At 37.8% G+C, this 44,092-nt stretch carries 52 protein-coding genes (1 of these 52 running past the window's edge); 3 read left to right on the top strand and 49 right to left on the bottom strand.

The features are described from left to right. Positions 1 to 330: 330 nt before the first annotated feature. A complete protein-coding gene (locus tag H5S10_RS02770) occupies positions 331 to 2,163 on the bottom strand; it encodes an ABC transporter ATP-binding protein (RefSeq protein WP_182588633.1) in 1,833 nt (610 codons plus the stop codon). Beyond that, entirely contained in the window at positions 2,147 to 3,889 is a 1,743-nt protein-coding gene (locus H5S10_RS02765; RefSeq protein WP_182588632.1) for an ABC transporter ATP-binding protein, read from the bottom strand. The genes H5S10_RS02770 and H5S10_RS02765 overlap by 17 nt, the downstream gene beginning before the upstream one ends. Positions 3,890 to 4,058: 169 nt before the next feature. Here H5S10_RS02765 and H5S10_RS02760 point away from each other — a divergent pair, with 169 nt between their 5' ends. After that, the gene (locus H5S10_RS02760; RefSeq protein ID WP_003664920.1) at positions 4,059 to 5,063 is read left to right on the top strand and encodes a D-2-hydroxyacid dehydrogenase; all 1,005 of its coding nucleotides are present in this window, start codon (positions 4,059 to 4,061) and stop codon (positions 5,061 to 5,063) included. A gap of 59 nt (positions 5,064 to 5,122) precedes the next feature. On the opposite strand, the gene H5S10_RS02755 is transcribed toward H5S10_RS02760, so the two are convergent. From H5S10_RS02755 to H5S10_RS02605, 31 genes are all read right to left on the bottom strand, one after another. Continuing rightward, the gene (locus tag H5S10_RS02755) at positions 5,123 to 5,656 is read right to left on the bottom strand and encodes an ECF transporter S component (RefSeq protein WP_182587084.1); all 534 of its coding nucleotides are present in this window, start codon (positions 5,654 to 5,656) and stop codon (positions 5,123 to 5,125) included. A 1-nt stretch (position 5,657) separates the two neighbouring features. Next, positions 5,658 to 6,038, bottom strand: coding sequence for a DUF4430 domain-containing protein (locus tag H5S10_RS02750; RefSeq protein WP_182587085.1), 381 nt, complete (start codon positions 6,036 to 6,038; stop codon positions 5,658 to 5,660). 287 nt (positions 6,039 to 6,325) lie between these two features. After that, complete coding sequence (gene cobT, locus H5S10_RS02745; protein ID WP_182588631.1) at positions 6,326 to 7,378, bottom strand: nicotinate-nucleotide--dimethylbenzimidazole phosphoribosyltransferase; 1,053 nt, start codon at positions 7,376 to 7,378, stop codon at positions 6,326 to 6,328. Position 7,379: 1 nt separating this feature from the next. Next, on the bottom strand, positions 7,380 to 8,090 hold the full coding sequence (locus H5S10_RS02740) for a uroporphyrinogen-III synthase (RefSeq protein WP_182587087.1): 711 nt from the start codon (positions 8,088 to 8,090) through the stop codon (positions 7,380 to 7,382). A gap of 34 nt (positions 8,091 to 8,124) precedes the next feature. After that, entirely contained in the window at positions 8,125 to 8,715 is a 591-nt protein-coding gene (locus H5S10_RS02735) for a histidine phosphatase family protein (protein WP_182588630.1), read from the bottom strand. Further along, positions 8,712 to 9,473 (bottom strand): adenosylcobinamide-GDP ribazoletransferase, encoded by a 762-nt coding sequence (locus tag H5S10_RS02730; RefSeq protein ID WP_182588629.1) that lies wholly within the window; start codon positions 9,471 to 9,473, stop codon positions 8,712 to 8,714. Before H5S10_RS02730 ends, H5S10_RS02735 begins: the two co-directional genes overlap by 4 nt. 8 nt (positions 9,474 to 9,481) lie before the next feature. Beyond that, a complete protein-coding gene (locus H5S10_RS02725) occupies positions 9,482 to 10,072 on the bottom strand; it encodes a bifunctional adenosylcobinamide kinase/adenosylcobinamide-phosphate guanylyltransferase (protein WP_182587090.1) in 591 nt (196 codons plus the stop codon). Positions 10,073 to 10,135: 63 nt separating this feature from the next. Further along, positions 10,136 to 11,470 carry a glutamate-1-semialdehyde 2,1-aminomutase gene (gene hemL, locus H5S10_RS02720; protein ID WP_182587091.1) on the bottom strand — a complete coding sequence of 445 codons (1,335 nt, stop codon included), beginning with the start codon at positions 11,468 to 11,470 and terminating at the stop codon, positions 10,136 to 10,138. Then, entirely contained in the window at positions 11,451 to 12,422 is a 972-nt protein-coding gene (gene hemB, locus H5S10_RS02715) for a porphobilinogen synthase (RefSeq protein WP_182588628.1), read from the bottom strand. The genes hemL and hemB overlap by 20 nt, the downstream gene beginning before the upstream one ends. A gap of 5 nt (positions 12,423 to 12,427) precedes the next feature. Continuing rightward, the gene (gene hemC / locus H5S10_RS02710; protein ID WP_182587093.1) at positions 12,428 to 13,345 is read right to left on the bottom strand and encodes a hydroxymethylbilane synthase; all 918 of its coding nucleotides are present in this window, start codon (positions 13,343 to 13,345) and stop codon (positions 12,428 to 12,430) included. Beyond that, on the bottom strand, positions 13,335 to 14,600 hold the full coding sequence (gene hemA / locus H5S10_RS02705; protein WP_182587094.1) for a glutamyl-tRNA reductase: 1,266 nt from the start codon (positions 14,598 to 14,600) through the stop codon (positions 13,335 to 13,337). Before hemA ends, hemC begins: the two co-directional genes overlap by 11 nt. Positions 14,601 to 14,602: 2 nt before the next feature. Then, positions 14,603 to 15,064, bottom strand: a complete 462-nt coding sequence (locus H5S10_RS02700; RefSeq protein WP_231795572.1) for a precorrin-2 dehydrogenase/sirohydrochlorin ferrochelatase family protein — start codon at positions 15,062 to 15,064, stop codon at positions 14,603 to 14,605. A 5-nt stretch (positions 15,065 to 15,069) separates the two neighbouring features. Then, on the bottom strand, positions 15,070 to 16,581 hold the full coding sequence (locus H5S10_RS02695; protein ID WP_182587095.1) for a cobyric acid synthase: 1,512 nt from the start codon (positions 16,579 to 16,581) through the stop codon (positions 15,070 to 15,072). Positions 16,582 to 16,676: 95 nt separating this feature from the next. Next, positions 16,677 to 17,486 carry an energy-coupling factor ABC transporter ATP-binding protein gene (locus H5S10_RS02690; protein WP_182588627.1) on the bottom strand — a complete coding sequence of 270 codons (810 nt, stop codon included), beginning with the start codon at positions 17,484 to 17,486 and terminating at the stop codon, positions 16,677 to 16,679. Between the two features lie 9 nt (positions 17,487 to 17,495). After that, on the bottom strand, positions 17,496 to 18,173 hold the full coding sequence (gene cbiQ, locus H5S10_RS02685; RefSeq protein ID WP_182588626.1) for a cobalt ECF transporter T component CbiQ: 678 nt from the start codon (positions 18,171 to 18,173) through the stop codon (positions 17,496 to 17,498). A gap of 25 nt (positions 18,174 to 18,198) precedes the next feature. Continuing rightward, positions 18,199 to 18,522 carry an energy-coupling factor ABC transporter substrate-binding protein gene (locus H5S10_RS02680; RefSeq protein WP_182587098.1) on the bottom strand — a complete coding sequence of 108 codons (324 nt, stop codon included), beginning with the start codon at positions 18,520 to 18,522 and terminating at the stop codon, positions 18,199 to 18,201. Next, a complete protein-coding gene (locus H5S10_RS02675; RefSeq protein ID WP_003669942.1) occupies positions 18,519 to 19,262 on the bottom strand; it encodes an energy-coupling factor ABC transporter permease in 744 nt (247 codons plus the stop codon). Before H5S10_RS02675 ends, H5S10_RS02680 begins: the two co-directional genes overlap by 4 nt. Before the next feature lie 2 nt (positions 19,263 to 19,264). Beyond that, positions 19,265 to 19,963 (bottom strand): cobalt-factor II C(20)-methyltransferase, encoded by a 699-nt coding sequence (locus H5S10_RS02670; protein WP_182588625.1) that lies wholly within the window; start codon positions 19,961 to 19,963, stop codon positions 19,265 to 19,267. 5 nt (positions 19,964 to 19,968) lie between these two features. Further along, positions 19,969 to 20,745, bottom strand: coding sequence for a sirohydrochlorin cobaltochelatase (locus H5S10_RS02665; RefSeq protein ID WP_182587100.1), 777 nt, complete (start codon positions 20,743 to 20,745; stop codon positions 19,969 to 19,971). Continuing rightward, positions 20,738 to 22,132: a uroporphyrinogen-III C-methyltransferase gene (gene cobA / locus H5S10_RS02660; protein WP_182587101.1), complete on the bottom strand. Its 1,395-nt coding sequence runs from the start codon at positions 22,130 to 22,132 to the stop codon at positions 20,738 to 20,740. Before cobA ends, H5S10_RS02665 begins: the two co-directional genes overlap by 8 nt. Then, positions 22,122 to 22,880, bottom strand: a complete 759-nt coding sequence (gene cobK, locus H5S10_RS02655) for a precorrin-6A reductase (RefSeq protein WP_182587102.1) — start codon at positions 22,878 to 22,880, stop codon at positions 22,122 to 22,124. Before cobK ends, cobA begins: the two co-directional genes overlap by 11 nt. Beyond that, positions 22,877 to 23,602 carry a precorrin-3B C(17)-methyltransferase gene (cobJ, locus tag H5S10_RS02650; protein WP_182587103.1) on the bottom strand — a complete coding sequence of 242 codons (726 nt, stop codon included), beginning with the start codon at positions 23,600 to 23,602 and terminating at the stop codon, positions 22,877 to 22,879. The genes cobK and cobJ overlap by 4 nt, the downstream gene beginning before the upstream one ends. A gap of 11 nt (positions 23,603 to 23,613) precedes the next feature. Continuing rightward, complete coding sequence (locus tag H5S10_RS02645) at positions 23,614 to 24,669, bottom strand: cobalt-precorrin 5A hydrolase (protein WP_182588624.1); 1,056 nt, start codon at positions 24,667 to 24,669, stop codon at positions 23,614 to 23,616. Positions 24,670 to 24,671: 2 nt separating this feature from the next. Further along, complete coding sequence (locus H5S10_RS02640) at positions 24,672 to 25,433, bottom strand: cobalt-precorrin-4 methyltransferase (protein WP_182588623.1); 762 nt, start codon at positions 25,431 to 25,433, stop codon at positions 24,672 to 24,674. Between the two features lie 14 nt (positions 25,434 to 25,447). Further along, positions 25,448 to 26,002: a decarboxylating cobalt-precorrin-6B (C(15))-methyltransferase gene (locus tag H5S10_RS02635; protein ID WP_182587106.1), complete on the bottom strand. Its 555-nt coding sequence runs from the start codon at positions 26,000 to 26,002 to the stop codon at positions 25,448 to 25,450. Next, positions 25,995 to 26,594, bottom strand: coding sequence for a cobalt-precorrin-7 (C(5))-methyltransferase (locus H5S10_RS02630; RefSeq protein WP_182587107.1), 600 nt, complete (start codon positions 26,592 to 26,594; stop codon positions 25,995 to 25,997). The genes H5S10_RS02635 and H5S10_RS02630 overlap by 8 nt, the downstream gene beginning before the upstream one ends. Further along, positions 26,591 to 27,742 carry a cobalt-precorrin-5B (C(1))-methyltransferase CbiD gene (cbiD, locus tag H5S10_RS02625; RefSeq protein WP_182588622.1) on the bottom strand — a complete coding sequence of 384 codons (1,152 nt, stop codon included), beginning with the start codon at positions 27,740 to 27,742 and terminating at the stop codon, positions 26,591 to 26,593. Before cbiD ends, H5S10_RS02630 begins: the two co-directional genes overlap by 4 nt. Continuing rightward, the gene (locus H5S10_RS02620) at positions 27,720 to 28,406 is read right to left on the bottom strand and encodes a cobalt-precorrin-8 methylmutase (RefSeq protein ID WP_182588621.1); all 687 of its coding nucleotides are present in this window, start codon (positions 28,404 to 28,406) and stop codon (positions 27,720 to 27,722) included. The genes cbiD and H5S10_RS02620 overlap by 23 nt, the downstream gene beginning before the upstream one ends. 5 nt (positions 28,407 to 28,411) lie before the next feature. Next, positions 28,412 to 29,371: an adenosylcobinamide-phosphate synthase CbiB gene (gene cbiB / locus H5S10_RS02615; protein WP_182588620.1), complete on the bottom strand. Its 960-nt coding sequence runs from the start codon at positions 29,369 to 29,371 to the stop codon at positions 28,412 to 28,414. Continuing rightward, positions 29,368 to 30,732 (bottom strand): cobyrinate a,c-diamide synthase, encoded by a 1,365-nt coding sequence (locus H5S10_RS02610; protein WP_182587111.1) that lies wholly within the window; start codon positions 30,730 to 30,732, stop codon positions 29,368 to 29,370. The genes cbiB and H5S10_RS02610 overlap by 4 nt, the downstream gene beginning before the upstream one ends. Then, a complete protein-coding gene (locus H5S10_RS02605) occupies positions 30,729 to 31,817 on the bottom strand; it encodes an aminotransferase class I/II-fold pyridoxal phosphate-dependent enzyme (RefSeq protein ID WP_182587112.1) in 1,089 nt (362 codons plus the stop codon). Before H5S10_RS02605 ends, H5S10_RS02610 begins: the two co-directional genes overlap by 4 nt. Before the next feature lie 357 nt (positions 31,818 to 32,174). On the opposite strand from H5S10_RS02605, the gene H5S10_RS02600 reads away from it, so the two are divergent. Next, positions 32,175 to 32,741: a cob(I)yrinic acid a,c-diamide adenosyltransferase gene (locus H5S10_RS02600; protein ID WP_182587113.1), complete on the top strand. Its 567-nt coding sequence runs from the start codon at positions 32,175 to 32,177 to the stop codon at positions 32,739 to 32,741. A gap of 57 nt (positions 32,742 to 32,798) precedes the next feature. On the opposite strand, the gene H5S10_RS02595 is transcribed toward H5S10_RS02600, so the two are convergent. Both H5S10_RS02595 and H5S10_RS02590 read right to left on the bottom strand, forming a co-directional pair. Beyond that, complete coding sequence (locus H5S10_RS02595; RefSeq protein ID WP_182588619.1) at positions 32,799 to 33,638, bottom strand: NAD(P)H-dependent oxidoreductase; 840 nt, start codon at positions 33,636 to 33,638, stop codon at positions 32,799 to 32,801. Positions 33,639 to 33,661: 23 nt separating this feature from the next. Next, positions 33,662 to 34,111: a flavodoxin gene (locus tag H5S10_RS02590; RefSeq protein ID WP_153709179.1), complete on the bottom strand. Its 450-nt coding sequence runs from the start codon at positions 34,109 to 34,111 to the stop codon at positions 33,662 to 33,664. Between the two features lie 107 nt (positions 34,112 to 34,218). Between H5S10_RS02590 and H5S10_RS02585 the strand changes: the two genes are divergently transcribed. After that, positions 34,219 to 34,647, top strand: a complete 429-nt coding sequence (locus H5S10_RS02585) for a EutP/PduV family microcompartment system protein (protein WP_182587115.1) — start codon at positions 34,219 to 34,221, stop codon at positions 34,645 to 34,647. Here H5S10_RS02585 and H5S10_RS02580 read toward each other — a convergent pair. The 14 genes from H5S10_RS02580 to H5S10_RS02515 all read right to left on the bottom strand — a co-directional run. Continuing rightward, positions 34,640 to 35,200, bottom strand: coding sequence for a cadmium resistance transporter (locus tag H5S10_RS02580; protein ID WP_182587116.1), 561 nt, complete (start codon positions 35,198 to 35,200; stop codon positions 34,640 to 34,642). The two genes, H5S10_RS02585 and H5S10_RS02580, sit on opposite strands and share 8 nt — an antisense overlap. After that, complete coding sequence (locus H5S10_RS02575; protein WP_182588618.1) at positions 35,197 to 35,829, bottom strand: histidine phosphatase family protein; 633 nt, start codon at positions 35,827 to 35,829, stop codon at positions 35,197 to 35,199. The genes H5S10_RS02580 and H5S10_RS02575 overlap by 4 nt, the downstream gene beginning before the upstream one ends. Positions 35,830 to 35,976: 147 nt before the next feature. Beyond that, positions 35,977 to 36,771 (bottom strand): tyrosine-protein phosphatase, encoded by a 795-nt coding sequence (locus H5S10_RS02570; protein WP_182587118.1) that lies wholly within the window; start codon positions 36,769 to 36,771, stop codon positions 35,977 to 35,979. A 65-nt stretch (positions 36,772 to 36,836) separates the two neighbouring features. Next, the gene (locus H5S10_RS02565; RefSeq protein WP_003675166.1) at positions 36,837 to 37,184 is read right to left on the bottom strand and encodes a BMC domain-containing protein; all 348 of its coding nucleotides are present in this window, start codon (positions 37,182 to 37,184) and stop codon (positions 36,837 to 36,839) included. A gap of 15 nt (positions 37,185 to 37,199) precedes the next feature. Then, on the bottom strand, positions 37,200 to 38,387 hold the full coding sequence (locus H5S10_RS02560; RefSeq protein ID WP_182588617.1) for an acetate/propionate family kinase: 1,188 nt from the start codon (positions 38,385 to 38,387) through the stop codon (positions 37,200 to 37,202). A 23-nt stretch (positions 38,388 to 38,410) separates the two neighbouring features. After that, positions 38,411 to 39,532, bottom strand: a complete 1,122-nt coding sequence (locus H5S10_RS02555) for a 1-propanol dehydrogenase PduQ (RefSeq protein WP_182587120.1) — start codon at positions 39,530 to 39,532, stop codon at positions 38,411 to 38,413. Between the two features lie 17 nt (positions 39,533 to 39,549). Then, the gene (pduP, locus tag H5S10_RS02550) at positions 39,550 to 40,983 is read right to left on the bottom strand and encodes a CoA-acylating propionaldehyde dehydrogenase PduP (protein ID WP_182588616.1); all 1,434 of its coding nucleotides are present in this window, start codon (positions 40,981 to 40,983) and stop codon (positions 39,550 to 39,552) included. Positions 40,984 to 40,985: 2 nt separating this feature from the next. Beyond that, a complete protein-coding gene (locus H5S10_RS02545) occupies positions 40,986 to 41,459 on the bottom strand; it encodes a GlcG/HbpS family heme-binding protein (protein WP_182587122.1) in 474 nt (157 codons plus the stop codon). A gap of 2 nt (positions 41,460 to 41,461) precedes the next feature. After that, a complete protein-coding gene (locus H5S10_RS02540; protein ID WP_182587123.1) occupies positions 41,462 to 42,049 on the bottom strand; it encodes a cob(I)yrinic acid a,c-diamide adenosyltransferase in 588 nt (195 codons plus the stop codon). A 20-nt stretch (positions 42,050 to 42,069) separates the two neighbouring features. Continuing rightward, positions 42,070 to 42,342, bottom strand: coding sequence for a EutN/CcmL family microcompartment protein (locus H5S10_RS02535; RefSeq protein WP_003669182.1), 273 nt, complete (start codon positions 42,340 to 42,342; stop codon positions 42,070 to 42,072). Next, entirely contained in the window at positions 42,330 to 42,833 is a 504-nt protein-coding gene (gene pduM, locus H5S10_RS02530; protein WP_182587124.1) for a PduM family microcompartment protein, read from the bottom strand. Before pduM ends, H5S10_RS02535 begins: the two co-directional genes overlap by 13 nt. Before the next feature lie 31 nt (positions 42,834 to 42,864). After that, positions 42,865 to 43,509, bottom strand: coding sequence for a phosphate propanoyltransferase (locus H5S10_RS02525; protein WP_182587125.1), 645 nt, complete (start codon positions 43,507 to 43,509; stop codon positions 42,865 to 42,867). A gap of 28 nt (positions 43,510 to 43,537) precedes the next feature. Further along, on the bottom strand, positions 43,538 to 43,828 hold the full coding sequence (locus H5S10_RS02520) for a BMC domain-containing protein (RefSeq protein ID WP_003669187.1): 291 nt from the start codon (positions 43,826 to 43,828) through the stop codon (positions 43,538 to 43,540). Positions 43,829 to 43,840: 12 nt separating this feature from the next. After that, positions 43,841 to 44,092 carry the 3' end of a BMC domain-containing protein gene (locus H5S10_RS02515; RefSeq protein WP_182588615.1) on the bottom strand. The gene runs 324 nt beyond the window's last position, so 252 of the gene's 576 nt are visible here — the last part of the coding sequence; the start codon falls outside the window, past its right edge — the gene reads right to left on this strand; its stop codon occupies positions 43,841 to 43,843.

The following is a 44,092-nucleotide window of genomic DNA, read 5'->3' as shown; positions in this document are numbered from 1 at the left end:
GAGGGCATAATCGTCTCACAAATTTAATATACCACTAATTCTCGATTTTTGAAGAAGAACCGGGTTGGTTTAGTATACTCTTCTTTTCTAAATATTTTTCTTGACTAATCGTAGGAAATGAGGCTGAGAGAAAACTTAGGGCATTATAACCTCGCCCTCTGATTTTCTCTCAGCCTCAATTATTTTTATGAACAATAACAAGATAACGTGCAAAACAACCACAAGGCTCGAGGCTAAGTCCGAACGATAATCAGCCCGTGCCGTGCTAATCATCATTCTAGCTTAGCCCACCGCCTTGTCGAAAAGGTTGTTTTACACTCACATTTTTCTTTAATTATTTCCAGCAAACTGACTATTATAAAGATTAGCGTAAAAGCCATGTTTATTCATTAATGATTCATGATTACCTGTTTCAATAATCTTCCCATGGTTAACCACAACAATCTGGTCAGCTTTTCGAATCGTTGATAAACGGTGAGCAACAACAAAACTAGTTCGTTCTTGCTGTAAAGCATTCATCGCTTCTTGAATCAAGACTTCTGTTCGGGTATCAACGGAACTAGTTGCTTCATCCAAAATCAAAATTTCCGGATCAGCTAAAAATGCCCGCGCAATTGTTAATAATTGTCGTTGCCCTTGTGAAATATTAGAAGCGGACTCGTCCAAGACCGTTTGATAACCATCAGGCAGTTCACGAATGAAGGCATCCGCCCGTGCCATCTTAGCAGCATGATAGACTTCTTCATCCGATGCCTCCTCGTTTCCGTACTTAATATTTTCAAAAATTGTCCCTGTAAAGAGCCAGGTATCTTGAAGAACAATTGCAATATGTTTACGTAAGGTATCACGAGTCATTGAACGCGTATCTTTCCCATCAAGATAGATATGGCCGCCTTGCGGATCATAAAATCGCTCTAGAAGATTAATAATGGTCGTTTTCCCCGCTCCGGTTGGACCAACAATTGCGACCATTTTATCTCGTGGTGCTTTAAGGTTAAAGTCTTGAATAAGTGGTTCATCGGTATAACTAAACTTGATATCCTTGAATTCAACTTTCGGAATATCTTTCCCAGTAAGGGACGGAATATCTTCAACCTTATTACTTATTTCTGGTTCATCCAAAACAGCAAAAATACGTTCTGCCGAAGCAATTGTTTGTTGGATGGTGTTACTTAGATTAGCGATTTGGGCAATTGGCTGTGAAAACTGGTTAGTATATTGCAGGAATGCTTGCACATTACCAAGTGTAATCTGCCCGTGAATAACTTGAATCGCTCCAATAACTGCTACAACAAGGTAACCAAGATTCCGAATAAAGACCATCATTGGCATCATTAAGCTAGAGAAGAATTGTGCCTTCCATGCCGCTTGGTAGTACTGCTGATTCTCTTTGTTAAACTTTTCTTCTTCATCTTGTTCCTTATTAAATGTCCGTACGATCGTATGAGCAGCGTACGTTTCTTCCACTTGGTCATTAATTTTTCCCAAAGCGGCTTGCTGACGACCAAATAGCCGTTGTGAAGTAGGCGCTACAAATGCAACTACCAGAATACTCAACGGAATCATCACAAGAGCAATAATAGTTAATTTCCAGCTAATCGTTAACATTAAAATAAATACACCAACAACCGTTAACACACTTGTAATGATTTGAATTAAGCTTTGTTGCAGGGTTCCCGCAATATTATCCATATCATTAACCATTCGACTCATAATATCCCCATTATTGTGAGTATCATAATATTTAATTGGTACTCGGCGCATTTTCTCTTCAAAGTCTTGACGCAAATTATAAACAACACGTTGCGATACGCGTGTCATAATTTGTAGTTGGAGGAAACTAAATAATCCAGAGAATAAATAAAGTAAAATGACGGTAATTCCAATTTGCCAAATCCGAGTAAAGTTAATTGGAAGGGTATTTAAATGGGCGCCAGCTTTCATTTCTGCATAACCCTTAATCATTCCGTCATAAATAATTGTAGTAGCTTCCCCAAGAATTTTTGGTGCTAAGATTGACAAAATAACGGAAATAACGGCTAAGAGAATTGAAAAAATAACCCCCACTCGCCATGGCCGTAAATAGGTAATTAATCGCTTTGTGGTTGACCAAAAGTGTTGAGCTTGTTCAGTTACTCGTGGTCCTCTACGCACGATCAACATCCCCTTTCTCGACTTGTGACTTAATTATTTGTTGGTAAGTTTCATTATGTGCTTTTAATTCTTGATGAGTACCTTGACCAACAACCCGTCCTTCATCAAGCACAATAATTTGGTCAGCATCAACAACTGTCGAGATTCGCTGGGCCACGATAACCGTTACAGCTCGTTGAATTTGTGAGTCTTTTGCTAAGGCCGCCCGGAGTTTTGCATCAGTTTCAAAATCTAAGGCTGAGAATGAGTCATCAAAAACATAAATCGACGCTGGCTTAATAATTGTTCGAGCAATCGCTAACCGTTGGCGTTGACCACCAGAAAAGTTACTTCCGTTTTGCTCAACAACTGCGTCCAAACCACCCTCTTCACGGACGAAATCTGCCGCTTGCGCAATCTCAAGCGCATGCCACATTTCTTTATCCGTTGCTTCCTCATAACCAAATTGAAGGTTAGAACGAATAGTCCCACTAAAAAGAACTGCTTGCTGTTGGGTAATAGAAATAACCTCATGCAAGTTATGTTGACTTAGTTTTTTTACTGGAACACCATCGACTTTAATCTCTCCACTTTCAATATCAAATAGCCGCGGAATTAAGTTAACCAAAGCCGATTTACCTGAGCCGGTTCCTCCAATAATCGCTAACGTTTGGCCTGCTGTAACTTTAAAGTTCAAGTCATGCAAAGCCAATCTTTCTGCCCCATGGAAACGAAAATCAACATTCTTAAATTCAAGCGAGGCTGGTTGATTAATCGAAATCTTTTCTTGATCTTTTTCCGGTGCATCATGAATACTGATCGGCTGGTCCAGAACTGCATTAACCCGGGTAGCAGATGCCGATGCTCGTGGAACAAAGACAAAAATCATTGAAAGCATCATAAAGCTAATCATAATCTGAGTAGCATATGTCATAAAGGCAATTAAATCCCCTACTTGCATGCTCATATTAGCTACAAGATGGCCACCTAGCAAAATAATGGCAACATTTGTCATTCCTAAAATAAGCGTTACTACTGGGAATAACGTTGAAACAATTGTAAAGGCCTTGATTCCGGTTTGCGTGTAGTCTTCATTTGCTTTTTTGAAACGGTTTTGTTCCCGACCTTCCTGGCGAAAAGCACGGATAACTCGAACTCCTGTCAGCCCTTCCCGGAAGATTAAGTTAATACGATCAGTTTTTTTCTGAATGCTCTTGAATAACGGAACTGCAAAGTACATAACCGCCATGACGATAATTGCTAAAATCGGCAAACTAATAAAAAACACTTTAGTTAGTTGCGGTTCTCGAACGTAAGCTAGAACACAGGCTGCAACAAGCATTACAGGTGATTGAAGCATCATCCGCAGCATTTGCACCATGACATTTTGAATTTGCACAATATCATTGGTTGACCGCGTAATTAAAGATGAATCGCCAAACTCATCCATTTCACGATTCGAAAAGCGTAAAACCTTATGATAGATTTGGCTTCGTAACTTTTCCCCCACCTTCATTGATTGAGTCGCCGCAAAATAAACATTTAATCCAGCTGCCACTAATCCAATCGCAGCCACAATCAGCATCTTAATTCCTTCATTCCAAATCACACCCATATCCTTTTGCACAATTCCCCGATTAACAAGGTCGGCGGTAACTGTCGGCAAATATAGGTCACACGAAACTTGGATTAATAAAAAGAAAACTGCACCAATTGTTGCCCATAAGGCTAAATTTTTTCGTGCTATACGTATCAAAACAATCCTTCCTTCATCTATTTTTAATCATCTTGAACTATTATACAGACTTTTTGAAAAATTAGCTTTTATTCTAATAATCTCTTTGATTAACACTTTTATATAAGATAGAATATTATTTGAAAGCAATTACACACTTTTGGCACATACAGAAAGAAGATAGATATTTATGGTTAAAAAAATTTTTGCTTTTAGTATCAGAAAAGATGAAGAACCTTACGTTAAAGAATGGGCTAAGGATCATCCCGAAGTAGAAGTAGAATATACGGATGAACTCTTAACTCCTGAAACGGCCGCAAAAGCTAAAGGAGCTGACGGGGTAGTCGTTTACCAACAACTCGATTACACGCCAGAAACGCTACAAGCACTAGCTGACGAAGGTATTACAAAGATGTCATTACGAAACGTTGGTGTTGACAACATTGACATGGCTAAGGCAAAAGAACTTGGCTTTGAAATTACTAACGTTCCTGTTTACTCACCAAACGCAATTGCTGAACATGCAGCTATTCAAACAGCCCGAATTCTTCGCCAAACCAAGGTCTTAGATGAAAAGATTGCTAATGGCGATTTACGTTGGGCTCCAACAATTGGTCGCGAAGTGCGTGATCAAACTGTTGGTGTTATCGGAACTGGTCATATTGGACGTGTTTATATGCAAATTATGGAAGGCTTCGGTGCTAAGGTAATTGCATACGATCCATTTGAAAATCCAGAATTAAAGAAGCAAGGATATTACGTTGACAGCCTTGATGATCTATATGCTCAAGCTGATGTAGTTTCTCTTCATGTTCCGGCTACTAAAGAAAACTTCCACATGATTGATAAAGACGCAATTGCTAAAATGAAAGATAATGTTGTAATTGTGAACTGTTCCCGAGGCGCATTAGTTGATACTGATGCTGTGATTGAAGGACTTGATAGCGGAAAGATCTTTGGCTTTATCATGGACACTTATGAAGATGAAGTTGGTATCTTTAACGAAGATTGGCGTGGCAAGGACTTCCCTGACAAGCGTCTTAAAGACCTAATTGATCGTTCAAACGTTCTGGTTACTCCACATACAGCTTTCTATACTACTCATGCTGTTCGGAATATGGTTCTGAATGCCTTTGACAATAATCTTGAATTGATTAATGGTGAAGAAGCTGATACACCGGTTAAGGTTGGTTAATAATCACTATAAATGAAAAAAGAGATTGGATAAATTCCAGTCTCTTTTTTCATTTAGTATTATTGCAAGTAGCGTTTAAACGCAACCGTTAAGGGTTTATACAAGATAAAATAACAACCAAAATTACCAACCGCATGATAAAAATCAAATAGTAAACCACTTAGCCAGTACGCCATAAAAGCAGCCCAGCCCCCATATATCGACATTCCCAAACTAACTATAAATCCGTATTCAAAACCTAAAAACGTCGCTAAAATTAATTGAAGAGTAAAATGCTTCTTTAAGGGCGTTACTTTAGCTAATCCTGCTATTGTAACAACACAAACTACATATGCTAAAATTTGCGGAATTGTCCATATGCCAAATCCTAGTAAGAGATTTGATAAAATCATTATCATTACTGCTAACGATATTCCAAAACCAATTCCCAACATTAAAGTTGCAAGCATAATTAGATCAGTAACTGGCTGCACATTAGGAATCGGAATAATCTTAAATACTCGTAAAACAGTTCCTAAAGCAGCAAGCATAGCAATTAATGTCATCCGTTTAACTTGGTCATGCTTACTAACAACCTGCGATCGCGCTTTCATACTATTCCGCCTTATCTAGTGTAAATTGGACCTTATCATTATTCTTAAGAGTTTGCTGATTAGCTAACTTATTTACTTTTTTACCATTTACTGTGTATGTCCAATAAATACTCTTCTTTTGGTTTTCTTTTCTACCATCAATTGAAGTAATAAAACCCTTTGCTTCTTCCACTTTCCAATTCTTTTTTAATCCAGTAATTACTTTATCGTTCTTCTTTAAAGTAGTATTCTTTGTGGCAACAGTCTTCTTACCTTGTTTAAGGGTATAAGTAACTTTTATTGTATTATTACTACCCTTTCGATCTTTATCTGTATATCCAGTTAGTATAAAAAATGCCAAAAACATAACTAAGATACTGCTCAAAACTTTAAACTTTTTCATAAATTATTGCCTCCTGCGTCTTCCTTTGAAAGCGCTATAACTTTTACAACTTAAAAGTACAATTACTTAGGAGACAGTTCAATAGTTTATTAAAAAGCAGACAAATAAATTCTACTTTTTTCATGATTAATTAAAAAAGTAGAATTTTATCCTGAGTTTTTTTAGTTTTTTGTCAGAATTAGTACTTTTACGTTTGAAAAATAACAAAATATAGTTTTTTAACCAATTAAGCATTATTAAAGCAATCACAATAATAGTATTTTGTTCTTTTGACATTTTTTTGGAGTTCATGGAATGAAATTGAAGTCCATTTCCTGCAATGTATTCATATTTGTGAGCATTGCCTTTACTCCATCAAGCCATGGTAAGAGCATCATGGCCCCACTCCCTTCACCAACACACATATTAATATCAATATAAGGATCAAGACCAAGAGCATCAAGAACAATGCGAGATCCTTGTTCCTTTGATTTATGGGTAGGGATCATATAATTTACTACTCCTGGCTTGATTGAATTTGCTAGTAATGCTGCTGAATAAGATAAAAATCCATCAAGAAGAACAGGTTTATTCATTACACCAGCTGAAAGCATTGCTCCAGCCATTGCACCTAGTTCGAGTGCACCAACCTCACTTAATACTATAAGCGGATCTGGCGATTTAATTTTTTTCAAGTTTGCTCGTTCAAGACTTCTATTAACAACATCAATCTTATGTTTTAAACGTTCATCAGAAATATTAGACCCACGCCCAACAACTTCTGCCGCTGTTTTATTCAGAAGTGCTGCAATTATTGCTGAAGCAGCAGTGGTATTTCCCATCCCTAGTTCGCCTGTTGCAATTACCTGATTACCTTCTTCAAATGCTTTTACTCCCATGTCGAAGCCATATTGTACAGCTTCTCTCGCTTCTGCTATCAACATTGCTGGTTTATGGAGCATATCTTCAGTTTCATGACGGATTTTATGAACTTTAACCAAAGGAAAATTTAAATCTATTTTAATTCCGATGTCATAAACCTGTAAGTCACACTTAAATGCCTTCGCTAACGCTGCAACCGTAGTATGTCCTTTCATCATATTAACTGCCTGAATTGCTGTAATTTTTTGCGGGCTAGCAGAAACCCCTTCATGGACAACGCCATTATCTGCTGCAAAAACTAAGCATTTTCGTGGTGTAAGATCAAAATCAGTTGTTCGATAAATTCCTGCTAAGTGATCAGCAAGTTCTTCTAAGCGTCCAAGTCCTTTTACCGGCTTAGCAAGATTATCCATTTTCTGTTGCATTGCGTTCATTTTCTCTTCATCAAGCGGTCGCAATTTTATTTCATCAAATTTCATTTTAATTTTCCTTCTCATAGTGCCATAAGTTATCTAAAACATTTTCAAGTACGCGCTTTTCTCTATCGGGATATATAACTTTCAATCCCTTTTCTTGGATATAATTACCGGTACTCTCCCCTAAGACATAATAGTTAATATTACAATACTCATTACTATCTACTCTCGTCATAACTTCAAACATTCGATCGAAATTCGAATTACTCGTAACTAATGCGCTTGTAATATGTTGTTTCATAAAAATTTTAAGTGCTTTTCCTTCATGTTCTTTATCCCATGTATTTTTATAAATTATAATTTTACGTCCCCAAAAGTCAGAATAGTATTTCTCTGCTTTATCTCCAATAAGCCAACAAATATCCGTAACATGCTTGTTCTTCAATTCTTCTAATAATGATTTGCGATTCTCATTTGGAGCAACTTGGATAGGATTAGTAACTTTCTTTTCCAAACTTTGCTCAATTTTTTTACTAAGAACATAAATGGTTGCCGTTGAATTTAATCTTTTTAACTGATCGCAAAATACCTGTGCGCCAAAAAGACTGGTAATTGCCAGGGACTTACTATTTTGTAAAATTTCTTTACTTTCTCGCTTTAAATTAACCGCTTTCAAAATTCGGAATGGAAAATAAATCACATCATCTTTTTGTTCTAGCTTTATTCGCCAATATACCGGAACTTTATTCTTAGGATAAGTAATCAAAATTGCCATTTTATTATCTCCTCATATTTCTATAAACATGTTTTTATTGGTTAAGATACCAATTCTGAACAATACCATTTTTTATATTGATAACACTGTAACAAGATGCCAGAAATTTAAGCGAATAAAAGTCCGCTGTTGGATCAACTAATTCTTGATAAATAATTCTAATAGAACCTAAATGAGCGACAACAAACACTACATCATTTTCCATTGTATGATCTAATAACCACCGCAAACTATAATTTACCCGCTCTTTAAAATCACTAAACGCTTCTATTGTGGGAGGAGTATAAGTTAACGGTGCCGCTAACCACTTTTCCCATTCATCTGGATAGAGCTCTTCTATTTCATCTGCATCTAACCCTTCCCAATCGCCAAATCCTTTTTCAGCAAAATCCGGTAATACAATTGTGGGAACCGTTGGACGCTGTTCTTTTAATGGACCTAATGTTTGGATTGTTCGTTTTAAGTTAGTCACGACAAATAGTGTTGGATATAACTTATTTACTTTTGTTGCCAATAATTTTGCTTGTTCTTTTCCTTTTTCATCAATTTCCACATTGGCAGTGCCATAAAATTTTCGCAAACGATTAAATTCTGTTTCACCATGACGAGCTAAAATTAATTTCATAATCCCCACCTCGTCAATATTGTAAGGACAAACAAAAAGATTAACGGTGATAAACTTGCAAACGCACCTAAAGTATCCCCTGGCGTTCCCCCTAATACTTTCGTGACTTTTTTTCGATAAAAGATTGCTGTTATTGGAATTGCTAGATAGCTTATTAATCCTTGCCAAGAGAAACAGAAGCCTATTATTATAATAGAAAAAAACTGTGCAACGATAATTCGCCACGTGCTTATTCCTAACCAAATATTCGAAAGTCCATGTTTATTTCCGGGATAAACCATTTTATAAAATAATAAAGACAAACCAGTTTTAGCTAACATAGTTAAACAAATGGTCAATAAAATCATGTGAAATAAGTTAAAATATGAACTAATAATAATTCCTAATCCTATTACTAATACATAATAATATAGTAATGCGAGGCTCCCCATTGTACCCAGCCTACTATCTTTCATAATCGTATAAATTTTGTCTGACGTTCGTGATGAAAAGAAGCCATCCGCGGTATCCGCTAATGCATCTAAATGAAATCCACCTGTTAATAGGCCGTCAGTAACCCAGTAAAGGATCCATGCGAACCATACGGGGAATAAGTATGTAAATCCCCAAAAAATCAGTCCTTCGATACATCCTAATAAAAAGCTAAATAATGTAATGTATTGAATACTAGTTTTAACTTTATTAGTAGCATCATCAACCGGAATTGGAATATTTAACTTTGTAAAAAATTGGCCAAATAAAATCAATGAATCTAACATAACTTCACCTACTTTAACTTCTGAGCAATCCCACTTATAACGAAATAAACACTATCGGCTTCTTTAGCAATTAATTGGTTAGCTTCTCCATAAAGATCCCGTAATATTCGTGTCTGCTTGGTAGCCGGTACTACTCCTAATCCCACTTCATCGCTAACAATCACCATCGATTGCTCGCTTACCCGAACAGCAGATAAGATCTTTTTCCAATTATTAAGTATTCTCTCCCGAATTGTCGCTATTTCTTGTGAAGAGGCACTTTCTAGATAGTCATCGATTTTTTCCGGCGCTGTTTTTTCTAAAACTAAATCATAGAAAAGATTAGTAACTAACATAATGGCATCATCAAGCAAGTACCCATCTTGCTGACTATTATTGATAAGCTCATCGACGTGCTGATACTGCTCGCGAGTTATCCATTTATTTGAGCGTCGAGCTTTATGACGCTGAATTCGAAGTTGCATTTCACCATCGGGATTCTTAACTACTCCAGTCGCAATATAACAGATCCGTTTGTTCCGTGAACACAGGTGCTCAGCAAATTCGGACTTACCACTTTTTGCTCCTCCTAAAACAAAGGTTAAACTACTGTTATTCATTTTTGATAATCCTTTCAAAAAAGGGCCGTGACAACTATTGCCACAGCCCTCTAAATATTCTATTTACTTGGTTGCCGCATTAAATGCTGCATCAAATGCTGCAATTGTCTTTTCAATGTCCTCATCGGTGTGTTTAGTTGAGATAAAGTTAGTTTCAAATTGTGATGGTGCTACATATACACCATGAGCTAACAATTCCCAGAAGCACTTTTCAAATAACTTCTGATCACAAGCCTTAACATCATCAAAATTATTAATTGTATCACTGTTGTAGAAGTAACTCCACATTGTACCAACATGATGAACTGTCATTGGTACACCATATTTGTCGGCTGCTTGTTTAATTCCTTCTGTTAGAGCAGTAACTTTTTTATCCATTTCGACATAATCATCTGGTGTTAATTGTTCTAAAGTACTGATTCCACCAGTCATTGCTAATGGATTACCAGATAATGTTCCAGCATGATAAATATCCCCAGCAGGTGTAATATTTTCCATAATTTCACAACGTCCACCAAAAGCACCAACTGGAAGCCCGCCACCGATTACTTTACCTAAAGTTGTTAGATCTGGCGTAATGTCGACTAGGCTTTGAACTCCATGGTATGCTGCCCGGAAACCTGACATGACTTCATCAAAAATTAAAAGTGCTCCATATTCATTCGTAACGTCACGTAAAGTTTGTAAGAACTCTTGGGTCCCCGGAATAACACCCATATTTCCGGCTACTGGCTCAACAATCGCACATGCAATCTCATCACCATGTTCAGCGAAAAGTTTCTTAACACCTGGAACATCATTATAGGCAACGGTAAGCGTATCATAGGCTAAATCATCAGGAACACCAGGTGAAGTATTAATCCCAAAAGTTGCTAATCCTGAACCAGCATCAACTAATAGTGAATCACTATGACCATGATAGTTTCCTACAAATTTAACGATCTTTTTGCGATGCGTATAACCCCGCGCTAATCGGATCGCGCTCATGGTTGCTTCTGTTCCAGAGGAAACCATCCGAATCATTTCAATTGATGGCATAATCTTATTAACAATTTTTGCCAATTCAGTTTCTTGAAGGGTTGGCGCTCCATAACTCGTTCCCTTAGCAACTGCCTTATCTAACTCTGCAACTACATGATCATCTGCATGTCCTAAAATTAGTGGTCCCCACGAAAGAACGTAATCAATGTACTTATTGCCATCAATATCATAAATATATTCGTTCTTACCGTGATCAATAAATAAAGGATCACCACCAACATTTTTAAATGCTCGGACAGGGCTATTTACCCCGCCCGGCATATACTTTTGCGCTTCCTTAAAAGCTGCCTTTGATTTTGTTGTATCTAATTTACTCAAAACAAACCCACCTAACAAATTAAAGTTTTTTAGCGACATCCTTGGCAAAGTAAGTAATAATTAAGTCTGCTCCAGCTCGTTTCATTCCAACTAAACTTTCATAAACTATTTGGCCTTCATTAATCCAGCCATTAGCTGCAGCTGCCTTAACCATTGCATATTCACCGGAAACATTATATGCAACTAGTGGTAATAAAGTATGGTTACGAACTTCGCGCATAATATCTAAGAAAGCCATTGCTGGTTTAACCATCACAAAATCAGCACCTTCCTTTTCATCACTAGCTACTTCACGTAATGCTTCTAAGCGATTTGCCGGATCCATTTGATAAGTTTTACGATCTTTTGGCCCTTCTTTTGGCGAACCATCTGCTGCGTCACGGAATGGACCGTAGAATGATGAAGCAAACTTAACCGCATAGGACATAATTGGCGTATTCTTAAATCCTGCTTCATCCAACCCTTGACGAATAGCAGCGACATAACCGTCCATTGCATTTGATGGCGCAATAATATCCGCACCGGCTGCTACTTGGCTAACTGCTGTTTTAGTAAGATATTCTAAGGATTTATCGTTTAAGACTATTCCGTCTTTAAGAATTCCGCAGTGACCGGTGCTGGTGTATTCACATAAGCAGGTATCTGCAATTACGATTAATTCAGGATAGGTTTTCTTGATTAACCGAATCGCTTGTTGGACAATACCATTCTCTTCCCAAGCGCCAGTTCCAACCTCGTCTTTTTTCTCTGGAACACCAAAAATAATAATTGATTTAATACCAAGGTCCACGATTTCCTTGATTTCATCTAAAATGGCATCAAGACTATACCGATAAATTCCCGGCATTGACGGAATTTCTTCTTTGCCGTTGATTGTTGAATCCACGAAAACTGGCATAATTAAATCATCTTTATTTAAATGAGTTTCTCTTACCAAATCTCGCATTGCAGCGCTAGTACGTAAACGACGATGACGATCAAATTGCAACATTATTACTAATCTCCTTCAATAATTCCAAAATTATCCTTAGCCAATAACTGATCAGCAACCATCTTGCCGACTCCAGGCTTATTGGCAGGAACTGCTACTTCTTTAATTAAGTGTTCACCATTAGGGGATGCTATTAACCCATCAAAAACAATCTGCTGGTCCTGTAAGTAAGCATGCCCACCAATTGGGAAATTACAGCTTCCCCCTAATTCGCGCATAAATTCACGTTCAATTTGAATACACTGTGTTGATTCTGAGTCATTAATCTGACTAAGCATTTTAAGAACTTTTTCATCGGTTTTTCTGCATTCAATAGCGAGGCAGCCCTGACCAACAGCTGGAATAATACTATCTTTTAGTGACAGCTTATGGTAGTCGCTTAGGTCAATGTTCAAGCGCTCTAATCCTGCCTCAGCTAAAATAACCCCAGTAAGGTTTTCCGTGTCGATTTTCTTTAACCTAGTATCTATATTACCCCTAATTGGGATAATTTTTAAATCTGGACGGAGATTCAATAATTGTCCCTGCCGGCGTAGGCTATTAGTCCCAATTCGTGCTCCATGTGGCAGACTGTTAAGACTTGTAATTTTCTGCCGACTCACCAAGCAATCAAATGGCGATACTCGTTTAGGGAAGGCGCCAAGTGTTAATTCAGCAGGCAGTACGGGCATTACATCCTTAAGACTATGAACAGCAAAATCAATGGTACAGTTTTTCAGCTCTTCTTCAATCTCTTTTACAAAAACACCCTTCCCCCCAATTTTAGCTAAGCTTGCTTGCTGCTTGCGATCACCTTCAGTAATAACATTCTTAATTTCAAATTGTGTTGTCGGAAAAAGTTCCTTAAGTGATGCAATAACCAGCTTTGTTTGTGCCATTGCTAGCTTGCTCTTCCGACTACCAACAATTACTTTATCTGTCATTTTCTTGATTCTCCACCTTTAAATTGTCCATCCCAAAGATTTTACAGAAAAAGTCAATATCCGCTGTCGCTCCTGGAGTTACTGATAACTCTTTGATCTCTTTAATTGGTCCCTTAATCATCTGGTTAATAATACTCTTCATATGCTTGCTAATTACTTTACGTTCATGGGCATTTAATTCTGGTAATTTACGTAGAAGACTATCGTATGCTTCTCCTTCAATTTTTAATGAGTGCTCACGAAGCCCTCTAATTACGGGAACAATATGCAGTTGTTTTTCCCAAACATAAAAATCATTAACTTCAAGAGGAATTTCTTTAGCAATTTGATTTAACATTTGATTTTTCTTGGTGTCATTCGTTTCTAATATTGAGTGCAAATTATCAATATCATAGTAATTGACGCATTCACTATCATAGGCGACATTTCGTGGAACGCCCAAATCAACAATCACTTGCTGACGATCATCGGTTACCCGATATAATGGTTCTTTTACTGAAGCAGCAAAAACAGCAGCATCAACCTCTGCCATTACTGAATCTAACTGGCTAAATGGTCGTGCCTCCACTACTCCTTGTAACTCGTTAGCAATCTGTTCAGCTTTCTGGTCCGTGCGGTTCAATAGTAAAACTTTGCTAAAGCCCATGTTACTAGCATTATAAGCAGTATGTTTACCAATATATCCTAACCCAATTACCGCTAAGCTCTTACCTTCTAATGAACCAAAATCGCTTTTAATTTGATGTAATCCTGCTTGACCAGAAGACTGAGCCAGTTCACTTACCCGATACTCTGTATGCATTCTTTTAGAGAATGTAATTGCCTGCCGAAATAGATGATTCAATATTACTCCGGTTGTTCCTTGATCTGTTGCAACTTGAAATGCATTTTTCATCTGTCCCAAGATCTGTGGCTCACCTTTAATTAAAGAATCTAGCCCCACAATTACTCGGAAAAGATGACTTGCAGCATCATCCTTGGTGGTAATTGAAACATACTGATTAAATTCTTCTACCGTATAATGGAACCACTCCGCTAAAAAACGTTTAATGTAATAGCGACCCGTATGAACCTGGTCTACTACCGCATAGATTTCAGTCCGATTACAGGTTGAAATCAATAAGTTTTCTAAAATACTCTTTTCCGCATTAAGCAACCTATTGGCTTTGGGAATCTCGTCAGCTGAAAAAGAAAATTTCTCTCGTAATTCAATTGGTAATTGATGATAATTCAAACTCACACACATCAAATACATTCTTATTCAAACTCCTTATGAAATCTCTTACTAACCCATTCTTTAATCTCATTTTTCATTTTTTTAGCAACACTGGGTGATTTTCCCATTGTCGAAATACTGATAAACATATCATCTGAGCTAAGTGTTGCTAAATTATAAAAATCAGAATTAGTTTTATCACTAGTATTATTTACTAATTGAAAATGTGTTGCCTCCGCTTTGACAAGGTCGTTAACCCGCGCGTCATTTGTACACGCAATAATAATATCCATCTCTTCAACATATTTCCGCCGATAAATATCCTGAATCCAGTTAATCTTAGCTTGATCAATATTCGCAACTAACTCAGGACTAATAACTGTCGGTACTACACCAGCCAAGAGCAATTTCTTAATTTTACGATGGGCAACTTTTCCGCCACCAATTACTGCTACGTTTTTTTTCGCTAAATTTAAAATAATGGGATATGGTGCTTCCATCATCTTAATCACCCTTTACTTTTTGTTGAATCATGCAAAATCTGTTCAAACTTTTCCATATCAACATTTTGTTCAAATAATTGAGCAAGTTTCTCATATTGCTGATCTTTATAATCGCTAATCGAAACATTAGTGTTAACAAGTGGCGCTAAACCCTTGCTTGTCCTAATTTTGTTCAAAAAATGCCGTGTCCAATAAGGATTATCAAAAATTCCATGAAGATAAGTTCCCATTACAGTTCCATCACTACTAACAGCTCCATCTTCCCGCGATTCCGATTGACCATTAGTCGTATAAATAACAGAGAAAGGCGTTGCATTTAGGCCTAATTTAGTAGTCCCCATATGAATTTCGTAACCCTTTAAGGTATAATTCTTTCTTTTGGCAACGGCCTGTGTTGTTGTCTTTTGCTCGTTAAAGGTTGTTTCCGTGTCAAGCAGCCCCAAACCTGCTTGTTCCTTAATTGGTGATTCAATTGCTTCAAGATCATAAAGTTTTCGACCAAGGATTTGATAACCGCCACAAATACCAACCACCTTACTACCATCTTGGTGTGCTCGTAAAATTTCTTCATATAGCCCATTCTTTTTAAGAGCAGCAAGGTCCTCATTTGTATTCTTGCTTCCAGGGAGAATTAGAAGGTCTGGCGTACCTAATTCGTCTGCTTTTACAACGTAACGAACAGATACGTCCGGTTGGATTTCAAGACTATGAACATCGGTAAAATTAGAAATTTTATCAAGATCAATCACAGCAACGTCCAATGCTTTTCCCGCTTCTTTTTGACGCGACTTCCGAGTTAATGAAACACTATCTTCCTCATCAATATCGATGTCACTCATCGGTAAGACACCAATAACAGGTACTCCCGTTAATTTTTCAATCATCTTGTTCCCTGGTTCAAGTAAACTTTTATCGCCTCGGAACTTATTAATAATAATCCCTTTAATCCGTCGCTGATCTTCTGGCGGCATTAATTTAATGGTTCCGTAAATAGAAGCAAATACGCCGCCTTTGTCAATGTCGGCAACAAGAATTACAGGAGCATCAACCATTCGGGCCATCCCCATATTAACGATATCATTATCGTTTAAATTAATTTCAGCAGGACTGCCGGCTCCTTCTAAAATTACCACATCATTTTCACTTACAAGTCCTTCATATGCTTCCATTATTTGGGGAATTAATTGCGGCTTAAAATTGTAGTAGCTTGCAGCATCCATGTCAGCAAGTACTTTGCCCATTACAATTACTTGCGAATCTTTATCGGTTGATGGCTTAAGCAGTATTGGGTTCATCCGCACATCTGGTTTTACCCGTGCTGCTTCCGCTTGGTAGACTTGTGCCCGTCCCATTTCATCACCAATATCAGTAATAAATGAATTCAACGCCATGTTCTGTGATTTAAATGGAACAACTTTTTTCCCTTGATTAGATAATATTCGACAAACAGCTGCAGCTAACCAACTTTTTCCGGCATCTGATGCTGTTCCCTGAAACATTATGGACTGTGCTGACATGATCATTCCTCCATAAGCTTAATAAAATTAAGTACCGATGGAGTAAACTATATCTGCCCCATCAACTTGTGTATTAATATTTGGTTTCGCCAAAATCAGTTATGTTTTTCTTCAATCGCAAATAATTCTTGCTCACTATCGTATAATGGCAAGCCCAGTTTCTGGTGAATCTTTACTAGCCACGGCTGGTCAAGCTTATTTTCCCGCAATAATTGTTCATCATCAAAGACGGTTTGCTTATCTCCCTGCTTTAAAATCCTCCCTTTTCCTAATAAATAGAAGTAGTCACAGGTCTCATACATGAAGTCCATGTCATGGCTTGATAAAATTATTCGCTGTCCGTTATTTACTAATTTTTGAATCAGTTTTTGCATTCTAATTCGACCATCCGGATCAAGGCCGGACGTTGGCTCATCAAGCAGGATCCATTCTGAACCAATTACCATTATTCCAGCAATCGCAACCCTTTTTTTCTGACCACCGCTTAAATACTGAATTGGTTGTTCCTTTAATGATAGAATATCAAGTTCACTTAATACTTTTTCTACTCGTTTATTTATCTCTTCGCTAGGAACTTTAAGATTATGCAGTGCAAAAGCAACATCGTCTTTAACAATTGAATAAAAAATTTGCTGATCTGAATTTTGAAAAACAATTCCTATTTTCCGCCGCAGTTTACGTAGTCCTTTTTTGGAATATTCTACAGGTTCTCCATCAATTAATATTTCTCCGCTAGTCGGCTTTAGTTCGCCAACTAAATTAAGAAACAGAGTTGATTTACCCGCACCATTGTGACCCATAAAGCCAATTACTTTATGATTATCTGCACCAATCTTTAATGAAATATCATCGAGAATTTTTACCCTATCGTCATAACTGTAGCTAAGGTGTTTTAATTCAATCATTGCATCCTCCTAGATATAAAATTCTCCATCATATAATTTAGCATCTAATGCTTTTGTCATCATTTCATAGTTAATAATAACTTGTTCAAAAAGCATCTTCGCTAAAATACCAGATGAATGAATCATTAGTCCAAAGGAATCGTATCCGAATCGTAGTTTTTGCGCTCGATGAATTTGATCGAATGCATCAACAAAGATAAAGATAAAGCGATACATTAGCATCGTGACCTCAATCATAACACGGGGGAATCTCGCTGCTTTGAGTACCTGCAAAATCTGAATAAAAGGTGTTGTTAATGCAAACCAATAAGTGCAAACAATTGCCGTCATACACTGCAACGCCATTTGCCCAGCTTTTGGCATCATAACCTTTGCCATCCCAATATAGACGCTTACGAATTTTATTGGCCAAATTAGCGCGCTTCGTTGCGGAGAAACCGTCACCACGATTCCAATAACACTTAAAAGGACAAAGGGAATAATTGCATAAAACCAGCTAAGATAGCGCCTAAAAGATACCTTTGTCACATAAATCGTAATTGTTGCAACTACTACCAAAACTGCTAACTTCAGCCATTGAATAGGTTGAAAAGCAAGAATAATTCCGCCAAGCCATAATAAAGCCTTAAGTTTTGGTGACCAGTTAACAATTCGATTTTCATAAGCATATTTATCAATACTCAGCATGAAATAGTCACCGCCTTCTTCTTAATTACTTACCTGTGACTTGTTGCTTTCCATCATTCTTAGAATTTTCTCTCGCTTTTTTCTTGCCATGCGCTACACCAATAAAGTAACAAATAACTCCTGTCCCTAAAGAACCTTGAACGGTAAAAAGAAGACTTTCAATCTCGCCCGATGGTGGTGTCCAAATCGGTTGTGCCCACACCTTATAATGAGGATCAAACTTCTTTATTTGTTCAGTCCCTTGGTCATCACTACCTCCGTACTCACCCTTAACAAAAATAAATGGAATCAGAATCAGCAAGATAACACAGATTAATAAGATAATGTTAGTCTTTGTTCGCTTCTTCATTGTAAAGCCGACTCCTTCCAAAGATCATTACTGATTACTAAGTTGTAAACAATAACCGTTAATAAGCCTTCAGCAATCGCTAATGGAATTTGTGTTACGGCATAAATTCCGAGGAACTTGACAAGTGCTGCTCCAACACCACCGTTTGGATCTGGAAAAACAATTGCTAATTGAAAGGCAGTTGTTACATATGTTGACCAATCCGCAAACATTGCACAAAGGAATAATGATATAGACCGTCTAACCTTCATTGCTCGACAAAGCTTCCAAACAGCATACCCAACTATTGGTCCAACAATAGTCATCGAAAATTCATTAGCTCCAAGAGTAGTTAATCCACCATGAGCTAACAATAAAGCCTGGAATAATAGCACAATAACACCCAAAACAGACATAACACCTGGGCCAAACATTACTGTTCCTAAACCAACACCTGTCGGGTGAGAACATGAACCTGTAACTGACGGCAGTTTTAATGACGAGAGAACAAAAACAAAAGCTCCACAAAGCGCTAACATAACCTTAGCATTAGGAATATCTGAATTGACGATCTTGTGCATTCGATATAATCCATAAATAAAGAATGGTGCGGATACAACAAACCAGAAAATACACCACTTAGGCGGCAGCATTCCTTCCATGATATGCATTGCGTGAGCTGTCATCGGATAAGCAAGGGTATAAATAAAACCAATTGCTAAAAATAACATAAATTTTCGATATTTTTTCAATGCTCCCATAATTACGCCTCTTTTTTCTTTAATAACGCGGTTGAAAAATACGGTAGCTGGTCGTCTGCTGAATATTCTGTTAACCGTTGCACTCTTTGATTAGCCATTGATGCATTTTCGACAATAACGGTTTTATCTAATAATTTTCTTTCTTTGAGGATTTGATAAACTTTCTTAAAATTGGTGGCAATTTTCATAATGACAACATTATCATTTAGGTCAATTACCTTTGCTAACTTCTCCTTATCGGCCGTTGCAGGGACCACTTCTAGCGATTCATCATCCAGCATTAATGGAATCGATAAGCTAGCTGTAATTTGGCTAAATGATGAAATTCCAGCAATTGTTTGAACATCAATGACTGGTATCAATATGTCGGCAAGGTAACTAAAAGTACTGTAAACGGATGGATCCCCTAGTGTAAGGAAACCAACATTTTTTCCTTGTTGCACATCATCTTTAATTTCATCCGCAATCTTACGCCAACTTTCCATCTTAGTATCCCAATCTTTTACCATTGGAAAATGGCGCTTCTTTATTGCTAATGTTGCTGGCAGATATGGGGTTGCAATTCTTTCTGCAACACTTTTACTTCCCTTATGCGCTTGCGGTACATACAAAACATCTAAATTCTTGATAGTATTGATTGCTTTAACAGTCAATAATTCACTATCTCCAGGACCAACACCAATTCCATAAAAACTTGCCACCTAATTCATCCCCTCTCAATTGTCGTTCGTAATTTAGCAATAAACATTTCTTGAATTTCTTCATACTTACCCAATCCCTTTAATACAGGATGACCAACAATGTCATTTTCTTTTAGGATCGTCTTCCAAGAGTTCGGCTGATCTGATGCCATATCATTATGGGCGTGATTTCCTGCCACCATCATCAATGGCTGCATATATACTTTCTCAACCTTTGCGTGTTTTAGCCGCTTAATTTCATCATGAACGTCAGGATAGCTTTCGACAGCCCCAACATAGCTTTTTGTTCCTGCAAGCATGTGGTCTAAGCAAGCATAAGTTGTAAAGGCACTATGAGCTGTTCCATGTCCCATCCATAAAATAGCTTTTCCAGATGGTAAATACGCGCTTTGCTTCTTCAAAAAATTAACCAGCTGTTCATAGTCCGCAAATTTGTCAAGCAATGGCGGAGTAGCAACAAGTTTCTTAAATTGTGGTGAATAACCATCGATAGCATTTTGGACTAATTGGTATTCAATTCCCGGAATAATATGCAAAGATTGCAAGTAAACTTCTTCATAACCCTGCGCTCTTAATTTATCTAACGCTTCTTGGATACTATCAACTTTGATTCCTTCATTTTTATAGATACGTTTCCGAACAATCGTTGATGTAAACGCGCGGAATACATCATAATCAGGAAACTCTTCACTAATTTTCTTTTCCGTAGCTCCAATTGTTTCTTCACGGGTTTCCGGATATGTTGTCCCGAAGCTTACTGCTAATATTGCTTTTTTATTCACTCGCTAACTCCTCCTTTACCTGCTCAATTGTTGCTTTAATATTTGGCTGACAATTGATTACTTTTTTAAAACCATTCTGCGTTGCAAAATCATAAATGGATTGTCCCATCACAAAGGCTGTTAGGTCCTTTAATTGCTTAAACTGCTCTTCATTTAACATACTCTTAAAATCCCGTAGACTAGCAGTGCTAGGGAAAATCACTGCATTAAATTCTTCAAGGTCAAACGGCAACTCATGTGTTTGTTCTTTTCGTTGGTAGAGACTAAGAAATTCTTTATGTGAATAAGATGAATTTTGACCGCCAACTTCAAGTACATCATCAGAAAGTTTTGTCGTTGTAACAACTTCATCTACCAACAACCCCTGTGTTGCAAGATATTTTGCAACACTTTGATTACCTGCAAGAATCTTTTTACCTACCAATGCGCGAATATCTTTTTTGCTTGCTGTAAGTAATTTAATAAATTCTTTATAAGCAAGATAATCATCAAATAGGATTGACGAATATAAATCAAGAACAGGTAACTTAGCTGGGACGGATTCTACTATTGATCGCTGATAAAAGTCCGCAGTTGCGCCTAAATCTTCAAAGCAGTTAAATAATCGCTGCCTCTTACTATATGGTACTAATACATGGACTCCTGCAAGCGGCTTAGCAACATTTAACTGCTTACTAAGCTTAACAACATTTCCTACCACTATTAATGCTGGTGATGATAACCCGTTTTTATTTACCAATTCCACAATGTTTGAAAGATCACCACTGACCATCTTTTGTCGCCATTGAGTTGCCCATTGAATAATTGCAACAGGAGTTTCCACCGTTTTTCCATGAGCTATCAATTGATGACATATATTAGGAAGTTGCGCCATCCCCATCAAGAAAACAAGCGTTCCTTCTTGGTTAGCGATGTTTTCCCAGTCGAGTTGCTGCCCATCCTTTTTATGATGTCCCGTAATCACGTGGAAGCTCGACGCAAAATCACGATGGGTAATCGGAATCCCAGCAGCCGCTAACCCAGCAATAGCACTAGTAATTCCAGGAATAATTTCAAAATTAATTCCCTGTTGTTGTAGTATCTGAGCCTCTTCGCCACCACGACCAAAGACATATGGGTCGCCAGCTTTTAACCGAACGACTTTTTTCCCTGAGTTTGCATAATCAACTAACATCTCATTGATTTGGGACTGCTTCACTTTATGGTACAGAGGCATTTTCCCAACATCAACTAGGGCCGCATCATCATTTGTAAATGATAATAATGATGGATCAATTAACCGATCATATAATACTACGTCAGCCTCTCTCAGCCGCCGTTTACCGATTAATGTTAATAGTTCAGGATTCCCAGGACCTGCACCGAGGAGCGTTACTCTACCACTCATAATTTTCCTCCAAATACTCTTTTAGCTCGCTCAAATCAGCAACTACCGCAGGATAATTTAATTGCGGTCGACGAATAATAACACACGGAATTTGTAATTGTTCACATGCGGCAATTTTTTCCTGAATTCCGCCTTGGCGCCCGCTTTCTTTTGTAACAACCACAACTGAATTGGCACGCTTAAATAATTCATAATTTAATGCTACTGTAAAGGGGCCTTGAATCGCATCAATTTGAGATGCAATAAACCCCGCTGCAGTTAATTTCTCCATTACGCGAGTTGTTGGTAAGACCCTGACGTGTAATCGGTCAACGCCCAATTTTTCCGCATATTCCTGTGCCGTTTTACTTCCAGTTGATAAGTAAACGTTCCCCTTTACCGTCCTTAAATACTCACAAGCTTCTTCTAATGAGTCCACCATTTTTAATTTGGCGTTTTTGCTGTAAATATTCTGGCGTTCATAACGCAAATAAGGTATTTGGAGTTCATTTGCCTTGTCCATTGCTAGTTGTGAAATGACTCGGGCAAAAGGATGAGTAGCGTCAAGAATGAAGTTGATTTGGTTATCGTGACAAAAACTTAACAGACTTTTATCAGTAAATGTTGTTTCAACAATGTTTTTAGCATGACGGCGGGCCAGTTCCGCACCATAATCGCTAATAACCGATAAGACAAACGGAACCTTATGTTTAGTCAATTCATCCGCGACGGCTAAACTTTCTGTAGTTCCACCCAATAAAAGAATCATAAGGTATAACCTCGTGGAGTAATCATTCTGCCATCTTTAACATATGTATTTTTATTACCAACAATGACAATCGAAGTCATATTAATTTCGGTTTCATCAAGATCTTTAATTGTTATAACCTTATCAATCTCTTTTGGCCGAGCAACATCTTTACCAATTCCAACGACAGTATCAGGCGACTTATACTTGAGAATAATATCTAAAGCCTTACGAAGATGGTGTGGTCGACCTTTACTACGTGGATTATAAAGACAAATTACAAAATCAGCCTTAGCTGCTGCATCGACTCGTTCTGTAATTACATCCCACGGTGTCATTAGGTCACTCAAACTAATGTGACAAAAATCATTCATCAATGGTGCGCCAAGATGCGCTGCTGCTGCAATACTTGCAGTTACACCAGGAATCACTTTGACATCGATATGGGTATCCATCTTGCCAGCCAATTCAAGAACTAGTCCTGCCATCCCATAAATACCGGCATCACCACTTGAAATAATCGCAACATCTTTTCCTGTTGCTGCAATTTCAAGCGCTTTTTTACACCGTTCAATCTCACCACGCATTCCAGTAACAACCAATTCCTTACCCTCAATCATATCCTCGATCAAACGAACATAAGTAGCATAACCGACAATCGTATGAGTATTTTCAATTACCTGGCGTGCTTCTTCTGTCATCAACTCTTTTGATCCTGGTCCTAATCCAACTACATATAACATCTTATTTCCTCCTATATCTCGTGTAACCGACTAAGTGCTATTGTTACTTCGTGGTTAGCGTATCTTTCTGTAGCGTTTCGCTCACCGCTCGCATAATCAGCAGCTGCACAAGCAACATTTCCAACTCCAACCGTCTTCAAGACAAAAGCCGACTCAGGATAATTAATGCTTACGTGCTGCAGTTCGTGAGCCGAGTAGAACTCCGCTTGAATATTAAATACCTGAGCTAAATATTGAATTGCTGGTTCATTCTTTTTAATATCAATTGAGGCTATCTTTACAATTGATTCCCATAATAACTGATGTTTTGCGCAAAATTCAGCAAATGTTTGTTGCATCATCTCATTAGTGACATTCTTCCGACACCCAATCCCAAGGACATTAACCCGCGGAATAACGTGGATAGCATCTTTATTTTTAGCGAATCTAGAATGATCTGAAATGATAACTAACGGCACCCCATCTTGATGCTCATTTATCTTTGTTAATACTTCAAAGCCATCGAACTGCTTTACATAGTGTCGTAAGTAGGTTTCAATATATAGTTCAACCTTGTTACCTTCAGCTAATAATCGGTTTATTTTTTTCGTGTTTTCTTTAAAATTTGGGTACCAACCATTAACTCGTTTTGCCAAAATATCAAGTGATTGAACCTTTTCCGTATCTGTTGCGGTTGTAATAACAGGGGTTGCTCCTGTTAACCTAGCAATTAATCTTGTCCATTGATTTGCTCCGCCAACGTGTCCTGAAAGCAGACTAATTACGCTGTTAGCCTGCTCATCCATTACGATAACAGCAGGATCTACCGTCTTATCAACAATTACTGCTGCCAATGAACGGACTACAATCCCTGTTGCCATTATGCAAATAACACAATCATACTGTTTAAATAGTCGATGCATCGTCGCTGTAAATTCGCCCTTAGAATAATAATTTTCTTTCCCTTGAGCTAACCGTTGTGGTAAGACAACTTCCGTATGATATGTCTGTTCTTGTAAGTGTTCTTGCAATTGACGGGCAGTTTTCGCACCACCTGCTGTTAACGCTATGATCACAAACCGTTTCATTTTTACTTACTCTTTTTACGGAACATTGTACTAAAGCCTGCATCATAAAGGTGTGAGTAATTGTATTCATCCCCAAGGAACTTCCCAACCATAATCAATGCAGTTCGGCGAATATCGGCATCATGGACTTTTTCAGCTATATCTGCTAGTGTTCCACGGACAACTTTCTCATCAGGCCAAGTTGCCTTATAAATAACTGCAGCTGGCGTATCTGCTGGATATCCGCCTTCCTCAAGTTGTTTAACTACTTTTCTAATTCCCTGAACGGAAAGGAAAATTACCATTGAAGTTTGGTGCTGAGCTAATGACTTAAGTGATTCGCCTTCTGGTACTGGTGTGCGTCCCGCCATTCTTGTAATAATGACACTCTGTGCAACTTCTGGGACTGTATACTCAACACCCATACTTGAAGCCGCACCAAGAAATGAACTAACCCCAGGAACACATTGATATTTTATTCCGCGCTTTTTCATTTCTTCAATTTGTTCACGAATCGACCCATAAATTGAAAAATCACCAGTCTGTAGCCGTACGACTGATTTATCGTTTTTCACCGATTCTTCCATCCGGTCAACAATATCATCTAAGGTCATCTTCGCACTATCATACTTTTCAGCACCATCTTTGCAATAATTTAGTAAGTCCGTGTTAATTAATGAACCGGCATAAATTACCACATCAGCCTCTGATAATAATTTATATCCCTTTAACGTAATTAAGTCCGTTTCACCGGGACCTGCACCTACAAAACTTACAATTGCCATTTTAATCATCCTTTCTACTTTTGCGCGCTTACAATAATTGTTGGATTATTCGGCTTAAAGAAATGTCCTTTGCCTAACTTATGCCAGCGCAAAACACCTACTTCAATTAACTCAATCTCCTTAAATCCATTATCCTGCAATAATTTTTCAACCTGCATTGCATTCTCAAACAGAATGAAGTTTAAGCCAATTGCACCGCCTTCAGTTAAATGAGTGCTTGCAAAGCGAATAATTTCATTAAGATGCGCACCGCTACCGCCAACAAAGATTGCATCATATTTTTGATCTGGTATATCTGCTGGGGCGGTACCCTGAATTAATTTAATATTATTCAAGCCAAATTTATTTATATTTTGTTGAATAATATCAATACCATCCGAATTCATTTCAACTGCCGTTACAGCTAGTTGCTTAAATTCACGGGCAGCTTGAATGCTAATACTTCCAGTTCCTGCACCGACATCTAGCATCGATTTCTTATTACTTAAGTCTAGTTTGTCAATACTAATTGCCCGTACCTCTGATTTAGTCATCGGCACCTTATTTCTTAAGAACTCTTCATCACGCATCGGTAATAATCACCACATTCATCTCATAATCACGATTCTCAATCGTTTGCTCATCATACTTAGTTATTTGTTCATCAGGATAGCTAAGTTTCTCCCCCACGTAAATAATTCGATGGAGACCACGTTTTTTTATTGCCAGACCTATTTCGTAAGGGCCAATTACCTTATCCGTTACCATTCCTACTTTCGGATGTTTTAACAAAAAATCAAAGTCTGGCACACGACCATGACTACTTGTTAGGTAACAGTCATTCATCGATATTTGTAATTGGTGAAACATATATTGAACTGAACTAATCCCCGGAACAATTTTGACTTTCTGGTCACTTAATTGGTTTCTTATCCAAGTTCCAATACCATATAAGAGCGGATCACCAGACGCAAGCAACACTATGTTCTTTTGCGGATTAGCTTGTACGTAATCTTTTAATTCAGCTAACCGAGGTAGTTTCATGTGTTTTTCCGCCATATCTGGAAAAATAGCTAATTGTCGTGATGAGCCAATCACCACATCCGCTTGGGCTAGACATTTGTGTGTTCCTTGCAGCATGTATTCTTGATCACCTGGACCGATTCCTAATACTGTAATCATTGCCACTCACCCTTGATCTCTTGAAGCGGTTTGCTTGCAGCTAAGAAGCCGCTCTCACGAGAAAATATTACTGCATCAATTTCAACGTGTGGTTCACGATGAGCAAGCAATTTTTCTGCACGCAACTTAATCTTATCGGCAATCATCTGGTATACCTCTTGATAACCGGCTTCATCAATCATTTTAATCATTGAAATTGTTGTTAAACACTGGTTAATCTTTCGTAAAAATGCTGTTGGCACGCCACCCATTAAAGCAAGGTTAGCAACCATTATTTCAGCGCGAGCATCCGCATCTTTACTATGAGTAGAAAAAATTCCGCCAGCAACTTTAATCATTTTCCCTAAGTCCCCAACAATTAGCACTTTAGTAAAACCAAGCCGCTGAGTTTCATGTAAAACATAACCAACAAAGTTACTCATCTGTACGATCTTGGCACTCGGTATCCCAAGCTCATCCTTGGCGAAGTCCTCACCATAGTTTCCTGGAACTAATACAATAGTGTTATCGCTACGTTTTCTATGAATATTCATCTCAATTGAAATTGAATGTTTCCAACTCGATTCAGACATCGGAGTAACAACACCACTTGTTCCTAAAATCGAAATGCCACCAACGATTCCTAACCGCGGATTATAGGTAAGCTTTGCTATTCTTTCGCCTTCTGGAACCGAAATAACGATATCTACGCCGCGCTTCTCACCTACTTCTTCACGTGCCGCCGCCTTGATAACCCGCCGTGGTGTTGGGTTTATGGCTGGCATTCCGGGCTTATTGGCAAGACCTTCTTTAGTTACCCTACCAACGCCTTTACCGCCATCAAGATGAATCTCATTATCGTCACGTAGCTTTACCGTTGCAAAGATCAACGCGCCATCAGTTGCATCCTGGTCATCGCCGCCATCTTTTTTTATCGCGCAGCTTGCTTGTTGTTCGTCAAAATCCGTTTGCTCAACATCAAAAATTGCTGTTTTTCCATTAGCTGCATGTACCGTTACCGTCTCTTGCGGCTCCTGATTTAGTAATGTCCTAATTGCCGCTACCGTTGCTGCAGTCGCTGTTGTTCCTGTTGTAAATCCTTTCCGCAGTTTACGTCCGTTATAGTAAACGTAATTATCTTCTGAATTATTGTTTGGTGTGACGGCCATATTCATCACCTAACTTTTCAATATCCATGTTGTACATTACGGCATTAATCAGTGCCGCAGCCAGATTACTTCCACCCTTTCTACCGAGTGCTGCAATTGCCGGAATATTTGATTCATACAGTGCCTGCTTACTCTCAGCTGCCTCAACAAAACCAACCGGCACACCAATTACGGCTGCTGTTTCCAATTGGTTTTCATTGACCATCTCAATGATTTTGCAAAGGGCAGTTGGTGCGTTCCCAATAATAAATATTTTTTGTCGTGAATCATTAGCTGCTACTTCAACAGCGGCCATCGAACGGGTAATCCCCTTCTCTTTAGCCATTTCGATAACCCGAGGATCACGAATCAAACAATGATAGCTCACACCAAGTTTATCCAATCGCCGCTTATTAATTCCCGACAATGCCATGGTAGTATCAGTATAGATAACTCCCCGATTCATCAAGACACCTTTTATTTTTTCCAATACATTATGGGTAAACTTCAAATTCCTTAAATAATCAAAATCAGCAGTTGTATGGATTGCCCGTTTGATTACTGCTTCCTGTAACTGATTCTCAAATCGATAATCAGGGTCTATCTTTTCAATCTCTTCTTGAATAATTTGAAAACTCTTATCGGTTATTTGATGTGGAATTGTAATATAACTTTCTTTTTCCATCCTTCTCACTTCCAAACAATTAATAATCTAATAAGTTCAAAACATCCTAAGCTAAGCAATGATGCCATATATAACATCGTAATCGTCCGACTTAAATGCCAGTTAGCCGCAACTACTAGATGATTATTTCCAATATATGGCTTTTTTACTAACTCGCCAAAGTAATAGTGCGGGCCGCCCAGCTGAAGATGAAGTGCTCCTGCTACTACCGCCTCACTAAATGCGCTATTGGGACTTAAATGCTTCTCACAATCTCTTTTACCGACTGCAATTGCTTCGCTAGTATCATCACGAAGTATCCAACTGCTGATTATTAGGAAAAGCCACGTTAATCGGGCTGGGATGTAGTTTGCGATGTCATCCACCTTAGCGGAAAATTCACCAAAATCCCGATACTTTTCATTTCTATATCCAACCATCGAATCTAGCGTATTAATTGCTTTATACATTAATCCGAGAACCGGCCCGCCGATAACTAAAAACAGCAGTGGGGCGACCACACCGTCACTCGTATTTTCGGCAACCGTCTCAATTGTCGCTTTAGTAACTTCTTCAGCACTTAAATTCTCGGTATCACGACCAACAATCATGCCTACTTGGTAACGCGCTTTTTTGAGGTTTCCCTGCTTAAGACTTTTCATTATTTTTTCTGCTTCAATTGCTAATTGCCGAGCAGACAAACAAGTGTAACTTAAGTATGTCCCTACAATCATGTATAAATAGTAATTAAACATTGCTAATTGCATTACGACATAGGCTCCAAGACCAGTGCCACCGACCGTAATCAGCCATGTTGCTACGCCTAAGTATTTACGCTTTTTCCTAGAATACTCCGGCTTATTAAACTTCTTTGTTAACACTGCGATTAATCGTCCAATTGCTTTTACTGGGTGTGGCCAAGGATGAGGATCACCAATCAAAAGATCGAGGACAAACGCGAGCAACACTATAATTACAATGTTCATTGCATTTCAGCTCCTAAATTGCGCAAAAATTGAATAAATAATTGCTGATTTTGATAGAAATGAACGTGATGGTAGCTAGCAAACGTTCTTCTTACTTGATATCCACCATCCCATGCATCCACTATCTTGTTATCCCGAATTTTTTGCATATTGAGAACTGAAGTTAGATGCTTATCTAGGGGTGTAAACGTAGAATGGTGGAATTCATGTCCAATAATTTTTTGTCCCTTGTTTCCTAGCAAGCAATCTTGTTTAGGATAGGCAACACAATAGCCAAATTTCTTTAAACGCGAGGTCATTTGACTCTCACCATTAAAAATCCCAATCATTGAGTAATTCTTATTCTCTTCTCGTAATGTTTTTCCCAAGTACATCAGGCCGCCACACTCAGCATAAATTGGCTTTTGGGCTTGAGAAAATGCCATTATTTCGTTTTTCATTGCTACATTTGCGGCCAGCTGGGCAGCAAACTCTTCTGGGTAGCCGCCTCCAATATACAAAGCGTCCACATTAGGAAGCTTCTTGTCTTTAAGAGGGCTAAACGGAACTAATTCAACACCCGCTTTTTTAAGCAAGCTTAAGTTATCCGCATAGTAGAAGTTAAACGCCTTATCCTTAGCGAGGCCCAACCGGAGTTTTACCCTTATTTTGGAAAAAGGATTGCGATAAACATTAGTAAGCGGTCGGGCAATTTCAACTAATTGCTCAAGATCAATATGTTTCTTAACTTCTTCTGCTATTAATAAAATTTTTTTATCAATATTTGGCAGCTCATCATCTGGAACTAATCCTAACTGGCGTGATGGTAAACTCAATACTTCATTATGCGGTAGGTAACCTAAAACCGGTAAGTTCAAGTATCGATGAATCGCTCCTGCAATCAGTTCATAATGATTTTTGCTCATTACATTATTAATAATGACTCCCTTTATCGGTACAGCAGGATCAAACTCGATAAATCCCTTTAAGATTGCTGCGGCTGAAGTAGAAGTAGCACGCGCATTAATTACTAAAATAACTGGAATATTTAATTGTTTGGCGATACTAGCAGTCGAATAAGCATCTTTATCTGTCCCAAGTCCGTCATATAATCCCATAACGCCTTCAACAATTCCTAAATCAATCCCTTTTGTATCAGCTGTGAATAAATAATTTAACGTTGCTGGTTCAGGTACGAGATAATTATCAAGATTACGTGCGGGACGTTTAGTTATTCTAGTATGAAATTTTGTATCAACATAATCAGGCCCTACTTTATATGATTGAATTTTATACTGGTCGTTCAATGCTTTTAATATTCCAAGAACTGCTGTCGTTTTGCCTGAACCACTTGTTACCCCTGCAATCAAAACTTTTTTCATCGTTCATCACGCCCTAAAACTTTCTTTAGCGTATTCACAAGTAATACATTATCCTGCGGACCTTTTACTGCCACTCGATAATATTCTGATCCAAGTCCTTCATAGTCGTCACATTGACGAATTAAAATCCGTTGCCTTATTAACTTCTCTCTTAAGTCCGGATCAGAGCACTTGAACAGGAAGAAATTAGTAACACTAGGAAAGACTTTTATTGCTTTAATCTTTCTAAGTGCTTCATATAACGCCGGTTGCTGTACATCCAGCCATTGATGAGTTAACTCTATGTATCTCTTAGCCCTAAACATATTTTGGCCAAATACATCAGCGATTCCATTAACTGACCATGTATTTTCTTGGACTTTTATTAATGATTTCAACTTATCATTTTTTGTAATTCCATAGCCTAGCCTTAATCCCGGTATTGCAAAGAACTTAGTTGCAGCACAAACAATGTATACTCGGTCTTGATCCGTCAACTCGGTAACAAAGCTTGGCTGGCTACCAACTGTCAAATCGATAAAAGATTCGTCTAAAATTAACAATCGATGATGCTTATTACAAAAATTGGTAAGCATCCTTAAACCTTTAGGGGAAATTATCTGACCGGTAGGATTATTAGGACTAGTTAAACAAATGACGGTTATTTCATGATGAGCCCTCAGCAAATCAAGAAGGTTGTTCATCTTAAGAGTAAAATCATTCTTCTCTTGTAACTGATAATGGTGGACTTTTACTCCCGTCCGCTTAAATAAACGCTCATATTCGCCAAATGTTGGTGCTAATATTAATGCATCAGTCGCTTTTTCAGCCCTAATAGCTTCATCCAATATTTCAGTAGCGCCATTTCCAACAAACACATCATCTGCATCTACATCAAGCTGTCCTGCAATTGCTTTTTTCAATCCAGGATACTTTGGGTTAGGGTATACTTCGATATTAGCAAATGACTGTACTAATACATTCCAAAGGTCAGAAGGAAAACCTAGTGGATTAATATTTGCGCTAAAATCCTTTATCTCTTCAACAGGGACGTTTAATTTTTCCGCTACTTCCTCAATATTTCCGCCATGATGAATTTTACTCACAATACCACCGCCAGTTCTATAGTAAGCGTTTTCTTATACGCTAATTAGATTACGATGTTCGTTTAACAAGTTCAATAGTTAACAACATATATGACAAAGAAAGATTAATCATATTTGGATTAGTTAAGAAAAAATAATTATTAGTTTCTTGTAGTCCTCATTTTTGTCTTTTTTCGTAAAGCTATTAGTATATTTTTGTAATTTCCGTTAACTACCCTTTTATTTCGATGTGATAGCATTATATTTTTGAGTTTTTTAGCTGCTTTTAGTATTATTTAGTCGATTATTGTAAAATTAGCCGACTCATTATTGTTTAAGTAGTAAAATTAGAGCAAAATAGTGAAAGGATTAAGTCAAATGAAAATCTACACCAAGAATGGCGACAAGGGTCAAACAAGGATCATCGGAAAGCAAATCCTCTTCAAGAGTGATCCACGTGTTGAGGCATATGGAGAAATCGATGAGCTTAATTCATGGGTCGGTTATACTAGATCACTTTTAACCCCGCAAACAGCAAAGTTATCTAATGAACTAGAAGAACTACAACAACTGTTATTTGATTGCGGGCACGATTTAGCGACTCCTGCTGAAGACGAACGACATTCATTTGAATTTCATCAAAAAGAGCCAACAGCTTGGCTTGAACAAAAAATTGACACTTACACAGAAATAGTTCCAGCAGTAAAAAAGTTTATCCTTCCGGGCGGCAGTCAGGCAGCTTCTGCACTTCATGTTGCGCGAACAACTACTCGTCGTGCAGAAAGACGCATTGTTCTATTGATGCAGGAAGAAGAAATAAACCAAGACGTGTTAACCTTTATTAACCGCCTTTCTGATTACTTCTTTGCGGCAGCTCGATATGCCAACTATCTTGATCAAAAACAGGACGTACTCTACCGCAACAGCAAAGACGTGTTTCACTAGCCCCCCACAAAAAAAGAGAAATTACACTTCAGAATTAATCTGAGTGTAGTTTCTCTTTTACTTTACAAAAATATTTTGAAATTGTGGATGTGTTTCTAAATAGCTTTTAGCAAATGGACAGTTAGCCTTTACTTGGCGGTCCGCTCCTTCAACAAGCCACATTAGCGTTGTCATTATCTTGTTTGCGAGTCCTTGGCCGCGACATTCAGGAGCCACCGTAACTTCCTCAATCACTACCGGTTTTCCCTCTGAATTATCCAATGTGATTGTCGCAATCTTAGTTCCTGAACCATCTAGTAATGCCAATTCATTTGGTGAATAGCAGAAATTATGCCCCATATCAATACATGCTTGATAAGGCAAGTTACTCTCACCGATAAATTGGGCAAAATCTTTAATATCCTGAGCTAAACGGCTTGCAAGTTTTGCATCATGATTACGGCCATCCTTGAAGACTGATTGAACATTACCTATCGCAATTGTACAATTCATTACCCTCATCCCCAAGTACCGTAATACCTGGTGAAGGTGTGCATTAGCAATAATACCCCCCTTTTCGCCTGCAGAATCAGTCATTGCTAATACCGGTTTTCCTATCAAATGCTGGTTGGGCGAAGGAACTGAAAGAACATCCAATGCATTTTTCAATCCCCCTGGAATCGAATAATTATACTCCTGCGTCACAATTAATAATGCGTCAACACTATCTGTTGCTTTTCTAAATGCTTGCCATTCGATTGGCGGCTTTTTTTCTAAATCCGGATTATAGAACGGTAATATTGAGTAATTCAACTCTACAAACTCAAGACTAGTAGGAAGAGCAGTAAAATAATCAGCTACCTTTCGACTGTATGAATCTTTACTTAAGCTACCAATTAATACCCCAACTCTTGCCATTATAACCATTCCTTTCAAACTACTTACTTAGTCGCAGTTTCAACCAATCCTTTTGCAAATGTATTTAAGCGTTCAATATCTTCTTCATAAGGCTCTAAATCGATCTTCACTTTTTCAGCCCCTGATGTTGCCCCTGCCTTTTTAAATGCTTCATCAAAGTGATCAACGGTTGTATTAAAATATTCACCATAAAATTTATCGCCTGAGCCTGCAACTCCATAGACCTTGCCCGTCAAATCCGTTTCCTGGAGGTCATCATAAAAATCTAGTCCCTCTTCGGGCATTGCGCCTTCGTCATATGTATATGCGCATACAACTAAAATATCGGCCTTGGCAAACTCAGTAACGTCCGTCTGAGAAATCTCTGACTCAATCACTTTTACATTTAATTTCGTTAAACTATCACAAACAATATTTGCAACTTCCTCATTATTGCCAGTCATTGTGGCATAAACTACATGTGCCGTTAACATTTTGTATTCCTCACTTAATTATTTAATATTCCATGGCTATATGTAACCGCTTTTATTATAATACAGTTAAATAGTATAATTTTATAGAATTTACCGGAGGCAGTAACATGAAAAGGACTATGTTTATTGGTGCAATCGCTTGTGGAAAAACAACACTTACCCAACGTTTAGAACATCAGCAAATTAGATATAACAAAACGCAAGCTGTTGAGTTCACTTCAAATATCATTGATACACCAGGTGAATACATGGAACACCACAATATGATGAGCACGCTCCGTGTAACTTCAATGGATGCGGATATCGTGGTTTTATTACAAAGTGTTGTTGATAAGCGATTGGTTTTCCCTGCTGGTTTCTGCTCAATGTTTAGTAAGCCAACAATCGGCGTTATTACTAAAATTGATTTGGTAAATGACCCAGCTGATATTGAATATTCAAAAAAACTATTGCTTAGTGCCGGAGTCAAAAAGGTTATCCCCATCTCCGCCGTTAAAAATATCAATATCGATAAATTGCTTGCAGAACTTAACTAATCAATATACACAAGTGATTTATTAAATGACTATTCCAAATTATATATAATCCTGCTAAAACATATACAATCTTACTTCCATAATTACCATATTTTTCTAATAATCCTGCAATCGGACCAAATGAAACAATTGTTTTCCCTAATAAGATAAGGATAACTGAACAAATTGTAAAAATTATTCCAATCTGGAGTATTTCCAGCCACGATAAATTTACCGCCCAAGGAATATAAACGGCTAAGTTATCACCGCCAAGGCTTAAACAAAACAAGAATAATGATATAAAGCCAGTGTTAATATTCTCATTATCATCGTCATTTTGACCGAATACTGCTAGAAAAATTAAAACGATTCCCATAAAGCCCGTAATCCAGTCAGGGAAAAGCGCTGCTAAACCTTTTCCTAACACCACCCCTAAAATCCATAACGTAATCGTTGCTGTAACAAAAGCAATAATTGGCAATCGATAGTTATAGTTTCGTAAAACGAATAACAGGGCAATGAAAGTATCAATGTTCAACCCGATAAAAATCATTAGGACTGCCAAAAGATTCATAATTTACCAATTCCTTTAAGTGGCCTGTTATAATAACATACCTTCTGCTTTCCAGTCACCGGATCAACTTGAATTTTACTCACACTCAAATTTCGCGGATTCTTAAAAGCAGCACCGTCTGTGTTATTCAAACACAAAGAGATAATATTTTTGATTACCCAGCCGTGTGTCACAACTAAGATTGTTTGACTAGGATATTCTCGTGAAATTTCAGTAACAAACGTCCAGATTCTCTTCCGTGCATGTGCGAAGCTTTCACCATTGTTGATTTCAATCGAGTGCGGATAAACATCATTGGTTTCCGAATCAAAATATGTTGTGTACTGCCTTTTCAAATCAGCAATCGCCGTTCCGTTCCACTGTCCATATGAGATTTCTGACAGTCGTGAATCAACCCGCACATTAATATTGGTGTGATTACAAATGATTTTACTGGTTACTAATGCTCTTTTTAACGGACTAGTGTAAGCAAAATCAATTTGGTTATGCTTTAACACTTCTTGATAGGCTTTTGCATCTGCAATGCCCTGCTCTGTTAGTGTTGCAAGCCTATTATTTAGCGTTCCCTGAATATAATTTAGCTGATTCGCATAAGTTTCACCATGACGGATTAAAAGAAGAGTTGTCATTACTATCACCTAAAATAATTATGTATAAATAAAGCAGTTAATAATGTTACCGCTTTACTTATTTTAATCATATCGTAAGATGGGCAAAAGCTTAACCGTAAAATTAAGCTTTTGCCCATCTTTACTCAAGTATTCAAACAACTTAAATTACTTTTCTAGGTACAGATACTTTAACTGTTCAACCATTGAATTACTAATTTGCAAGACATCATGTAAATAATTTTGCATTCCGCCATATTTAGAATTGATTAGAGAGATTGCCTGATCATAATAACACTTGTTAGCTGTTGAAAGATCATAAATTGAGTGCAAGTAATTCTCACCCAGATCAGCCTCCACAGCAAAGCGTAACCGTTCCTTTATTCTTTTAACAGAAGTTTTATTAGTTAAAATATAATCCTCATAAATTGTGGATTCCGGAACACCTAGCAAACTTAGCAAGTAAATAGCTGCTAGCCCTGTTCGATCTTTTCCCGCCGAACAATGAAACAAAATTCCGCCTTGCGTTGAATGCAGGCATAGTTTTTTTATAAATTGATGAAAAGCTTCCTGCGCTTGCTCATCAGTAACAAATTGGTGATACACAGATAGCATCCGATTAAATCCCGCTCGCGGATCTTTGGAAAATACTTTCCGCGCTTCAATAATGTCAACGTTGCTCTCAGTAATATCATTATCAAATACTGGTATTCGAATATACTTTATCAATGATGTTAATTGGTCCGGATACAATGCAACTTCTGATGTTGAGCGGAAATCAATCACTGCCCTTATGCCATACCTATAAAGTTCTCGTTGCTCAAATCGATCAAAATAGGAGAGATGCGCAGAACGAACGAGAGTGTTCCATTTTAAGACCTGACCGTTTAGCGTCTTATACCCGCCAAGATCACGAAAATTAAAACCGTTATTAAACGTCAAGATCCGCTGGTGCGTCGTCATTTTGCATCCCCCTCCTTTCTAAAGAAGTGCATTCATACAATTTACTGAATGAATACACTTCTAAACTATGTTCGTGTAATCTCAGGAACATCAAAACCTAGTAATGCATGTAGTTTATCAACAACATGACGCAAAGCCGATTCAACCTCGGAAACTTCACCGACGATAACAACTGATCCACTAAAACGATCAATAAAACCTAACGTAACGTTACTGGATTTTGTTGCAATATCACCAGCAATAATTGATGCTTCACTAGGCGTAATTGTTAGAATCCCAAGTGCATTTTTAGGTGTCTGAATTCCCAATTTTTCGTAAATATCTGGCGTAGGATTGGCTACAATATGGGCTAATGTCACCTGCTTACCTGGAACATATTCTTGAATTGTTCGTTGAATATCCTGTCTAGCCATAACACCATCCCTATCCTACTGTTGCTGAGTTACATTCATTACATCACGAGCAATAATGATCTCTTCGTTTGTCGGAATAACTGCAACCTTAACTTTACTATCCGGTGCTTCAATACTAAGCGCATTCTGCTTATTTTTTTCTTCATCAATCTTAACCCCAAGATAATCAAGGTTTTTACAAATTTGACTACGAATATAAGCAGCATGTTCGCCAATTCCCGCAGTAAATACTAAGGTGTCTAATCCGTCAAGGTCAGTTGTATAAGCACCGATATATTGCTGAATCGAGTGAACAAATACATCTAATGCTAACTGAGCACGTTCATTACCATTTTTAGCCGCACTTTCAATTTCCCGTTCATCATTAGAAATTCCTGATAATCCCTTTAAACCGGAATCTTCATTCATGATTCGGCGCATTTCGTGAGAATCAATGTTAAGTTCTTCTTCTAAAAATGGAATTATTTCTGGATCAATATCACCACAACGGGTTCCCATTACAACCCCTGCTAAAGGTGTAAAGCCCATTGATGAGTTAACTGACTTCCCGTCTAAAATTGCTGAAACGCTCGATCCATTACCCAAATGGCATGTAATCATGCGACGTGTCTTTTCTTTTCCAAATAATTCCCGTGCCTTTTCAGAAACATATTGGTGGGAAGGAGCATGGAAACCGTAACGTCTGATTTGGTACTTCTCATAAAACTCATATGGTAAAGCATACATATAAGCTTTTTTCGGAATAGTATGATGGAACGAATTATCGAAAGTCACAACTTCTTTTGCATCAGGAAGAAATTTTTCAAATGCTTTAATTCCTGCTAAACCATTAGGATTATGCAATGGAGATAGCACTTTCAATTCATCAATTCGTTTTTCTACTTCTGGAGTGACTGCTACTGCATGAGTATAGTAGCTTCCACCATGTGAAATTCGGTGTCCTACACCATAAATTTCAGATTTATCCTTAACAACACCACTGGACATTAAAATATCAATAATCTGATCAATTGCCTCTGAGTGATTTTTTAGCGGAACTTGTCTAGTTTCACTCGTTTTGTCAGTTTTGTACGAAAGCTGGCTTGTAGAAGAACCAAGATTTTCAGCAGAGCCACTAATTAATAATTTTTCTTCTGGCATTAAATAAAGTTTGAACTTAATTGAAGAACTACCAGAATTAATTGCAAGTATTTTCTTAGACATCAAATCACTCCAAATAAACTAAATTAACGAATTACTGCTTCGTAAACCATCTTTAAATCATCATCTGAAGGAACTACTGGATTACCAGGGAATGTTGCATCTTTCTTTGCATTTGCAACAACAGTATCAGCTAATTCTTCAGCTTTAGCAGGATCAACGCCGAATGCTTGAAGAGTCATTGGACAATTCATTTGACGTGCCATTTCCCGAATTTTAGCAATTAGCCGCTTTACTGCAAGACGATCACCTACGCCTGGCGCAGCGATTCCAGCTTTCTTAGCAGCAATTGCAAACTTATGCAATGCTTCTTCACTGTGTTCAGCATTATATGCAACAACATATGGTAATAGCATTGTATTAGCCAAACCATGTGGGACATGGAAGTTAGCTCCCAATTGGTGTGCAATTGAGTGGCAAATCCCTAATCCAGCAATATTAAATGCAGTTCCAGCAATATTTGATGCTTCATGAACAATCTTACGAGCATCTACATTATCGCCGTGACGATAACATTCAACTAAGTGTTTAGTAATCGCATCAATTGCTTCTTCTGATAATGCAACTGTAAATAAGTTTGCATCCTTAGCAACTAAAGATTCAAGTGCATGGGTTAAAACATCCATTCCTGAATATGCAGTTACACTCTTAGGAGCAGTCATAACTAGTTTAGGATCTAGTAAAGCACAATCAGGTGTCAAATAGTCTTCCAAAATAGGAATTTTACGATGTTCTTTTGTATCAGAAATAACCGCAGTATTCGTAACTTCTGAACCAGTACCACTTGTTGTTGGGATAGCAATATATTCATTGATCTTGCATTTACCTAACTTTTCACCAAAGAAACGAATTCCTTTACCAGTATCCATGGCTGACCCACCACCGATACCAATCACAATTGTTGGCTTAAGCTTAAGGAACTGTTGAACCCCTTCCATAATTTTATCTAGTGGTGGATCAGGGACAACATCAGAGAAGATTTCACACTTATTGCTATTATTAATGTGATTCTCAATTTCTTTTAAGGTATCACTACCAGGTAAGAAAGAATCACAAACTAATAAGATACGTTCATTATTAAGTGTCTCTAATTCTTTCAAACTATCTGTTCCCGAATAAATCCGAGTTGGCATACTATATTTTTCCATTGGAATTATGCCTCCCATTAATACCAGTTACGTACTGAGAATCCTTGTGGTGAGTTCAAACGAACCCGACGAGTAAATGTTCGTGCAGTACATGTTCCTTCACCAGTTGGTGTAGCAATTGTTAATGCTGAAGCACCTGAGTGAGCACCATTATCAGCAACACCAGTACCAACATAGGAAGGACCATTAACAACAAAGATTGAACATTGCATCCGGTGAGCAGCATTATTAATATGCTTAAGGTTATTGGAATGAATAGTAGCCGTGTGATGATTACCCTTTTCAACTTCAACAGCAGTCTTCAACACATCATCAAATGTTGGGCAAGAAACAACTGGCAAGATTGGCATAAGCATTTCGGTCATTACCAATGGGTGTTCCTTAGGAAGTTCACAAATAATTTCAACTGGATGACCTGTGTAAGGAATATTAGCTTGGTCTAGGATGTAAGTTGCGTCCTTGCCAACAAACTTACGATCAGGAGTACCATTTTCCTGGATACACATATCAGCTAATTTATCGGCTTGTTCACGGTTAACTACAAAGGCACCTTCATCTTGCATCTTACGGATTAATTCATCTTTAATGCTGCTTTCTGCAACTACTTCCTTTTCAGCAGTACATAAAATGTCATTATCAAATGAAGCAGACTTAATAATATTATGAGCAGCTAAATCAATATCAGCAGTAGCATCAACCATTGCAGGAGGATTACCAGGACCAGCACCAACCGCTTTCTTACCACTAGTCATTGCTTGATGAACAACAGCTGGACCACCAGTTACTGCTAACATTGCAATGTCAGGGTGTTTCATCATTTGTTGAACTGATTCAATTGTTGGTGTTTCAATACTTACAACCAAATTATGAAGACCTGTTGCATCAGCAATAAAGTCATTCATCTTCTCAATTGTCCAACGAGTAATATTCTTTGCACCAGGGTGAGCACCAAAATAGAGAGTATTCCCACCAGCAAGCATCATGATTGCATTAGCGATTACAGTTTCTGAAGGATTTGTACTTGGGCCAACCGCACCAATAACACCGTATGGCAGCCGTTCATACATAACCATTCCACCGTCACCGTTTTCTACAACTGGTTCAAGTATCTCAGGACCAGGAGTGTTGTATAAGGCGTTATTTAACTTAGCAATTTTAGCCTCTACAGTTCCCATTCCTGTTTCTTCTTTAATATCCTTAGCCATCTTTTCAATATATGGACGGAACCCTTCCTTAATGGCATCAATTACTTGTTGACGAACAGCAATTGACTTGTCACGATATACTTCCTGAGCAGCCTTGGCAGCAGCAATTGCGTCATTGACATTAGTGAAAATTCCACGATGACCATCATCAGTAGTAACTGCAGCATTTGTACTTGAAGAGCTGGCATTGTCTAGTTCTTCAGCAAGGATTTTGCGTACAGCACTTTCAATATCATTAATTTGCATATCTACTTACTCTCCTTCAAAAATTCTGCAACAGCAGCTTCACAGATTGATTGATCTTCTTCAACCAATCCACCACTAACACCGATTGAGCCGATAATTTCACCGTTAATCTTCAATGGAATACCACCTGCAAAAGATGCTAACTTACCATCAAGCATTGTTTCCATTTGGTACAATCCGGCACCTGGTTGGATATCCTTACTAATATCCTTAGTAGGTTCCTTCATTGCCAATGCTGACCATGCCTTCTTAGGAGCTAAAGTACAACTTACTAAGTTAGCATTTGGCATATGATAGCTCATCTGTAATACTTGATCAGCCTTCATAATGGCAATTGTTACACCAACACCCAATTCATTAGCACGAGTTACAGCCGCATCGATTACCTTTTCCATTTTGTGCCGATCAAATAGATTTTTAGAAGCATTATTATTGATTACGCTTTCAACAATCTTACTAATTTGTTCCTCGTTCATTCTTAACGCACATCCTTTTCTTCTTGATAACGTTTATAAATTTTTAATACGTCATCAGTTACACTATTCAATAAATCTTCATAGTCTTCATCACGCGCTACAATATATAAGAAATCCGATAAACGGTTAATATATCTTTCTAGCTCTGGACGAAATTTTACATCCTTTGATAATCGTACAAAGAGTCGTTCTGCTCGACGACAGATTGTTCGACAAACATGAAGTTGTGCACCCGCAGTACTTGAACCAGGTAAGATAAAACTATGAACAGGTGGCAGTTCCGATGTATATTTATCAATAACCTCTTCAAGTTTTCGAGTATCTTCATCGGTAATAATCTTACTTTTATCAGTAAAATACTGCCGTTTCTCTGTCGCTATCTCACCTTGAAGGAAAAACATTTTATATTCGATTTCTTGTAAAAGTTTCTTATTACGTTCACTTTCACAAAACTTATCTGCCAAACTAATATTAGCGTTTAATTCATCAAAGGTTCCATAAGTTTCAACTCGTAATGAATCCTTAGGTACCCTTGTTCCATCGAATAAACTTGTTTCTCCCTTGTCACCACCTTTTGTGTAAATAGCCATTTCGATGCCTCCAATGCACACTACTTATCAAAACGGTCAATTATTCCAACAATCGTACAGTCATTAACGTCCCTTACTTGGTCCTCGTCGCGCTCTTTATCAGCACGCCTTGCACCAGCACCACGAACTATTAATACATTATCGCCAATTCCAGCATTTACTGTATCAGCGGCAACTTGTTCAAATCGAACTGGTTGTTGGTCTGAATTAATCTGTTGAACTATCATCAGCTTTTTTCCAACCAAGGATGGATCCTTTTGGGTTGCAACAACACTACCTACTACTCTCGCCATATACAATTTTCTTCAGTCCTAATCTTTATTTTAATTTTTTTATAGTTACAGACATCAACTGCTTCATCTGTAATACGTTGCTTTTGATATCTAACAAGAATTGATTTATCTGGTTTAGCAGCGATCTCTTCTCTGGTAATAACCCGATTATAACTGGCAATCACTGGCGATTCGTTATTCACAACAAACAAGATCGGCCAGTCCAAAATCATCATCCGTGGAATAAAATTAACCATCTGTTCATTAACTAAAAAGTAAAATTTAACATCATAGCTAATTCCTTCTAATACCCATTTAATCCAAGCATTAGTCTTTTCCATTGAATATAAGTCCGTTATTAACTCAATCGAAACATTTTTTAGGATAACTTTCCCGTTTTTCAAAAAAATCTGTTCACTAGGCGGGGCAACTTGATGATTAAAAGTAACTTCTACACTTGTATGTTTCCGTTCTTCTAACCGTTGCATAACCTGTTGTACTAGGTTATCCATCTATTCACCCCCTTGGTAGTTTCTTAAAAAGTTAGTTTTTCTTCTTGATAATAACTTTTCCGAAAGAATTATTGCCTAGTCCGACATTAGCAGCATTTGCTTCATCAGTATCAATGTGCATTTCAAGAACAAAGTCTTCACGAGGACGAGCAACTACATCATCAAAAATAGTTTTACGTCCACCATCGCCGTCTACTTCAACCTGCATTGAATCTCCGAGTTTTACACCAAAACGCTTAGCATCCTCTAAACTCATGTGGATGTGTCGTTTTGCAACAATTACACCCTGGATTTCAATTTCCGCATATGGCGAGCGAACCTTAATTGAAGGAGTACCATCAAGGTCACCCGACATTCTAATTGGTGCATCAACTCCTAGTGTAAAGTTTTCTGAACGAGCGATTTCCACTTGTGAGTGTGAACGGTAGGGTCCCATTAGACGAACATGTTCAATGGTGCCCTTAGGTCCGATCAGGTCAACTGTTTGCTTTGCAGCGAAATCCGCATGTTGACGAAGTTTCTTTAGCATTTCAATCTTCTGACCAGGGAATAACTTTTGAAAATCTTCTTCCGTCAAATGTACATGGTGGTTTGAAACGCCGATTGGAACTAGGTTAGGATTAAGTGTTTCTCTAACAATTGTCCGGATAAGTGTTCTTAATTGTTCTTCATCCATACGTAATCTTCCTTTTTATTAAAATTTTCTATTCAGCGTCTGAGTCTGATCCACCCGGTAAAATCTTTTCAACTTCTTCATGTGGACGAGGAATTACGTAAGACGATACAACTTCACCGACACCTTCAGCAGCTTGTACACCAGCATCAACGGCAGCCTTTACAGCACCAACATCACCACGAATCATAACAGTTACCAGTCCACTACCAATCTTTTCTTGACCAGTTAATGTTACATTTGCAGCCTTTACCATTTGATCAGCAGCTTCAATAGATGCAACTAATCCTCGTGTTTCAATCATTCCTAAAGCGTTATTCATAGTTATTTCCTCCTACTTTTTCTTTAATTCGTTGTAATGGATACACTTCTTATGCGGCTCTCCTAATTTCCGTGGACACTTCGGATCTCCGCACATATTGCATGTGACTTCATTCTCATCAGAGTTGATATCTTGTTTATCATTAGATGATCTTGAATCTTCAACTTCATCTTTCTCATCTAATGATTGCTCAGCTTGAACACTAGATTCATTAGAATTTTTATTTTTCTTTACTTCCTCTTCTTTAGTTGAGGATAGTTCAGC

Source organism: Limosilactobacillus balticus, assembly GCF_014145615.1.
Taxonomy (GTDB): Bacteria; Bacillota; Bacilli; order Lactobacillales; family Lactobacillaceae; genus Limosilactobacillus; species Limosilactobacillus balticus.
This window is presented reverse-complemented; position numbering and strand designations above follow the sequence as displayed.

What these genes read in the sequence shown, in the direction of transcription:
- cobK (WP_182587102.1), bottom strand. Translation starts at nt 22,880, where the DNA reads ATGATTCTTTTATTGGGTGGAACTACAGAAAGTTTAGCCGTCGCGGAT.
- H5S10_RS02525 (WP_182587125.1), bottom strand. Translation starts at nt 43,509, where the DNA reads ATGGATGAAGAACAATTAAGAACACTTATCCGGACAATTGTTAGAGAA.
- H5S10_RS02585 (WP_182587115.1), top strand. Translation starts at nt 34,219, where the DNA reads ATGAAAAGGACTATGTTTATTGGTGCAATCGCTTGTGGAAAAACAACA.
- cbiB (WP_182588620.1), bottom strand. Translation starts at nt 29,371, where the DNA reads ATGAACATTGTAATTATAGTGTTGCTCGCGTTTGTCCTCGATCTTTTG.
- H5S10_RS02555 (WP_182587120.1), bottom strand. Translation starts at nt 39,532, where the DNA reads ATGGAAAAATATAGTATGCCAACTCGGATTTATTCGGGAACAGATAGT.
- cbiQ (WP_182588626.1), bottom strand. Translation starts at nt 18,173, where the DNA reads ATGCTGAGTATTGATAAATATGCTTATGAAAATCGAATTGTTAACTGG.
- H5S10_RS02680 (WP_182587098.1), bottom strand. Translation starts at nt 18,522, where the DNA reads ATGAAGAAGCGAACAAAGACTAACATTATCTTATTAATCTGTGTTATC.
- H5S10_RS02545 (WP_182587122.1), bottom strand. Translation starts at nt 41,459, where the DNA reads ATGAACGAGGAACAAATTAGTAAGATTGTTGAAAGCGTAATCAATAAT.
- H5S10_RS02755 (WP_182587084.1), bottom strand. Translation starts at nt 5,656, where the DNA reads ATGAAAGCGCGATCGCAGGTTGTTAGTAAGCATGACCAAGTTAAACGG.
- H5S10_RS02520 (WP_003669187.1), bottom strand. Translation starts at nt 43,828, where the DNA reads ATGAATAACGCTTTAGGAATGATTGAAACACGAGGATTAGTTGCATCT.
- H5S10_RS02735 (WP_182588630.1), bottom strand. Translation starts at nt 8,715, where the DNA reads ATGAAATTAATTTTAGCTCGTCATGGTGAAACAGAATTTAATCGTTTG.
- H5S10_RS02675 (WP_003669942.1), bottom strand. Translation starts at nt 19,262, where the DNA reads ATGGGAGCATTGAAAAAATATCGAAAATTTATGTTATTTTTAGCAATT.
- H5S10_RS02630 (WP_182587107.1), bottom strand. Translation starts at nt 26,594, where the DNA reads ATGATTACAGTATTAGGAATCGGTCCAGGTGATCAAGAATACATGCTG.
- H5S10_RS02725 (WP_182587090.1), bottom strand. Translation starts at nt 10,072, where the DNA reads ATGAATAACAGTAGTTTAACCTTTGTTTTAGGAGGAGCAAAAAGTGGT.
- H5S10_RS02700 (WP_231795572.1), bottom strand. Translation starts at nt 15,064, where the DNA reads ATGATGGAAGCACCATATCCCATTATTTTAAATTTAGCGAAAAAAAAC.
- H5S10_RS02690 (WP_182588627.1), bottom strand. Translation starts at nt 17,486, where the DNA reads ATGATTGAATTAAAACACCTTAGCTACAGTTATGACGATAGGGTAAAA.
- H5S10_RS02730 (WP_182588629.1), bottom strand. Translation starts at nt 9,473, where the DNA reads ATGTTAGATTCATTGATTTTATTTGGCCAATTTTTTACAAAGTTAAAT.
- H5S10_RS02565 (WP_003675166.1), bottom strand. Translation starts at nt 37,184, where the DNA reads ATGGCTAGACAGGATATTCAACGAACAATTCAAGAATATGTTCCAGGT.
- H5S10_RS02575 (WP_182588618.1), bottom strand. Translation starts at nt 35,829, where the DNA reads ATGACAACTCTTCTTTTAATCCGTCATGGTGAAACTTATGCGAATCAG.
- H5S10_RS02760 (WP_003664920.1), top strand. Translation starts at nt 4,059, where the DNA reads ATGGTTAAAAAAATTTTTGCTTTTAGTATCAGAAAAGATGAAGAACCT.
- H5S10_RS02590 (WP_153709179.1), bottom strand. Translation starts at nt 34,111, where the DNA reads ATGTTAACGGCACATGTAGTTTATGCCACAATGACTGGCAATAATGAG.
- H5S10_RS02595 (WP_182588619.1), bottom strand. Translation starts at nt 33,638, where the DNA reads ATGGCAAGAGTTGGGGTATTAATTGGTAGCTTAAGTAAAGATTCATAC.
- cobA (WP_182587101.1), bottom strand. Translation starts at nt 22,132, where the DNA reads ATGAGTGGTAGAGTAACGCTCCTCGGTGCAGGTCCTGGGAATCCTGAA.
- hemC (WP_182587093.1), bottom strand. Translation starts at nt 13,345, where the DNA reads ATGACAGATAAAGTAATTGTTGGTAGTCGGAAGAGCAAGCTAGCAATG.
- H5S10_RS02620 (WP_182588621.1), bottom strand. Translation starts at nt 28,406, where the DNA reads ATGGAAAAAGAAAGTTATATTACAATTCCACATCAAATAACCGATAAG.
- H5S10_RS02695 (WP_182587095.1), bottom strand. Translation starts at nt 16,581, where the DNA reads ATGTCAGCACAGTCCATAATGTTTCAGGGAACAGCATCAGATGCCGGA.
- H5S10_RS02770 (WP_182588633.1), bottom strand. Translation starts at nt 2,163, where the DNA reads ATGTTGATCGTGCGTAGAGGACCACGAGTAACTGAACAAGCTCAACAC.
- H5S10_RS02645 (WP_182588624.1), bottom strand. Translation starts at nt 24,669, where the DNA reads ATGAAACGGTTTGTGATCATAGCGTTAACAGCAGGTGGTGCGAAAACT.
- cobT (WP_182588631.1), bottom strand. Translation starts at nt 7,378, where the DNA reads ATGAAATTTGATGAAATAAAATTGCGACCGCTTGATGAAGAGAAAATG.
- cbiD (WP_182588622.1), bottom strand. Translation starts at nt 27,742, where the DNA reads ATGGCCGTCACACCAAACAATAATTCAGAAGATAATTACGTTTACTAT.
- H5S10_RS02535 (WP_003669182.1), bottom strand. Translation starts at nt 42,342, where the DNA reads ATGGCGAGAGTAGTAGGTAGTGTTGTTGCAACCCAAAAGGATCCATCC.
- hemA (WP_182587094.1), bottom strand. Translation starts at nt 14,600, where the DNA reads ATGTATTTGATGTGTGTGAGTTTGAATTATCATCAATTACCAATTGAA.
- H5S10_RS02750 (WP_182587085.1), bottom strand. Translation starts at nt 6,038, where the DNA reads ATGAAAAAGTTTAAAGTTTTGAGCAGTATCTTAGTTATGTTTTTGGCA.
- hemB (WP_182588628.1), bottom strand. Translation starts at nt 12,422, where the DNA reads ATGTTGCAATTTGATCGTCATCGTCGTTTACGTACTAGCGCTGCAATG.
- pduM (WP_182587124.1), bottom strand. Translation starts at nt 42,833, where the DNA reads ATGGATAACCTAGTACAACAGGTTATGCAACGGTTAGAAGAACGGAAA.
- H5S10_RS02560 (WP_182588617.1), bottom strand. Translation starts at nt 38,387, where the DNA reads ATGTCTAAGAAAATACTTGCAATTAATTCTGGTAGTTCTTCAATTAAG.
- hemL (WP_182587091.1), bottom strand. Translation starts at nt 11,470, where the DNA reads ATGTCGCTAAAAAACTTTAATTTGTTAGGTGGGTTTGTTTTGAGTAAA.
- H5S10_RS02610 (WP_182587111.1), bottom strand. Translation starts at nt 30,732, where the DNA reads ATGAAAAAAGTTTTGATTGCAGGGGTAACAAGTGGTTCAGGCAAAACG.
- pduP (WP_182588616.1), bottom strand. Translation starts at nt 40,983, where the DNA reads ATGCAAATTAATGATATTGAAAGTGCTGTACGCAAAATCCTTGCTGAA.
- H5S10_RS02540 (WP_182587123.1), bottom strand. Translation starts at nt 42,049, where the DNA reads ATGGCTATTTACACAAAAGGTGGTGACAAGGGAGAAACAAGTTTATTC.
- H5S10_RS02740 (WP_182587087.1), bottom strand. Translation starts at nt 8,090, where the DNA reads ATGGCAATTTTGATTACTTATCCTAAGAATAAAGTTCCGGTATATTGG.
- H5S10_RS02640 (WP_182588623.1), bottom strand. Translation starts at nt 25,433, where the DNA reads ATGGCAATTGTAAGTTTTGTAGGTGCAGGTCCCGGTGAAACGGACTTA.
- cobJ (WP_182587103.1), bottom strand. Translation starts at nt 23,602, where the DNA reads ATGTTATATGTAGTTGGATTAGGACCAGGATCAAAAGAGTTGATGACA.
- H5S10_RS02580 (WP_182587116.1), bottom strand. Translation starts at nt 35,200, where the DNA reads ATGAATCTTTTGGCAGTCCTAATGATTTTTATCGGGTTGAACATTGAT.
- H5S10_RS02600 (WP_182587113.1), top strand. Translation starts at nt 32,175, where the DNA reads ATGAAAATCTACACCAAGAATGGCGACAAGGGTCAAACAAGGATCATC.
- H5S10_RS02635 (WP_182587106.1), bottom strand. Translation starts at nt 26,002, where the DNA reads ATGCGTGATGAAGAGTTCTTAAGAAATAAGGTGCCGATGACTAAATCA.
- H5S10_RS02570 (WP_182587118.1), bottom strand. Translation starts at nt 36,771, where the DNA reads ATGACGACGCACCAGCGGATCTTGACGTTTAATAACGGTTTTAATTTT.